General features: G+C 50.4%; 39 protein-coding genes and 1 pseudogene. 14 read left to right on the top strand and 26 right to left on the bottom strand.

All coding sequences use genetic code 11. The features are described 5' to 3' along the window. Positions 1 to 254 precede the first annotated feature (254 nt). The 4 genes from gmhB to RC73_RS16175 all read right to left on the bottom strand — a co-directional run bounded on the left by gmhB (position 255) and on the right by RC73_RS16175 (position 4313). Positions 255 to 809 (bottom strand): D-glycero-beta-D-manno-heptose 1,7-bisphosphate 7-phosphatase, encoded by a 555-nt coding sequence (gmhB, locus tag RC73_RS16190; protein WP_039035626.1) that lies wholly within the window; start codon positions 807 to 809, stop codon positions 255 to 257. A gap of 193 nt (positions 810 to 1002) precedes the next feature. Continuing rightward, the gene (locus tag RC73_RS16185; protein WP_039035625.1) at positions 1003 to 1527 is read right to left on the bottom strand and encodes a hypothetical protein; all 525 of its coding nucleotides are present in this window, start codon (positions 1525 to 1527) and stop codon (positions 1003 to 1005) included. A gap of 3 nt (positions 1528 to 1530) precedes the next feature. Continuing rightward, on the bottom strand, positions 1531 to 3654 hold the full coding sequence (locus tag RC73_RS16180; RefSeq protein ID WP_039035624.1) for an aldehyde ferredoxin oxidoreductase: 2124 nt from the start codon (positions 3652 to 3654) through the stop codon (positions 1531 to 1533). 14 nt (positions 3655 to 3668) lie between these two features. After that, positions 3669 to 4313: a 4Fe-4S dicluster domain-containing protein gene (locus RC73_RS16175; RefSeq protein WP_039035623.1), complete on the bottom strand. Its 645-nt coding sequence runs from the start codon at positions 4311 to 4313 to the stop codon at positions 3669 to 3671. A 341-nt stretch (positions 4314 to 4654) separates the two neighbouring features. Between RC73_RS16175 and RC73_RS16170 the strand changes: the two genes are divergently transcribed. From RC73_RS16170 to RC73_RS16155, 3 genes are all read left to right on the top strand, one after another. Further along, positions 4655 to 6982: an OmcA/MtrC family decaheme c-type cytochrome gene (locus RC73_RS16170; protein ID WP_039035622.1), complete on the top strand. Its 2328-nt coding sequence runs from the start codon at positions 4655 to 4657 to the stop codon at positions 6980 to 6982. A gap of 256 nt (positions 6983 to 7238) precedes the next feature. Beyond that, the gene (locus tag RC73_RS16160) at positions 7239 to 7910 is read left to right on the top strand and encodes a GntR family transcriptional regulator (protein WP_039035620.1); all 672 of its coding nucleotides are present in this window, start codon (positions 7239 to 7241) and stop codon (positions 7908 to 7910) included. Positions 7911 to 7997: 87 nt separating this feature from the next. Then, positions 7998 to 9074 (top strand): ketoacyl-ACP synthase III, encoded by a 1077-nt coding sequence (locus RC73_RS16155; protein WP_039035619.1) that lies wholly within the window; start codon positions 7998 to 8000, stop codon positions 9072 to 9074. 231 nt (positions 9075 to 9305) lie between these two features. Here the strand turns inward: RC73_RS16155 and RC73_RS16150 are convergent, their stop codons facing one another. Continuing rightward, complete coding sequence (locus tag RC73_RS16150; RefSeq protein ID WP_039035618.1) at positions 9306 to 10178, bottom strand: flagellar protein MotY; 873 nt, start codon at positions 10176 to 10178, stop codon at positions 9306 to 9308. A gap of 141 nt (positions 10179 to 10319) precedes the next feature. Between RC73_RS16150 and rnt the strand changes: the two genes are divergently transcribed. Further along, the gene (gene rnt / locus RC73_RS16145) at positions 10320 to 10988 is read left to right on the top strand and encodes a ribonuclease T (RefSeq protein WP_039035617.1); all 669 of its coding nucleotides are present in this window, start codon (positions 10320 to 10322) and stop codon (positions 10986 to 10988) included. Between the two features lie 156 nt (positions 10989 to 11144). On the opposite strand, the gene RC73_RS16140 is transcribed toward rnt, so the two are convergent. The 6 genes from RC73_RS16140 to prmB form a co-directional block, all read right to left on the bottom strand. Further along, positions 11145 to 12161 carry a DUF3137 domain-containing protein gene (locus tag RC73_RS16140; protein ID WP_039035616.1) on the bottom strand — a complete coding sequence of 339 codons (1017 nt, stop codon included), beginning with the start codon at positions 12159 to 12161 and terminating at the stop codon, positions 11145 to 11147. Between the two features lie 374 nt (positions 12162 to 12535). Next, the gene (locus RC73_RS16135; RefSeq protein WP_039035615.1) at positions 12536 to 12805 is read right to left on the bottom strand and encodes a YfcL family protein; all 270 of its coding nucleotides are present in this window, start codon (positions 12803 to 12805) and stop codon (positions 12536 to 12538) included. Positions 12806 to 12808: 3 nt separating this feature from the next. Next, positions 12809 to 13936: an ATP-NAD kinase family protein gene (locus RC73_RS16130; protein ID WP_039035614.1), complete on the bottom strand. Its 1128-nt coding sequence runs from the start codon at positions 13934 to 13936 to the stop codon at positions 12809 to 12811. Between the two features lie 42 nt (positions 13937 to 13978). Continuing rightward, complete coding sequence (locus RC73_RS16125) at positions 13979 to 15166, bottom strand: MFS transporter (protein ID WP_039035613.1); 1188 nt, start codon at positions 15164 to 15166, stop codon at positions 13979 to 13981. Beyond that, positions 15167 to 16261 (bottom strand): chorismate synthase, encoded by a 1095-nt coding sequence (aroC, locus tag RC73_RS16120; RefSeq protein ID WP_039035612.1) that lies wholly within the window; start codon positions 16259 to 16261, stop codon positions 15167 to 15169. It abuts the gene before it with no gap. Positions 16262 to 16357: 96 nt separating this feature from the next. Then, entirely contained in the window at positions 16358 to 17302 is a 945-nt protein-coding gene (gene prmB, locus RC73_RS16115; RefSeq protein WP_039035611.1) for a 50S ribosomal protein L3 N(5)-glutamine methyltransferase, read from the bottom strand. Positions 17303 to 17386: 84 nt separating this feature from the next. On the opposite strand from prmB, the gene smrB reads away from it, so the two are divergent. Continuing rightward, positions 17387 to 17917: an endonuclease SmrB gene (gene smrB / locus RC73_RS16110; protein ID WP_039035610.1), complete on the top strand. Its 531-nt coding sequence runs from the start codon at positions 17387 to 17389 to the stop codon at positions 17915 to 17917. A gap of 170 nt (positions 17918 to 18087) precedes the next feature. Here smrB and sixA read toward each other — a convergent pair whose 3' ends face one another. Beyond that, the gene (sixA, locus tag RC73_RS16105) at positions 18088 to 18558 is read right to left on the bottom strand and encodes a phosphohistidine phosphatase SixA (RefSeq protein WP_039035609.1); all 471 of its coding nucleotides are present in this window, start codon (positions 18556 to 18558) and stop codon (positions 18088 to 18090) included. Positions 18559 to 18730: 172 nt separating this feature from the next. Between sixA and RC73_RS16100 the strand changes: the two genes are divergently transcribed. The 3 genes from RC73_RS16100 to RC73_RS16090 all read left to right on the top strand — a co-directional run bounded on the left by RC73_RS16100 (position 18731) and on the right by RC73_RS16090 (position 26928). Then, positions 18731 to 21520, top strand: coding sequence for an insulinase family protein (locus RC73_RS16100; RefSeq protein WP_039035608.1), 2790 nt, complete (start codon positions 18731 to 18733; stop codon positions 21518 to 21520). Between the two features lie 286 nt (positions 21521 to 21806). Beyond that, entirely contained in the window at positions 21807 to 26099 is a 4293-nt protein-coding gene (locus RC73_RS16095) for an EAL domain-containing protein (RefSeq protein ID WP_039035607.1), read from the top strand. A gap of 154 nt (positions 26100 to 26253) precedes the next feature. Further along, positions 26254 to 26928 carry a hypothetical protein gene (locus RC73_RS16090; RefSeq protein ID WP_052248248.1) on the top strand — a complete coding sequence of 225 codons (675 nt, stop codon included), beginning with the start codon at positions 26254 to 26256 and terminating at the stop codon, positions 26926 to 26928. Positions 26929 to 27136: 208 nt separating this feature from the next. On the opposite strand, the gene RC73_RS16085 is transcribed toward RC73_RS16090, so the two are convergent. The 3 genes from RC73_RS16085 to RC73_RS16075 all read right to left on the bottom strand — a co-directional run bounded on the left by RC73_RS16085 (position 27137) and on the right by RC73_RS16075 (position 30784). Continuing rightward, positions 27137 to 27355 carry a hypothetical protein gene (locus RC73_RS16085; protein ID WP_233962775.1) on the bottom strand — a complete coding sequence of 73 codons (219 nt, stop codon included), beginning with the start codon at positions 27353 to 27355 and terminating at the stop codon, positions 27137 to 27139. Between the two features lie 163 nt (positions 27356 to 27518). Next, the gene (locus RC73_RS16080) at positions 27519 to 29972 is read right to left on the bottom strand and encodes an ABC transporter permease (RefSeq protein ID WP_039035605.1); all 2454 of its coding nucleotides are present in this window, start codon (positions 29970 to 29972) and stop codon (positions 27519 to 27521) included. Next, a complete protein-coding gene (locus RC73_RS16075; RefSeq protein ID WP_082014356.1) occupies positions 29972 to 30784 on the bottom strand; it encodes an ABC transporter ATP-binding protein in 813 nt (270 codons plus the stop codon). Before RC73_RS16075 ends, RC73_RS16080 begins: the two co-directional genes overlap by 1 nt. Here RC73_RS16075 and RC73_RS16070 point away from each other — a divergent pair. Beyond that, positions 30783 to 31397: an arylesterase gene (locus RC73_RS16070; protein ID WP_233962807.1), complete on the top strand. Its 615-nt coding sequence runs from the start codon at positions 30783 to 30785 to the stop codon at positions 31395 to 31397. The two genes, RC73_RS16075 and RC73_RS16070, sit on opposite strands and share 2 nt — an antisense overlap. Positions 31398 to 31460: 63 nt before the next feature. Here RC73_RS16070 and RC73_RS16065 read toward each other — a convergent pair. Beyond that, a pseudogene (locus RC73_RS16065) lies at positions 31461 to 31891 on the bottom strand (GNAT family N-acetyltransferase). A gap of 277 nt (positions 31892 to 32168) precedes the next feature. On the opposite strand from RC73_RS16065, the gene RC73_RS16060 reads away from it, so the two are divergent. After that, positions 32169 to 33230 carry a DUF3083 family protein gene (locus RC73_RS16060; RefSeq protein WP_039035604.1) on the top strand — a complete coding sequence of 354 codons (1062 nt, stop codon included), beginning with the start codon at positions 32169 to 32171 and terminating at the stop codon, positions 33228 to 33230. A 96-nt stretch (positions 33231 to 33326) separates the two neighbouring features. Here the strand turns inward: RC73_RS16060 and RC73_RS16055 are convergent, their stop codons facing one another. Next, positions 33327 to 34046, bottom strand: a complete 720-nt coding sequence (locus RC73_RS16055) for a suppressor of fused domain protein (RefSeq protein WP_039035603.1) — start codon at positions 34044 to 34046, stop codon at positions 33327 to 33329. Positions 34047 to 34284: 238 nt separating this feature from the next. Between RC73_RS16055 and RC73_RS16050 the strand changes: the two genes are divergently transcribed. Beyond that, complete coding sequence (locus RC73_RS16050) at positions 34285 to 36927, top strand: SO2930 family diheme c-type cytochrome (protein ID WP_039035602.1); 2643 nt, start codon at positions 34285 to 34287, stop codon at positions 36925 to 36927. 664 nt (positions 36928 to 37591) lie between these two features. On the opposite strand, the gene RC73_RS16045 is transcribed toward RC73_RS16050, so the two are convergent. The 9 genes from RC73_RS16045 to RC73_RS16005 form a co-directional block, all read right to left on the bottom strand. Further along, positions 37592 to 38842, bottom strand: coding sequence for a tetratricopeptide repeat protein (locus tag RC73_RS16045; RefSeq protein WP_039035601.1), 1251 nt, complete (start codon positions 38840 to 38842; stop codon positions 37592 to 37594). Between the two features lies 1 nt (position 38843). Beyond that, entirely contained in the window at positions 38844 to 39464 is a 621-nt protein-coding gene (locus RC73_RS16040) for an energy transducer TonB (protein WP_039035600.1), read from the bottom strand. A gap of 1 nt (position 39465) precedes the next feature. Continuing rightward, positions 39466 to 39870 (bottom strand): ExbD/TolR family protein, encoded by a 405-nt coding sequence (locus tag RC73_RS16035; protein WP_025011238.1) that lies wholly within the window; start codon positions 39868 to 39870, stop codon positions 39466 to 39468. A 13-nt stretch (positions 39871 to 39883) separates the two neighbouring features. Next, positions 39884 to 40411: a MotA/TolQ/ExbB proton channel family protein gene (locus RC73_RS16030; RefSeq protein WP_082014355.1), complete on the bottom strand. Its 528-nt coding sequence runs from the start codon at positions 40409 to 40411 to the stop codon at positions 39884 to 39886. Further along, positions 40411 to 41766 carry a MotA/TolQ/ExbB proton channel family protein gene (locus RC73_RS16025; RefSeq protein ID WP_039035599.1) on the bottom strand — a complete coding sequence of 452 codons (1356 nt, stop codon included), beginning with the start codon at positions 41764 to 41766 and terminating at the stop codon, positions 40411 to 40413. Before RC73_RS16025 ends, RC73_RS16030 begins: the two co-directional genes overlap by 1 nt. Beyond that, positions 41766 to 42548, bottom strand: coding sequence for a DUF3450 domain-containing protein (locus RC73_RS16020; RefSeq protein ID WP_039035598.1), 783 nt, complete (start codon positions 42546 to 42548; stop codon positions 41766 to 41768). The genes RC73_RS16025 and RC73_RS16020 overlap by 1 nt, the downstream gene beginning before the upstream one ends. Before the next feature lie 674 nt (positions 42549 to 43222). Beyond that, positions 43223 to 45976, bottom strand: a complete 2754-nt coding sequence (locus tag RC73_RS16015; RefSeq protein ID WP_071476158.1) for a TonB-dependent receptor — start codon at positions 45974 to 45976, stop codon at positions 43223 to 43225. Between the two features lie 418 nt (positions 45977 to 46394). Then, on the bottom strand, positions 46395 to 47603 hold the full coding sequence (locus tag RC73_RS16010; protein ID WP_039035597.1) for a porin: 1209 nt from the start codon (positions 47601 to 47603) through the stop codon (positions 46395 to 46397). Positions 47604 to 47817: 214 nt separating this feature from the next. Then, complete coding sequence (locus RC73_RS16005) at positions 47818 to 50187, bottom strand: DNA polymerase II (protein ID WP_039035596.1); 2370 nt, start codon at positions 50185 to 50187, stop codon at positions 47818 to 47820. An 86-nt stretch (positions 50188 to 50273) separates the two neighbouring features. Here RC73_RS16005 and dinG point away from each other — a divergent pair, with 86 nt between their 5' ends. Genes dinG through RC73_RS15990 form a run of 3 tightly spaced genes read left to right on the top strand, consistent with a single transcriptional unit; the run spans position 50274 to position 53800 of the window. Continuing rightward, a complete protein-coding gene (dinG, locus tag RC73_RS16000) occupies positions 50274 to 52346 on the top strand; it encodes an ATP-dependent DNA helicase DinG (protein ID WP_039035595.1) in 2073 nt (690 codons plus the stop codon). 21 nt (positions 52347 to 52367) lie between these two features. After that, complete coding sequence (locus RC73_RS15995) at positions 52368 to 53141, top strand: TSUP family transporter (RefSeq protein WP_039035594.1); 774 nt, start codon at positions 52368 to 52370, stop codon at positions 53139 to 53141. After that, complete coding sequence (locus tag RC73_RS15990; RefSeq protein ID WP_039035593.1) at positions 53138 to 53800, top strand: primosomal replication protein; 663 nt, start codon at positions 53138 to 53140, stop codon at positions 53798 to 53800. The genes RC73_RS15995 and RC73_RS15990 overlap by 4 nt, the downstream gene beginning before the upstream one ends. The last annotated feature ends 103 nt before the right edge of the window (positions 53801 to 53903 follow it).

Raw genomic sequence — 53903 nt, 5'->3', positions numbered from 1 at the left:
TTTTGTCGATTTCTCAATGCCTGTGAGTGTCCACACAGATTGCTTGATAGATTGTTAAAGAGCAAAGGAAGCCAGCCAAACATTTTAGCTTAAAGCATTCGATGTTTGAACCTTTGACTTCCAGACCCTGTCGCGGGTCAGTGGTTGCGCATTATAGGGAGCCTGAATTTTTGCGCAACCCCTAAAAGGCGATTTTTCTTATCAAAGTCTCCGAGTGATTACTATTACACCAAGAAGTCCAATAATCCGCCAAATTAGGCCAGTGATGCCAGATATTTAGGTACATCGGCAATGCTATCCAGTACTACGCTCGCCTCATCCATGGCTTCCTGAGTCACCTCTTTGCCACTTCTGACCAGGATCCGCACCGGGATCCCCGCCGCTTTGGCAGCGCGCATATCATCAGCCTTGTCACCGACCATTACACTGGCGGCAAGTTCCAGCTTAAGGAAACTGGCTGCACTGTTGATCATTCCCGCCTTGGGTTTACGACAGTCACAATCCTGTTTGTATTCACCTATGCCCTTCTCCGGGTGGTGCGGGCAGTAATAGATGCCATCGAGATCCACCCCCTTGTCGGCAAAGTTCCAATCCATCCATTCGGTGAGACTGGCAAACTGATCTTCAGTGTAGAGCCCACGGGCAATTCCCGACTGATTGGTCACCACCACCAGCTTATAGCCTTGGCACTTCAACGCCAGGCAAGCATCGAAGACACCTTCAATATATTCAAAATCATCTATTTGATGTACATAGCCGTGATCGACATTGATTACACCATCTCTATCCAAAAAAACCGCTCGGTTCACTGTTTGCCTCCCAGAAAGCGAATGGCAATATTATTCCACTCATTGCGGCAAAATGCACTGTGAGAACAGGCTTATGTTGTGAGCTTGACGGCAGAGGATAAGAAAAACCGGGCATTGGAGCCCGGGATAGGTGCCTCGCCCGGATGTCTGATGCTCGGGAGCACGCCCGCAGGGAGGCATCAGACATCCAGACTCAGCATGACCATTCAAACGGGTCGTAATCAGCGAGCACTCTGGCATACTCAGGACTCAGACCATCGGTGGAGAAGTAATACCCCTTGCCATCGTTGCCTATGTCATAGCGTATGTCGTCATATTCCGGCATCGCCAATAACTGTTGTTGCAGCGCCTGCTGCGCTTCGGCATCCAAGCTATAAGGGGGATAGCCCAAAACCGAAGCCTCAAGCACAGCGGTATGGCGACAACTGGCTTCGCGTATCTGCTGCGCCAGGGTCGAGGCAACTTCCCCACGTTGCAGTGCCAACCAACGGTTGGCATAATTGTCTACCATGTAACGGTCTGAATAGAAGAAGTGTTCTCCCTCTGATACTCGCATCTTCAGGTCCCTGTGTTCAGGCGCCAGGATCAAACGGATATACTCTTGCACCGCATCCACAGTCTTCTCTGAGTTATCCCCCGCCACAGCCAACAGCTGCGGCAGGGAAACCAGGCGTCCGTGTTGGCTGAACAACCGGATAAAGTCCACCAGTTCCAGCATGCTTTATCCCGGCAACAAGCCACGGGCCTCCAGCGCATCGGCTGCATAACCCAGGCCGAATTTTTCCAGGGTTGATCTCAGCGGTGCCCCGGTTTGCCTGTCCCAACCAAAATCGTCATAGAACATATCCAACGCCTTTTGAATATCGTCCCTGTCCATCTTGATGGTGCCTTCATCGCCGAAGGCCTTGTCGGGGTCCAGGTCGTAAACCCAATCGCAAAGCACATCGTGCTCATTGCGCATATTGATCTCATTCATTTGAATGATAGTCAGCGCCCGGTGCAGATGCAGTACCCGCTCGGCCATAAAGTCGAGCTCAGTCTCAGTCACTTCTTTACCTGTAACCAGAGAGAACATCTGGGATTCTATGGTGCTGTCTCCGCGGTAGTTACGATTCTTGTCCGGCGAAGCCAGCAAGGGGAACATCCAGTTACAGAGAGTCAATGAGTCGTGCAGCACGTTTTTCACCAAAGACCACTTGGCAAACTTAACCTTGGCCGGGTTTATTGGGGTATACCATTTCACCTTATCAAAGGCACCTTCGCCCCAGAATTCGGCGGCTATGGTTTCTATCATGTCCTGAGGCAAGCCACAGTTAACAATATTGATATGGGAGTGACACTGAGCATCGCGGTTGAACACCATATTGATCAGGGTGCCCACCTGCCCTGCGGTCTCACTGGCATGGTGCACAGCGGCGTTGGTCTTCTTATTGAAAATTTTCACCGAGGATTCTTTGTGGATATCCCAATAACCGAGATCCGGATTACGTCCATCCAGTTTCCAGCGCTCAATCAGATCCGACATGCCATCGGCCATATGGGCAATTTCCCCTTCGCGATAGGCGATACGGCGGTAAAAATCGATAAGAAACGCCGGATCTTTCTTGTCCCACAGATCCCAAGGGATGCTGTCAAACTCCTCTTTAGGCAACAGATATTGGAACATATCGTGTTTTTTAAGGTATTTGAACAGGTGCGAAATCAGACCATAGTTACACCAGATGCCATAATCGTCGATCAGGTTGCCCCCCAGAGCACCTGTCATCGCATGTTCTTCCGAGCCCTTCTTGGTATCCATCAGATACTGAGGCGCCAGGAATCCCATGCAGACGTTGGAGATATGTTCGCTCTTGCGACCATATTTCTGTTTCAGCTCAGGCACCTTGAGTTCACAGAAGCAGCGAATGGGGCAGGCATGACAGCCACCGGTACGCTTCATCCATTTGTTGGCGTACTCTTCACCGAAGTACATCTCGGCCATTGAGGTACGGAAGCCTACCTTGTTACGTTCATTCCACGGCACCTCGCCTAGCTCAATCTGCTGATCCGACTGCCCCCATTTGAGCCCCGGACGCGCTTTCCAGCGGCTGATACCATTGGAGTATTCGGCCCAGGACTGCGGAGTTGAAGGTACAACCCCTTGGTTGTTGGCACCTATTATCCCCAGAATATGGTCATCGAGCCGACGCATGTTGGCATTATCGGCGGCAATAGCCACAGCCCCTGTGCCTATGATGCCTATCCCTTTAAAATTCTTTGACCCGAGCACGGCGCCATGACCACCGGCAGAATGCCCTCCCTGAGTCATAATCACTGACAGCGGCACCTGATTCTCCCCCGCCTGGCCTATGGCAGCCACCTGGGCATTGGGGCCCATCATTTCGGCTATCATGGCGTGGGTATCAAAAATCCCCTTACCCCAGAGCGAGGCGGCTGATTCCAATGTAACTTTACCGTCTTCAACTCTGAGCCATACAGGTGCGGCGGCGCGACCTTCAATGGCGATGGCATCAAATCCGGCATATTTCATTGCCGGTGAAAAATGACCACCGAAATGTCCATCAGAAATCAGATGATCTTTAATCACCGGGCTGCGGGAAGTAATAGTTGTACGACCAGTACAAATCACCCCAGAACCAGTTAGCGGGCCGGCGGAGAATACAATAATATTTTCAGGATCTGTGGCCTTGATATTATCTTTATGGCCATCCCAAAGAATCTTATAGCCTATCCCCATACCACCAATATAATCATGATACTTATCTGTTGACTCTGTTGTAATATCACCGGTTGTTAAATTAACTCTTAATACTTTACCGGCCCATCCGCCAAGTTTATCTGTCATTTTTTATTACCTCATTAACCGATCAGGCCAGTATATTTTTCATATTGTTCGAGTGCAGCTTCCGCCTGTTCCCAGGTATAAAACTTAATCGCACCGGTTGGACAAACCTGGGCGCAAGCCGGTTCGCCCTGACACAGGTCGCATTTCACGGCTTTCATTTTGCTACGTACAACTTTGATCACTTGTTGCGGACATTTATCGGCACAATAACCACAGCCGACACAGCGCTTTTCATCTATCACTTTAGCGCCGGTTTCCGGATGAGTTGAAATAGCCTGCTGCGGACAGACCTCTGTACAAACCTCACAATGGCGACAAGTGGCCGGCACCACAGTTCGATCGCCGCACTCACCCCGCTGCTCTGTGTAATTGAATTGCACACCATGAGGCCCATAGTTCATGTTGTGTTCGACTTTGACCCTTGCCAGGGTTGGGCTGCAATCACCTTCATGGTTCCAGCCACAGGCGATTTCACAGCGACGGCAACTGACGCAGATAACCGGATTAACCACCATCAATCCACCGGGTAACACCTCAACCTTTTCATCGCTGTCGTTGTCGCTGCCACAACCGGTAAGAAAGCTGATAAGCGTTCCACCATAGACAGTGCCTACGGCAGCTCCCATACTCCCTTTCAGCATTCCTCGTCTGGTAATCATATTGCGTTCCTTAATTAGTTTAAGAAATATTATTTAAATATGCATACACCAAAAACCCGACGACTCATGCTAATTAAATCCAGACATTTTTTCCCAATCTGAGTCACATTTACTCACAAGTAAGCCAGCCAATCTCATTATCTAAAACCATAATCAAATATTAAAATTACAATCTTCTCAAAATAGAAAAATACAACTTAGACTGAATCTGCGCTTATCAGTTATAGCTGGAACATATTGACGATGGTCACAGACAAATTATTCAAATCAAATAGATTAAGCCTCGCATACATTCCTAATTAGAAATCCCGACAGAATCTAAAAACTTAAAGGAATGGGAAATGATGAAATTCAAGCCTAAAAACGCCTGGTGGAAACTATCTCCACTGGTGGTTTGCTTATTGGCTGCATGTTCCGATGGCGATGACGGCCAAGTGGGTCCTCCGGGCGAAGTGGGGATCAATATTGCCAAAGCCAAATCACTGCAGGCCAATATCGAAGCCGTCACCATAGATGAGCAGACCCGGGTTTCGGTCGACTTTTTCTTAAGCGACTCCAACGGTGTTGCCGTGACAGGACTGGAACAACTGGAACAGGTTTCAGCCTTGGCCATGGGCATAGCCAAGTTGGGCAGCGCCCAGCCCATGTACGGCGATTCAAAGCCGGCAGAGGGACGCTATGCAATAAGCCGCGCCCCCCAATGGATAAGCTATATCAATAAACTGGTTGAGCCGGGGACAGGGGCAACAGCACAGGCCGCAGCGCAGTGGCAAGCCGGGATTGAGAGTGACTGCAAACTCGACTGCCTACAGAGCCTGGGCCAGGGGCGTTACCGTTATCAATTCAGCAAGGCACTCAATCAATACCCAAGCTTTGAAGGGCTCGATACCCAGTATGAGAGTGATAAGACTCACAGGGTCTATCTGGAACTCAAACCCGCTGCCGACAGTTCACCGAGCAGTATGCTTATCAACAGTGTCTATGACTTTATTCCGGCAACCGGCCAAGCCGCCGCAGCCGAAGACAGCCGGGTACTGATGGATCAGCAGCAGGCATGTTATCGCTGCCACGGCAGTGACAGGGATAACAGTGAGGCGCGTTTGTTAATGCACGGCAGTAAGCGTTTTGCCTTTGAAGGCTGTGTCATGTGCCACACCAGTTATTCGGGCGACCCTGAAACCGGCTCAGCGCTTGATATGGCGACCCTGACACACAAAATTCACCAGGGCGACTATAAGGTCGTTGGCTATCGGGGCCATGAATATGACTACAGCCAATTACACTATCCCGGTGATATCAACGACTGTAAAAGCTGCCATATTCCTGATGCGGCGCCGCAGGCCAGTCAATACTTTATTCCCGGCAGTAACAGTTGCCTGAGCTGTCACAGTAAAGATGCCCCGGATGACTGGAATGGCAGTGCCAGTGCGTTATTCCACGATAGAGAACTCTTCCCCAGAGGGTGGCAACAGAGCTGCTCCGGTTGCCATCCGGACGCCAGTAATCCTGAGGGCGCAGGTAAAATCCACCTGAGCCTTGGCAGGACAAGCAAACTCATCAAACAGGAGTACGCCTTTGCGCTTTCCTCCGCCGTTATCAATGGCGACAAGCTGAGTATCAGCCTGGATTTTCGCAGTCAAGGCCGCCTGCCTGCAGACGATCCGGCCATTGAGTCTTTGTGGCTGACCGTCAGTGGCGATCCTGAGCCGCTTAATCGTCCGCTCAACAATGGTCAGCGCAAGATTTGGAACTTGACCAACCCTGGGGATGACGTCACCCTGGCCATGCAGGGGCACAGTCTCAACGCCGCCATAGGCCCGCTTCAGATAGCGGATTTCGGTGAGCCGGACAAGACTCAAGTTCGGGCAAAACTGGTTGTCTGTGCCGATCCCAATACAGGTTTTGCGGTGGCTTGCGATACCAGCTCTACCCGAATCGAAGTGATTGCCGCTAACCCCTTGTCGCTCATCGGCGCCCCGGCGAGCAGCAAAGCCATTGCCGATGAAACCGCTTGCCAGCGCTGTCATGACAACGATATGCAGCAGCGGGTTGTCAGTGCTCATACTCTGGCCAGTCATTTCCAGCCAGGTAATGACAGTTGCGGCAGTTGTCATGCGCCTCAAGGTGCCACGGCGCTGACCGACAAGAGCTGCAACGACTGCCACAACAATGACACCAATATGTACTTAAATGCCGGGCTGAAACACACTCCGGGCATGGAGCAGATAAAAGCTGTCCGTACCCTGAATAACAGCCTGAATTACAGGGAAATGGTGCATTCGCTGCACAGTGGTACCCGTACTGTGGCCGGTATGGGTGGCGATCGAGAAACAGCCACTTATCCCAAGCCAGCCAATGATTGCCGCGCCTGCCATAGCAAGGGTCAACTTACATTGGATGGACTGAGCCAGAGCGCCTCCGTGTTGGTCGCCACTCCCGGCGCCACCGAGAAAGGCCAAATAGCCGAGTATTCTCCCACAGTTGCAGCCTGTGGTGGTTGCCATGTCCAGGTGGACGATTGGGCCAGCCATGCCGAAGCCTTCGGTGGCGTTTTCCAAAAGGATGCCAGTGGTGGACCTGTATATCTGAGCGGCAGCGAAAGCTGCGCCATCTGTCATGCCGAGGGACGTAATAACGGTGTCGACAAGGTACACGGCCTCGGGGATTAAGCCTCATTGCCTTATCGGCCAAAACGGCGCTTCGGCGCCGTTTTTATATGCAGTTTTTATCAATTCAGGAGCTCAAACCTGCCAATCCGACACAGCTGCCATGATATCGCCAACTGAGCACTGCTCTGCTCGAAATCCACCATCATCTTGATCGATGCAGAAACAGGAAGCCCTAGTGGTTTCCCTTTATTTATCTGAATATTCGCTGTAGTCTTAATCGGATCAAAACCGAATAACGTATACAAAGACGGGATCTATGAGTCGAACTACCCCCATCGTTCATAAAACGCGCACTCAGGTTGTGGTCGAAGTGTTGCGGGAAAAAATTCTTTCAGGGGAAATCGCAGCCGGTGAACCGTTGCGTCAAAGCGCCCTGGCAGAAGAGATGAATGTCAGCCGGATTCCGGTCAGGGAAGCCCTTTTGCAACTGGAAGCCGAGGGGTTGGTCAAGTTTGAAGCCCATAAAGGCGCCACGGCTACCGAACTATCGGTTGAACAAGTCAGCGAGTTATTTGAACTCAGAGCACTGATTGAAACTGATCTCCTTGCCAAAGCCATTCCAAACCTGCAGGATGAAGATCTGCGTCAGGCCGAAGCCGTACTGGACAAACTGGAATCCGCCTTTAAACAGGATGATGCCGTGGGCAGTTGGAGCGAACTCAACACAGAGTTCCACACAAGTTTGTACCGCGCCGCCAACCGTCCCCATACCATGGAAGTCGTACATGGTCTGAACACCAACTGTGATCGCTATATCCGCTTACAGTTGTTGCTGACAGGCGGGATCCCCCGAGCCGAACAGGATCACAGGGATCTACTGCAATTATGTCGGCAAAAGAAAATAGATGAGGCCGTGGTCCTGTTGAGGGCCCACATACTGCACGCTGCCAATGCCATTCGCGAATTGGTAGCCCAACAGGTGAGCTGAAAAATCACGACCCTTTCCAAGCAATAGCGCTTTAGTTGTCCAAAAGACAGATCTGGCTTCTGTCTTTTTATTTTGAGAGTAAATTCAATGCAGTACGCCACTATTACCGGCTGGGGAAAGTGCGTTCCCCCTGCCGTACTGACCAATCATGATCTGGCCACCTTTATCGATACTTCCGATGAATGGATTAAACCCAGAACAGGGATTAGCCAGCGTCATATAAGCCACGTCAACACTTCTGAATTGGCCACAGTCGCTGCCCAGCATGCACTGGCCGCCGCCGGCATAGAAGGTAGCGAACTGGACATGATTATCCTGGCCACCGCCAGCCCGGACACCCTGATCCCCAACATAGCCTCGACCGTGCAGGCCAATGTAGGCGCAACCTGTGCCGCCTTTGACATCAACGCCGCCTGCAGTGGCTTTCTCTATGGCGTAGGCCTGGCCACCGCCCAGATAAAGAGTGGTCAATGCAAGAAAGTCCTGGTTATCGGCGCCGAGCGTCTCAGCTTCTATCTCGACTGGTCAAGAAGAGAGACCGCAGTACTGTTCGGTGATGGTGCCGGTGCTGTGGTGCTGGAAGCAACAGACAGCCCATGTGGCGTACTGGGCTATGAGCTCAACAATGACCCAGGTGGCCGCGATATTTTGAAGGCCAGTTTCGGGACGGGTATGGATAGATTTGTCGCCGAGTCGCTGGACTTCTACATTCAGTTCGACGGCCAGGAGATTTTCAAACGTGCCATCAACGGTATGGGTAAACTCAGCGCCCAAGTATTGGATAAATGTGGCTTGGATAAAGAACAAGTCGATTGGGTAATCCCCCATCAGGCTAACGAGAGGATCATCGACACTCTGGTACACAGAATGAAGATCCCCAAAGAGAAGGCCTTCGTCAATATAGCCAACTATGGCAACACCTCGGCCGCGACCATTCCCATCGCTATCTGTGATGCGTTGGAAAAAGGCATGATCAAGCCAGGACAACACATTCTGTCCTGTGCCTTCGGCGCTGGCCTCACCAGCGCGGCCTTGCTGCTGAAATGGGGTGATAGAGTCACACCGCTGAAACAGAGCGATGCCGAGCTGCCGCCATGCGAGCAGACAGGTATTGAACTGGTAAAACGCGCAGTAGACTATTTCTGCCATCGCGATAAGGCTTAAACGAATTAAGCAGAACTCCAAACAAAATGCCGTTCACTTTCAATGAACGGCATTTTCGTTTTTAGATGCCATACTTGGCCAGGAATAACATGTCCGGTCGCAACAAAAAGTTGCGCTGACGAATATAGAGTAAAATGCTTGCCGAAATAAACTCACTCAATTATACCGCTTTCTAAAAAAGAGAAGGCCTCGAGGTCTTATTCGCACCTTCTCTTAGGTCAGTTCTTGGCCCTACTTGAGCGGTTTGCTTATCCGGATGACTACCCGACGGTTACGGACCCGTTCATCACTGGAATCATTGGATGCCACATGCCGCCGTTCGCCGTGTCCTTCAGTATGGATCCTGTCTCCCGGGATACCCCGTGCGACAAAAAAATCTTTAACGGAATCAGCTCTCTGTTGTGAAACCTTCTGGTTAATGCTGCGGCCGCCATAACTATCGGTATAGGCATCAATCAGCACCAGCTCCACTTCAGGATCATAGGCCAGATACTCCTGCACCCGCGCCAGCTGCGCCTTGGAATAACGGGTCAACTCAGTACCGCCCATCTCATAGGTAAGCACGGTAAAGGCGATATCATCGAAACTGTAAGGCAGTAGATTGGCCAGACACTGCTTGAACTCGCGGTATTTCTGGGCAAAGTTGGCCGCGGAAAGGCCGACCGCCACCGTGTGGCTTTGGTTGTACCAATCGCTGTAGTAGAAAGTGGGTTCCATGCCGCGATCCAGCTCAGTCAGCATGGACCAGGCGGCCTGTTTCGGCACTTCGCCATTGAAGTATTTCTGGTAGCTCAACTCGGTAATCGCCTTTGATGTCACCCCGGGACGCCAGGCTGGCGCTTTGCTCATCAAGCGAGCATGAGTCACTGCATCAGGCTTTTGCCACATGTCCAGAGTAAACTGCAGATTCAGCTCTTTACCCGCATGACTGGAAAACACAGCTTTGCCGTAGGAGGGAATATCGTGCTCGAGGCTGCAACCTATGGGGGTGTTTTGCGCCACACGCCAATGAGAGTCGTCGAGTGACGCCACATAGTGCCTGAGATCCGCCATCGCCGACCACGGCAGACAAAGAGTCGACAGCAGAAACAGTTTACGCCACATAGAAATCTCTCTTTTCACACACCATGTTGTCTCTATCGGCAAAGAAATTCATTCCTTTAGCCTATAAAAACAACAATCGAACATGACACCCTGTTGATGTTTTAGCATAATAGCCGCTTCGTTATTTTCCAGGGGAAATGCATGACTCAGCCAAGCCTAGCCAACCAACTCAAGCACAGATTCAGGGGCTATTTCCCTGTGGTGATCGACGTGGAGACCGCTGGCTTCAATGCGCAGACAGACGCGCTGCTGGAGATTGCCGTCAGTCTGCTGAAGATGGATGCCGAGGGCAATCTGGGAATAGACAGAACCCTGCACTACCATATCGAACCTTTTGAAGGCGCCAACCTCGAGCCGGAGGCGCTGGCATTCAACGGCATAGATCCCAACAACCCCCTCAGGGGCGCTGTCAGCGAGAAAGAAGCTTTTCTGGAGATATTCAAGGCGGTGAAAAAAGCGCAGAAAGCAGCCGACTGCCACAGATCTATCATAGTGGCTCATAATGCCGCCTTCGATCACGGCTTTGTCAGCAAAGCAATCGAGCGCAATGATATCAAGCGCTCGCCGTTTCATCCCTTTGCTACTTTTGACACCGCCACGCTGGCCGGATTGGCCATAGGACACACAGTACTGGCCAAGGCCTGCAGCTTGGCCGGGATCCCCTTTGACAACAAAGAAGCCCATTCGGCGCTTTATGATACAGAGCGCACCGCCGAGCTGTTCTGCTACATAGTGAACCGCTGGAAAGCTCTTGGCGGCTGGCCTTTGCCTGCCACCGCCGAAACCGACACCCCGCAAGGGGATATCTAAACCGGCTCAGACATATAAGCCGACTAAAACTCTGGGATTTCCTGGCCTCAAGCCAAACTATTTGAGCGTTTGGCTTGAGGGTGCATCAGCAACCACCGACCAGTGACCAGAAAACAAAGACAGCCCGGCTCAAAACCAAGGTCTTGAGCCTCATATTTAAAGCCCAGTGCGACTGTCGAGTTTAAGAGCCTTAATCAAATCGAACACTTCATGGATCTCTTTAAACACTTGTTCTATGTCTGCGCTGAGATCCAGCGGCTTGAGTAGATCAAGTTGCGGCTCAAAATAGCTATGCTGACAGGCTATTTTGACAAACAATCGCCCCTGTTTAAAACAGGCTTCCAGCTCACCTTGATAAAATCCTGATAGTGACAACAAACGTTCCATGGTCACTGTATTAAGCACATATCTGGCTTCGAGCTGATCGTCACTGTAAACTTCAAATCTACCCTCAAAGTCCGGGTCTTCCAGCTTTACCCGCGTGAGTTTGCTTCTAAACTGCGCCAAGCCATTGGCCATAAAACCTTTATCGCGGCGCACCTGGATGGTGGCGGAAAATCTCTTCGGCAGCTCGAACTCTATCACTATGCCATCGAACAGCGTCTTATATTGGGGACCATTATCGTTCTTGCCTGTGCGTTCGAGTAACGTCAGTTCCCTAAGCAGAAAAGGCACATTAAGATACTTGCCTCTGACTGAGTTTTGAAAATAACCTTTGTCATAGTCGGGAAAGAGACCATAGTCTTTATAGCTTTCCAGTTCAGGCAATCCCGGAGGATTGAACGCAAAGCTTTTACCGAAATAACCCAGCAGTAAAGGATAGATCTCCTCGACTATCTGGGTACGCAGTTCACCTATCTCACTGCCTGCCCAGATATTGGCCAACACCACCAATCCCAGGGATACCAAGGCGCCGCCAAAACCAATGAAAAACACCCCATCTTTAAAATCCAGCATGAAAGCGCCATAGAAACTCATGGCAAAAAACAGCAAAAATGCCGGAATGCCGATAAAGGTGAGAGGCGCAACTATCTTTCTACGCTCTTTATACCTGGCAGCGGCGGCCTCTCGTACCGACTCATAACGCCGACACTTGGGGGCAATCTTTTTCCCGTAATACTGGCCGAAGGCCAGCTTGTCCTGCTCCGGGATCTCCAACTCCATTGAATTCATCCTGTTTTCTTTATTTTTGCCATTTTTGCCGAGCCAGCCCGTGACTATCCGACAATAGTCTCTCAGCCTCAGACTAAGCAGTTGGCAAAATGCACAACGAACACTGAGACTAGCACTTCCCCCATTTACCGCAGCAGTTCACCAAAGGTCTCTTTTACTCCGGTAACCCGGCGTGCTCCAGAGAACAAAAACGCTGTCGAATAAAACTATTCTTACGTAGGGCTTTAAAGAGACAAAAATCCGATGACTCTTGTCATCGGATAATATTTATTTCGATAATATTGACGGCATTACAGCTTTCCTTTTCAACAAGGAGCCACTGCGGGTTTTATACCCGGAACAACAACAAACTTGTCTCGCTGCGCCGACAAAACTCAGGCGGCGATTCGTTGTTTCAGTTCTAACCAAGCGTTATCCACCAAACGATAGTCGGCATCTTCAAGCTCTTTAGCTGCCAGTTTCAGGCATTGTTGCATCCGCTCATTCAAGGCATCCAGCCCTTGCTCTGACTCGTTTTCCAGCTCGGCCAGCACCACGGCAAAATGGCCTTGAAGGTAACCGCTGGCAAACAGGGCATCATCGTCACCGCCGGCCACTATCTCGCCAATCCACTGCTCCAATGCCTGTTCGTACTTCTCTAACATGCTCTACTCCGCTAAGTCTGGGTTGGCCACCTGATACATCACGTAATCCCGGTAACCTGTCACAATTCGATAATAGCCACTAAGTTCGCTATCCAATTTCTGGTCGCCACTATCCACGATAAGCGGCCTGCCTTCAAGTGCTTTTAGTTTGCTTTTGGTGGCAAGAATGATGATATTTTCCTTGCCAATGCGCCGGATAAGCTCGGGCGACAACTGCTGATTGCCACGGCCAAGAATGTGCCCTTGCCCACCTATCAGGGTAATGATCAACTTAACCTTTTGATTTTCAGTGGCGCTCAATAACTGCGCCGCATTAAGATCCGAGGCCAGCAGGGTCTTGTTCTGCACCAGATCCACCCCGAGCAGAGTGTTATCGAGCCCCAGCTCCTCCATCACGGCCGCCACTGTACTGCCGGAGCCCATGATATAGAGCTCATCTTCCATATCGCCGACCACCTCGGCGGCAATATCCGCCAGCACCAGTTCATCTACCTCGCGGCCACCCATCTTCACCGCCTGGATATATCGCGGCTCGGCAGGTACTGTCATTTCACCATAACGCCGCGCCCTTACCGTGCCTTGGCGGAAGGCCTCTTCATCTATGTCCATCACATCGGCGCTCATCAGACTCACCAGGGCACCTTCCAGCAGCTGCTTCAATACCAGCCCGGATGCGTGGGGAGTAATGCCGTAAACACCCGAATGAATTTTGACCCCGGCCGGTACACCGAGTACGGGGAAGTGCTCACCGACAACGCCGTAAATATCCCTTGCCGTGCCATCGCCGCCGGCAAACAGTAGCAAGTCCAGCTCCTGCGCCATCAAGGCCTTGGCGGCAGCCTGGGTATCACTGCGACTGGTATCCGTTGCCGCCTGGTAACACACCTCGGTGCGAAAACCCAGCTTTTGCGCCAAGTCGGCGCCCATGTTCCCCGAGGCGGTATAGATTTGCAGGCGCTCGGCAAAAGGTGTTATCACAGCCAAGGCCTGTTCCATTCGCAGACCGGCCTTGGGGGTGGCACCCAGGCTCAGCGCCTCTTTTGCCACACCGTCACTGCCCTTGAGGGCCACACTGCCTCCAAGCCCGGCCAGCGGATTAATGATAAGGCCCAGTCGAAACATTTTACTCATAACTCTCTCCGGCAAATGATGCTCTGCTCTTGTAAGAAATCATCAGGCGTCAATGGGGTCACTCTGTGATTGACGCCTGGAGTCGCTACCCGGAATAGCCAGCACGGCCAACATGGACAGCAAGGCGCACGCGGCGGCAAACACCCAACACCAGAAGGCGCCGCTGCCATCGCCCCAAATCAGGCCACAGATCCAGGTACCCAAAGCGCCGCCGACGCCAAAGCTCAAACTGGCATAAAGTGCCTGGCCCTTGCTGCGGTGACTGATATCAAAATTACGGTGCACAAACTGGATGGATGCCGCATGGGTCAAACCAAAGGTAAAGGCATGCAGCAGTTGGCTGAGCCCCAAAAGCAACATGCTTTCGGCGCCAAAAGCCACCAGCAGCCAACGCAGCGCGGTCATGCCTATGCTCACCAGCAGCAGCGTCTTGACCCCATAGCGACCGAGTAATCTGGGCGCTATCATAAACATGAAGATTTCCGCCACAGCCCCTAGCGCCACAAAAATACCGGCGCTGGCCTCTGTGTAACCCACCTGTTTGAGATAAAGCACGAAAAAGCCGTAGAAAGGCCCGGCGCTGGCTTGTAGCAACATGGCAGACAGTAAAAACCACAGCAGCGGCCGCCCGAGTTTAAGTGCCGGCTTATCCTGCCCGGCCCCCGCCGAGGCGCGATTCGAAGGCAAAGGTAAGGCACAGCCCAGTAACCCAAGAAACAGACTCAGCCCGACATAGAGCAGCACCTCGGGGCCAAACTCCTTGATGGCCCAGCCAGTACCCACCACCAGCACGATGTAGCCGACACTGCCGAAACTTCGAATGAGGCCATACTTGTTGGCTTCAGTACCCAGGGTTTCCAGGGTGATCACCTCAAGTTGCGCCAGAATCGCATTCCAGAAAAAGGTATAAAGGGCCAGACTCAGCGCCAGATAGAGAAAGCCGCCATGATAAAAGAAACTCAGATAGGTCAAGGCGGCGGCAAAGGCGCCGAGCTTGATAAGCTCAGAGCGCATGCCGGTGCGATCCGCCACCAGCGCCCAGACATTGGGCGCGACTATGCGGGTTGCCATGAGTATGGCCAGCAGGAAGCCTATTTCGGCGGCATCGAAACCGCGGTTGTCAAAAAATACCCCCAGATAGGGCACCATGACACCGAGTATGCCAAAGAAAAAGAAATAGCAGGCAGAAAGCCAGGCGAGCTGTCCCCCTGCGGGAAACAGTCCGCGCATTTATCGCATTCCAAGTACAGGTGTAAGGCTGCTGACATCCTGGTTTTGGGCCCGATGACGCAGCAAGTGATCCATCAAGATTATCGCCAACATGGCTTCGGCAATGGGCACGGCGCGGATCCCGACACAGGGGTCGTGCCGCCCCTTGGTCACCACTTCGGCCTCTGTGCCCTGCACTGTCATGCTCTTGCCTGGCACGCTGATACTGGACGTGGGTTTCAGCGCCATATGGGCCACTATCGGTTGCCCGGAAGAGATACCCCCGAGCACACCGCCGGCATGGTTGCTGTCAAACCCGGCAGGCGACATCAGATCTCTGTGCTCTGAGCCCTTTTGGTTAACAACGGCAAAACCATCGCCGATTTCAACGCCCTTGACCGCATTAATCCCCATCAGTGCATGGGCAATATCGGCATCGAGACGGTCAAATACCGGTTCGCCAAGGCCGACCGGCACATTTGTGGCCACCACACTGACCTTGGCACCGATGGAATCACCGGATTTTTTCAGCTCGCGCATATAGTCATCCAACGCTTCCAACTTGGAGGCATCGGGGAAGAAAAAGGGGTTCTGTTCCACCTGCGCCATATCCAGAGTGTCGGCGCAGATAGGCCCAAGCTGGGAGAGATAACCCTGGATCTCAATGCCGTGTACTGCCTTGAGGTATTTCTTCGCCACAGCCCCTGCCGCCACCCGCATGGCAGTTTCACGCGCCGAGGAGCGGCCACCGCCGCGATAATCGCGCAGGCCATATTTTTGCTGATAGGTATAGTCGGCATGTCCGGGACGGAACAGATCTTTAATATTGGAGTAGTCCTGACTGCGCTGATCGGTATTTTCAATCACCAGCCCGATGGAGGTGCCTGTGGTCTTGCCCTCAAACACGCCGGAGAGAATACGCACCTGATCCGGCTCTCGCCTGGCTGTGGTATAGCGGGAAGTTCCCGGACGGCGCCGGTCGAGATCCTGCTGCATATCGGCTTCAGTCAGCTCAAGCCCTGGCGGGCAGCCATCGATAATGCAGCCCAGTGCAAGCCCATGGCTTTCACCAAAAGTGGTGACGACAAAGTTCTGACCTATGCTGTTTCCCGACATCCGCTTAATTTCCCCCTAGAGATAAAGTGACCGGCCATAGAGGTTCGGCCATCCGAACCTCGGCTTTACAGGCCCATTGGCTAATGGGCCGCTTTATTATTCACTGTCTTTATAGATGGCGAACAGTGATTGATTTTCAACTAACTGATCTTTTGTCAGCACAAACACCCCATCGCCGCCATGTTCAAAGCTGACCCAGGTGAAAGGTACATCGGGGAAAAGCTCAATCAGATGCACCATGGAGTTGCCCACTTCCACCACCAGAATACCCTCATCTGTGAGGTAGTCGGCGGCGTTGGCCAGAATGCGCTTGGTGATATCCAGGCCGTCTCGACCGGACGCCAAACCAATTTCCGGCTCATGGCGATACTCATCCGGCATATCGGCAATATCTTCGGCATCGACATAAGGTGGGTTGGACACAATCAGATCGTACTGCGGCGCTCGTGGCACTGCGCTGAAAAGGTTGGACTGCATGGGAAACACCCTGTCCATCACACCGAGCGACTCAACGTTTATCTGTGCCACTTCCAGTGCATCCTCGCTGATATCCAGCGCATCGACCTCGGCTTCTTCAAACTGATAGGCACAGGCGATGGCGATACAGCCACTGCCGGTGCAAAGGTCGAGGATCCGTCTTACCGGCTTGTTGTACAGCCAGGGACCGAATCCGTTTTGGATCATCTCGGCAATCGGTGAACGCGGTACCAGAACCCTTTCGTCCACATAGAAGTCCAGCCCGGCAAAACGGGCGGTGTTGGTCAGATAAGGCACGGGTAAACGCTCGCGTACCCGGCGAATGATAAGCTCAACTATTTTGTGTTTTTCGCTGCTGGTGAGATTGGCGTGGATCACCTGCTGACCAATGTCATCGGGCAGATGCAGGGCGTGAAATACCAGGGAAACCGCTTCGTCCCATGCGTTATCTGTACCATGACCATAATAAACATTGGCGTCATTGAAACGGCTGACGGCCCAGCGCAACATGTCGCCTACCGTCCGCAATTCGGTGACGGCTTCATCCACAAAGATCTTATCCAAAATCTGACTCCGGCTTTATTCTTATTCCGCCCCCATTGTAACTGAAGTCTGTTCAGAAGAAACAGGATTCAATAAAATAGCCTAATGAACGAAGAAAACGACAAAGAAGGCCTGGCGGAATTTCAGGCACTGGTATCCGGGATCACCCCGCTCGACCAGGATAAGCGCCATTTCCGCCCGCCGAGTAAAACCAAGAAGCAACTGGCTGAAAAAGAAGTTCAGATCCAGGCGGACAGTTATTTTTCAGACGTTTACCAGCCATTATTGCCAGTTAACGGCCCTATGCGTTGGTGTCGGGACGATGTAGACGCCATGGAAGTCAAACGTCTGCGTAGAGGCGATTATGTGCCTGACTTTCTTTTGGATCTGCATGGTTACCGCCAAACCGAAGCCAAGCTGGAACTGGCGGCCTTGATCCAGGCCTGTATCCGTGAACACAGCCCTTGCTGTAGTGTCATGCACGGCTACGGCACCGGCATTCTCAAACAACAGTTGCCCATGTGGCTGGCGCAGCACCCCAAGGTCAAAGCCTTTCATCAGGCCCCCAAAGAATGGGGCGGCGATGCGGCGCTGCTGATACTGATAGATATTGGCGAACATCCCCACAGACGCTAACCGCAGTTGAGCTGCCCCTTTACAGACTTAGCACTATAAATGCAAAGAACCCGGTCATGGCCGGGTTGCTTGTTTTGCTGATACTTTACCCAAGAGTCACCTTTTTAATCAGTTAAGGCGCTTGAGTTTAGGTTAATCGCCGCCCTGAAGGCTGCTTTAATCTGGAACCACTAGGCGATATTGTGCGGTCCTTGTTGCCACATCACACTTGCCTGCTGCCCATGCACATCGATAAGTGCCACTGACGAAGTTGCAAATAACGGCGGCTCAATACCGGCCACCAATTCACTGACCATATAACCCAATAATGGCATGTGGCCTATCACCAACACCTTGTCTGCCTTAAATTGTTCGGCGTAAGCCTTAACCAGGCTGGCAGCCATTTCCGGGTCGGCCGATGGCACCAATTCATCCAATACCATCCATTTACGCGGTTCAGGAAAATGCTTTCCCAGCTCCTGCCAGGTCTGCTGTGCTCTGAGATAAGGACTCACCAGCACCAGATCAAAGGCAGAGACTGAATCATTCAGCCAGTTGCTCATCTGTATCGTATGGAGGCGTCCGGCATCAGTCAGTATTCGCTCCCGATCCGAGGGTGCGTCGAAACTGGCCTCACCATGGCGCATTAGAAAAAGCTGCATACATCACTCACTACAGAAAAAAGTTCTTATGGTTCTTTGTCAATTGTAGCCCTTTATAGCGCGGCAACAAACCGCACAGCTCTCAATCTTTAGTCGAAAAATCCAAGAGATATTTGCCAAAAAAGCATAAGGCTATCAATATATAACAATCTGTCTATACGGGAGTTATCCCTTGAGCACTTGCCAGTCTGTCATTTCCAGCCCCAATGACCACCGCAGCTATCGTCATCTGACTCTGACCAACGGCCTGCGGGTATTGCTGGTGCAAGATATGCATTCTGCCCAGGCCGCCGCATCCATGGCGGTTAATGTCGGCCACTTCGATGATCCCCAATCCCGCCCCGGAATGGCGCATTTTCTTGAACACATGTTGTTCCTGGGGACAGCCAAGTTTCCCGAGGCCGGAGGCTATCACAGTTTTATCAACCAACATGGTGGCAGCAATAATGCCTGGACGGGTACTGAGCACACCAACTTCTTCTTTGCCATAGATCCCTTGGTATTTGCCGAGGCGCTGGACAGATTCAGCCAGTTCTTTATTGCGCCGCTGTTCAATCAGGAATTGGTTGAAAGAGAAAGACACGCTATAGAATCTGAGTTCAGTCTCAAGCAGAAAGACGATATCCGCCGTATCTATCAGGTATTGAAAGAGACGGTTAATCCGGGGCACCCTTTTTGCAAATTTTCCGTCGGGAATCTACAAACGCTGGGCGGAGACGAGCAACAGCTCAGGGAAGAACTGCTTGCCTTCTACAACAGCCATTACAGCGCCAACCTGATGACCCTGTGTCTGGTGGCTCCGATGGCAATTGATGAGCTGGAGCAGTATGCCAGACGCTATTTCTCGTCAATAAAAAATCATGACCTGCAAAAATCCTATCCCGAAGTGCCACTGTTCTCCTGTGAGCAACTGCAAAAGCAGATCCACATAGTGCCGCTTAAAGAGCAAAAGCGCCTGACCCTGAGCTTTGCCCTGCCCGCTATCGATCGCTTCTATCGCAGTAAACCACTGACCTTTATCAGTCACCTACTAGGAAGCGAGAGCCACGGCAGCCTGTTTTCCAAACTCAAGGACGCCGGCCTTATCAACGGACTATCTGCCGGTGGTGGCATCAACGGCTACAACTTCAAGGAATACAGCATCAGTATTCAGCTGACCGACAAAGGTTTGAACCAAACCGACAGGGTGGTTGCAGCCTGCTTCGGTTATATCAAACTCATTGCCGATAAGGGATTGGAAGATTGGCGCTATCAGGAAAGAGCCAATCTACTCAAACTGGCATTTCGCTACCAGGAACAGATAAAAGCACTGGATCTGGCCAGTCACCTAAGCATCAATATGCAGCACTATCAGGTTGAAGATACCGTCTATGGCGACTATCGCATGGATGGCCTGGATGTCGCTGAAGCCAGGGCACTGATGAGCCTGATGACTCCGGATAATATGCGCCTGCAACTGGTGGCCCAGGATCTGGATACCGAACAACAGGCGGCCTGGTATCACACCCCGTATCAAATTAAGCCCATAGAAGACGCCAGGCTGGCACTGTGGCGCAGCGCCGAGGCTGAAACCGGAATGGAGCTGCCAAAACCCAATCCTTTCATCGTTGAAGACGCCATAGCCCGAAGTGAACCCAGTCGGCATCCTGAGCCGGTGATTGTCGCCGAAGGCGCCGGTTATCGTATCTGGCACAAGAAAGATGATGAATTCAATGTCCCCAAGGGGCATCTGTATCTGTCTCTCGATTCGGATCAGGCCAGCCCCACTCCAAGACATGCCGCCTTGACCCGGCTGTATGTGGAAATGCTGCTCGATCATCTGACCGAACACACCTACCAGGCGGAAGTGGCTGGCCTCAGCTACAACATCTACCCCCATCAAGGCGGGCTGACCCTGCATTTAACCGGTTTTACCGGCAATCAGGAAACCCTGCTGGCACTGCTGATAAATAAAGCCCGGGAGCGCAGTTTTACCCAAGAGAGATTCAACCTTATCAAACGCCAGTTGCTACGCAGTTGGTATAACCATGCCCAGGCGAAACCCATCTCCCAGCTGTTCACAAGCTTGACGGTAACCCTGCAAAAACGCAGTTATGAACCACTGCGGATGGCAGAGCTGTTGGAAGATATCACCCTGGACGATCTGCATGACCATGTGAGCGCCTTCTATGAAAAAATCTACCTGGAAGGCCTGGTCTATGGTGACTGGCTGGAACAGGAAGCCCAGTCTCTGGGAAAACGACTCAGCCATATTCTGTCACTGGTTTCCAAGCCCAGCCGTGAATCGGCAAGGGAGTTGGTCAACCTTCAGGGTAAAGGCACCGTACTCAGGGAGCTGAACATAGCCCACCCGGACAGCGCCATCATAGTCTATTACCAATCCGTGTTTGCCACTCCGGAGAAAATGGCGTTGTTCAGCCTTTTGAATCACACCATGTCATCGACTTTCTTCCACGAGCTGCGAACCCAAAGACAGCTCGGTTATATGGTGGGCACTGGTTATCTGCCGCTGAACCGCCACCCGGGAATGATCTTCTATGTACAGTCACCGACCGCCGGGCCACTGCAGTTACTGCAAGCCATAGATGAGTTTATCGCCGACTTTAACTACGCCGTGATGCAGATAACCAATGAGCAGTGGGAAAGCACCAAGCAGGGATTGATCAACCAAGTCATGGAACATGACGCCAACCTCAAGACCCGCAGCCAACGTTATTGGGTCAGCATAGGCAATAAGGATTACCACTTTAATCAGCGCGAACTGGTGGTGGCACAAATCAAGCGCCAAACCCGGGCCGGGCTGATTAAGTTTATGATGGATAAAATGCGTACCAAACACAGTGACCGTCTGGTGCTGTTCAGCACAGGAGAGCAACACAGGCACCTGGAACGCCTACAAGCCGGTTCCTTGATCACTGATTTACGTGCCTTCAAACAGCAGGCTGAGCAGTTTAACCTTTAATCTCTGGGCTGCACTTGCTTAAACGGGGATTTTTTCATCCCCAATCGGTATCGCAGATTATCCCAAGAGTAAGTAAATCAGCAGCTGGAAACAAAAGGTATTATATTCAATATCAGCACAGCGTGCTTTTTAGCTGTCATTACAGTTCAATCTACCAACAGTAACATTGAACAAATTTGAGGTAAGCTTATGTGATAGAAAGGTTTAATTTTGACAATCAGGTAACTTTCTGAAAGAGTTATCACTCACGATACTGGCATCACTCATTATAAAATTTACTAAATTTATGCCTAATTTCCTGCTCTACCTCACAATGCTCTGGTGTTTGGTTATCGCCTTTGTCCCGGCTACAGTTGCAGCACTTCCTCTGATTGATACTCCCGCTCCGATCCTTCTAAAAGCAGAAACATACGGCGTTCCTGAAGGGCTCTCACAAAGCACAGTCACATCGATAACCGAGGATTCGGATGGTTATATCTGGGTAGGAACTCTCAATGGTCTTAACCGTTTCGATGGCAAGGAGTTCAAACAATATTTCGCCAATGACGGGACTGGTCTGAGAAGTTCATTCATCCAAAGTTTATACTCACACAAAGACCTTCTTTTAGTTGGCACCAACCATGGTCTCTATACCTATAATAAGGAAAAAAACACTTTTGTACCCATAAGCAGTATGAACAGTGCAGTTTGGTCTCTCCAACGAATGGAAGATTCAATATTAGTTGGTCTCAACGACAAAATAGCTAAAGTAGATCAGATAACTACTACAACCCCTAAAATCACATTATTGCAATCAGAAAATTTTCTTAATGTAAAACAGATTATCTCCTACAAAAATCTTTATATAACGCGCAATCACGATGGTTCTGTCTATCAGACAAATAAAGATTCGCAAGCAAGTAAATTAATATCAAAAGAGTCAATATCAATCAGCCAAGGAACGGAATGCATTTACATTTTAAAAGAAGATGGTATACACAGATGGAAAGATAATAAACTAACAAGCATATCTGTAGAAAAATACAATAACATATTCAGCTTGAGAAATGACTTATACGCCTTAAAAAATAACAAAGTATTCAACATTTCATCTAAAGGAGAAGAAAAGTTTCTAGGTCTAATCAAGGATGTGGCTCTCTCTACGTCAATGAGTTTCATTTATGCAGAAAAAGGCCGCATTTACATTCCATCTCTCAATAAAGGGTTTTCTGCGATAGATATTAAAAGCCAACTCGCTTCGACTCTTGCCAGTAATACTCAAAGCGTCTGGAATATACAAAAAAACCAGAAAAAAGACCTTCTAATATCAGATGACACACAAGTTCTTAAACTGCTGAATGAAGACCTCAACGTGATCTTATCTGTTGATACAGGACTAAAAGGCCCCAAAACAGCAGGACTTGTAAATGACACTATTTTCTACGGCTCTCTAAATGGATTGTATGCTATAAATGTCAATACTGGAACACGGTATCAAATAATTGATAGCCCTATAGTCGCATTAGCTGTCAATGAGGATGAAACACGAATTGCAATAAGTACTGCAAATTCCCTAATACATGAAGTTGATGTAAAAACACTCGGCATCGTCAGCCAATATGAAATAAGTGAAAAACCATCAATATTCAACATTGCTTACGAAAGCAATCAACTTTATATCGCAACTCAAGTTGGTGTCTTTACTGCCAGTAACACTACAGGCGTCAAACATATTTTTAGTGATGAGATCACTTACAGCATCGCACCAACAAAATCAGGCACATACTTAGGCACTGGGACAGGCCTAAAATTCTACAATAAAGCTACAAAAAAAATATCAACAACGTATATCGCCAACAGTCCCATTTACTCAATCGCAACTGATTCTGATGGTAATTATGTTGCCACATCCATCAGAAAAGTAATAATAGGAATCTCTGGTGAAACATATCTTTTAAATGAAGATTTCGGTAGTCAATATGAATACAATACACAAAGCGCTTCAACTTGGAGAAATGGATTCCTACTGGGAGGGATCTCCGGGTTAACCATTATTTCACCCAATGACATTGTTAACTTCAAAAATAGTCATGCGCCAAAAGCCAACCTCAATGAACTATTGATATTTAATATCCCCCAATTCGTCGATAATAGTAAACTCTCCTCAGTTCTTTCGCTGTCAAATGAGATCAAACTAAAATACTCCGATTACCCCTTCACTCTTAGATTCAATAGCCCAAAGTATTCTCATATTAAACTCGAGTACGAGTACCGGCTACAAGGGCTTTCTGACGACTGGATCAGCTCCAAAGGCATTAATTCTGCAACCTATACCAATCTTTCTCCCGGAAGCTACACCTTTCAGCTCAGAGCAATAGATCCCATCACAGGTAAAAAAGGCCAAAATACCGAACTCCAAGTAGAAATAACCCCGCCTTGGTGGCTCTCCAACATTGCCAAGGCGCTCTATGTTTTGATAATGCTGCTAATACTGACGGTTATCACCAAAGCCGTGCTGCGCAAGAGAGAGATCCAGCGCCAAATAGCCTTGAGTGAGGAGAGGCTAAAGCTCTCCCTCTGGGGTAGTGGTGATGAAATGTGGGACTGGGATATAGAAACGGGTCAGATATACCGCTCCAATATCTGGGGCTCCCTCGAGTTTCCCCGCGACGGCCAGCGTTCCGGCCATCATGGTGAAGAGAGCAATATTCACCCTCAAGATAGAGAGCGGGTAAGAGAAGCACTCAACAAACACTTTTACGGTGAAACAGATCATTTTGAAGCAACCTACAGGGTTAAAAGCAAAAATGGTGAATGGCTGTGGATCCTCGACAGAGCCAAAATTGTTGAGCGGGATGAGCATGACAATGCCCTGCGTATGACGGGAACCATCAAAAACATCAACAGTTTCAAGACAGCAGAAGAGCAGCTACGCCTATTCGAGCGGGCGATAGAGAATATCTCGGAAGGCATGTTTATTCTGGATGCCGATTTCCATTATGTTGAGGTTAACGAAGCCTGCTGTGAACTCACCCAACACAGCCGCAACCAGTTGCTCGGCACAACGCTGCAATTCAGCCGTTATCCTGACAATTACAATCAACAAATAAAGCAGTTATTGCAGCAATACGGCCGCTGGAGTAACGATATAGAAGCCATTAAGGGCGACGGTTCAGAGTTCCTGATGGAGCTCACCATAGATGCGATTTACGATGAGCAAGGGATCCTGACCCATTATGTTGGGGTGTTTTCCGATATCTCCCGTCGTAAACAGCAGGAAGAAGAGCTGCGTAAGCTCACCAACAATGATCTCCTGACCGGTCTTCCCAACCGCTCCAACTTGCAAGTCACCCTAGGCAACCTGGTGAAGAAAGATCATCACCACACCCTGATGGTACTTGACCTGGATAATTTCAAAAAAATCAATGATTCACTTGGTCACCAGATAGGTGATGAGCTTTTGATCCTGGTTGCACAGAGGCTGCAGCAATCTATACCCGGACACACCAACCTCTATCGCCTAGGTGGGGATGAATTTGCCATTCTGGTGGACAAGAATCCGGACATAGGTTCCAGTGCAGTGATAGCCAACCGGGTCATAGACGCCTTCGGTCAAGCCTTTGAACTGGTAGGCGAACAACTGGTTGTCGGCGTTAGTATAGGCATAGTGCTTTATCCCGAAGACGAGCAAAATGAGCAGGCACTGCTGAGAAAGGCCGATATTGCCATGTACCATGCCAAGTCTGCCGGAGGTAACCGCTATCAGTTCTACTCTGAATCCTTGAACCGCAATGCAATTAGGCAGTTGGAGGTAGAGAATCTCATCCGCGAAGGCCTGAAAGACGATCTGTTTGAAGTCTATTACCAGCCCAAAATAAATCTGCGTAGCGGTTTAGTGTCGGGTATGGAGGCCTTGGTCCGCTTGAATCATCCTCAGCATGGATTAATCCCACCCAATGACTTTATTCCGCTGGCAGAGGAAAATGGTCTAATTATTGAAATAGGCGACCTTGTTATGCGCAAGGCCTGCTTTGCCGCCCAGCAGTGGCGTGAACAGGGATTGTTTGATGGCCGTGTGGCTGTCAATTTGTCGTCGCGACAATTCGCCCTACCCGATCTGCAGCAAAGAATCGCGTCAATTTTACGTCTGACCCGCCTACCTGCTGCTAATCTGGAACTGGAAATCACTGAAGGGACTGTTATCAAGCATCCTGAAAAAGCCATTAAAGTCATGCAACAACTGGCAAAAATGGGAGTCTGTCTGGCACTTGATGACTTTGGCACCGGCTATTCGTCCCTGTCGTATCTGAAGCGATTCCCCATTCACAGCTTGAAAATAGATAAAGCCTTTGTTGACGATATCGATAAATCGGACAGAGATTTAAAGATGGTCGACTCCATCATCACCATAGCCCACAATATGGGGCTTTCCGTTGTGGGCGAAGGCGTAGAAGAACCCTCACAGCTGAGTATTTTAAAAGCATTAAATTGTGAAGAAATACAAGGATTTATTTATAGCAAGGCGGTTTCTGAGGCTGAATTTTCTGAATATTTGAAACAAAATATGCCTGAATTATCAAGTAAAAAGAACACGGTTTAGCAACAAAGTTCGAACAGCATAAAAACCAAAAAGTCATCAAAGAAAAATCAATTTAAAGTTAAGACAACATTTCTGGCATGACTCCTGCTTTATCTCTCTCAGCGTCAAGAAGTTAACCGCTGACTGTTACCACTACCCTGAGAGAGATAAGATAATGATTAAATTTATAGTTGCTACCGCCGCCGTTGTTACCAGTTCACTGGCTTTTGCCGCTGCACCAAACGTCAAATTCAAACCTGTTGAACTTGCTGCTGCGCCTAATGTGAAGTTCAAGCCTGTCGAGCTGGCTGCTGCTCCGAACGTGAAATTCAAGCCTGTCGAGCTGGCTGCTGCTCCAAACGTAAAATTCAAGCCTGTAGAGCTGGCTGCTGCTCCGAACGTGAAATTCAAGCCTGTCGAGCTGGCTGCTGCTCCGAACGTAAAATTCAAGCCTGTTGAGCTGGCTGCTGCTCCGAACGTAAAATTCAAGCCTGTTGAGCTGGCCGCAGCCCCGAACGTGAAGTTCAAACCTGTTGAGCTGGCCGCCGCCCCTAATGTGAAGTTCAAACCTGTCGAGCTGGCCGCCGCGCCTAATGTGAAGTTCAAACCTGTCGAGCTGGCCGCCGCCCCGAACGTGAAATTCAAACCTGTCGAGCTGGCCGCCGCCCCTAATGTGAAGTTCAAGCCTGTAGAGCTGGCCGCAGCTCCGAATGTGAAATTCAAGCCTGTCGAGCTGGCTGCCGCGCCTAATGTGAAATTCAAGCCTGTCGAGCTGGCCGCAGCCCCGAACGTGAAGTTCAAACCTGTCGAGCTGGCCGCCGCGCCTAATGTGAAATTTATATACGCCTGACCCCGGGCCTTGGAGGACTAATTATGATCATATCAATCAAAAAGTTATTGGGTCTGACCAAACCAGAGCGTAAAAGAGTGAAACTGCCGGAGGGTCTGTGTCACCTGGAAGTGGTGCCAGCCAGAGGCTGGTGGAACTGATGGAACAGCGAAAAAATAAGGGAGCATTTATGCTCCCTTTTGCTGTGATTTGGAATCAATAGACAACTCTAGAAAGCATGCTTGCTATCGCCGGGTCGAGTGGTTTTGCGGTGCGCCAATTGCCTATGTGCATTAAATAACAACATGGCGGCGGGTCCCAAAAACAACCCGGCAGCCACCCAACGTTTAACCCCCATTCCTGCCTTGAAGGCTGAATGTCCCAAAGTGTAAGCGGAGACGCCCATAGTCCCCGCCAAAGCCATCGCGCCTGCCAGTATCAGTGTCAACTCGCCTCACCTCACTTGTTGCAGCGCATCCCTTCACTGTCCAAAAGAAAGTCGGAATACTACCCCAGCAACGCTCAAAATAACAGCAAAAGGTCAGTAATTCGCCACCCAAGCCTGGCAAAAAATGGTTCGACAAAATTGCCTGACAACCTACCCCCTGGCGCTACTCCAGCCTTAACAGCTCACCACAGGACTTTTGCAGCAGACTGCGGCAACGCCACAAGCCAAGCAGTGCCACCAACAAGGCGCCACTGAGGGGAGCCAATAGCCACCATTGCCAGTGAGGACTGACTCTGAGTTCAAACACCTGAGTTTTCAAAAGCCAGAGCGCAAACTCCGCCACTGTGACCGCCAGAATGCCTGCCACGGCACCTAGCAGTGCAAACTCCAACGCCGTGGCAAGCTTAAGCAAGCTTCCCGGCGCGCCAAAGGTGCGTAGAACCGCCAGTTCTCGTTGGCGACTGGCCATGCCGGCTTCGGTCTGCGCTATCATCACCAGGGCACTGGCCAATACCACCAGCACCAACACCAGCGTCAGCGCCAAAGATACCTGGGCGACTATCTCTTTGAGCTGAGCCACCATGGCCCCCACATCTATGATGGAGACAGTGGGGAAATTACGGATAATCTCAAGCACAACGGCCTTTTGACCATCATCCAGATGAAAACTGGCCATTGAGGTATAAGCAAAGGGCGCCAAGGCTTCCTGACTGAAAATCATAAAGAAGTTGGGTTGCAAAGTTTCCCACTGCACAGAACGAATACTGGCCACTTTGACAGTCAGCGTTTGGTTATCGATAACAAAACTCAGGCTGTCTCCGACAGTAATTCCCAAGCGCTCGGCCACCCCGGACTCCACTGACACCTCATCGGTTTGCCGATTAAAATGGCCCTCAAGGATCTCATTGTTGGGCGGCAAGGTGTTTCGCCAGGTGAGATTCAGCTCCCTTGAAATCCCAAGGCGCCCTCTCTGCCCCTGTTCCTGCTCTTCGGCAGTGATCACCTCCTCACCATTGATGGCGCTGAGCCGACCGCGGATAACAGGATAGATATCTGTGGCAGCAATCTGGCGCTGAGCCATAAAGTCCGCCAGCGGCTCTACTTCGTCCGGGGCTATGTTAACCAGAAAATAGTTCGGCGCATCCTCAGGCAACTGCTTCTGCCATTCGCTGAGCAAGTCCTGACGCAACGCCATTATGGTCAGCAATAACACCAAGGCGCTGGAAAAGCCCACCAGTTGTACAGCGTTTTGTCTGGCGCGGCGCCGAAGGCCCGCCAGTGCCAGCGACAAGGGGTTGGTCGTGCGCATACCAACACTCTGCCCCAGGCGGATTAACAAAAAACCCATCAGGCTGAGCAGCACCCCGAGCAACACCACACTGGCCACCACGGTCAGAGTTAAAGGCAAAGAGCGCGAGTAAAGCCAGCCGAGCAATCCCATAGCCGCCAAACTCAGCAGCAGATGCAACCACATACCCAGACGTATTCCTTCAAGCTGGCGTTGCAACACCCTGAGCGGCGGAATAGCCAGCAGTCGCATCAGCGGATAGGCACTGAACATAAAGGCGCTGATAAACCCTGTAGCCAGCCCCAAGAGAAGCGGTCTGAGCATAGGCGGAGAATAGGCGGCAATTTCCGCAGGCAAGGCTCGGCTGATGAGATAATCCAGCACCAGACCACCGAAGATCCCCAAGATCACTCCAAGAAAGGTCACCAGCAGCAAGTGCAGACCGAACAATAAACGGATTTGTCTTGCACTGGCGCCAAAGGTTTTCAGCATGGCAACCACATCATAGTGACGCTGACAATAACGCTGGGCGGCAATGCCGATGGCGGCGCAGGCAAGGGCTATCCCCAATAAGCTCGCTAACAGCAAGAATCGCTCTGCCCGCTGCACCGCCCCGGCAATCGGCGAATCGCCGGATTGTACATCCACCCAACGTTGGCTACTGGTCAGCAGTGGCTTGGCATATTCTTCAAAACGGCTCAGCGCCTGGCTATCACCGACAAACTGATAAAGATATGTCACCCGGCTGCCGGGCTGAATGACCCCGGTTGCCGCCACATCATCAAGGCGCATCAACACCAGGGGGGAAGAAGCAAATGGATTGAAACCGGCATCGGGCAGCCTGTCTATCTCCTTGGCCAACGCCATCTGAGCGTTACCCAGCTCAACACTCTTGGGATACCCCAGCAGGCCCCCAAGACGCATTTCAAACCACAATTCACCTGGCTGCGGCAAGGCACTGGTTTCCCCTTGACGCAAGACAATTTTACCCTTGAGCGGATAGGCACTATCAACTGCCCTGACAGTGACCAACTGAAAGGCATCACCGCTGTAAACCATAGAGTTGAACTGCAAACTATGCGATTGCTTCAGCCCTAACGCGTTGGCCTGCTGCAGTATGCCTGCATCTATGGGGACGGGTGAATTAATGATTCGGTCGGCGGCGATAAACTTGGCCGCCTGGCCATTGATAGCGAGCTGCAATCTGTCACTGACCCGGGCCAGACCGGTCACAGACAACACCGCCAGGGTCAAGGCCAGCACTATCAATACCAACTGCCCTTGCTTGAGTTCGCGGCGAAACAGGCGCCATGCCAGCGTCCATTCCATCAGCGCCCCTCCTCTGCCGTTACCGATGCCGCCAGAACCTGGCTTTCTGTCTTGGCCTCATGCAAACCGGCCTCTTCCGGCAGGGTTTGCTGCCCCTGTTCATACAATCGCCCTTCGTGCATCTCCAACTGGCGCTCACAACGACTGGCCAGTTGCATATCATGGGTCACCAAAATCAAGGTGGTCGAACTCTCGCGATTGAGCTCAAACAGCATGTCGGCAACCCTGTCGGCGTTGTGTTTGTCCAGGTTGCCCGTGGGTTCATCGGCAAACAGCACCTTGGGTTCGCTGATAAAGGCTCTGGCGATAGCAACCCGCTGCTGTTCACCGCCGGAAAGCTGTTTCGGGTAATGATTGAGCCTGTGCCCAAGACCAACTCGCTCCAGCATGGCTTTGGCCCGCTCTCTGGCATCCCTGATACCCGCAAGTTCAGCCGGCAGCATGACGTTTTCCAGGGCATTGAGGGTATCAACCAACATAAAAGACTGAAAAATAAAGCTGACTTTTTGCTTACGCAGCGCAGCCTTCTGCTCTTCATTCAGCCCGGCCAAGGCACTGCCATCGAGCCAAATCTCACCGGACGAGGGGGTATCCAATGCAGCCAGTAGGCCCAGTAGGGTTGATTTGCCTGAACCTGATGGCCCAAGAATGGCCACACTCTGGCCCGGCTTGACATCCAAATTGATGCCACTCAGGATAGTCAGGTCACCTTCCTGGGTAGTGACAGTTTTTACGAGATGGGAAACCTTAATGGCACTGTTCTTCAAAATTACTTCCTTATGCTTGCGTCCGCTGGCATTGATACCATTCATATTCTTGTTCTCTGCGCAGCCCGTCAAGGCCGCTGATATACTGATCCTGGGTGACAGCCTAGGAGCCAGTTACGGCATGGCCGAGAAACAGGGCTGGGTCGAAGGGCTAAGACAAGCCCTGCCCGAGCATAACATTGTTAATGCCTCTGTCAGCGGCGAAACCACGGCCGGAGGCCTCAGAAGATTGCCTCAGTTGCTGGAGTCGGTAAAACCCTCGCTGCTGTTGGTGGAGCTAGGCGGAAATGATGGTCTGAGAGGCTTTTTGCCAACGGAGCTAAAAAACAATCTTACAAAAATCATTGCGTTGGCCCAGCAATCCGGCGCCAAAGTGCTGCTTTCCGAAGTCATGGTGCCGCCAAACTACGGCCCCAGATATGCCAACGCCTTCAGCGCCGTTTACAGTGAGCTGGCCAAGCAGCCCAACGTCACCCTGATGCCCTTCTTTATGACAGAGATAGCGCCCTTTCCCGAATTGATGCAGGCCGATGGGCTGCACCCGAACGAAAAGGCCCAGCCCAAGATCACCGCCTTTGTGCTGCCCTGGGTTGAATCGGCAATCGAATCTATCAAAGCCCCCACCACAGACGCATCTGCGCCGGCAACAGGCGGATAAGGCAATCACCGGACATAATAGCAGCCGGACATAATAGCCGCAGGACGACATCGTTAAAAACGACTAAAGGCTGCAGCTGAATACCCTCACCTTGTGCCCCATCAGTTCACTTTCTTCCTGCGGCAGCATCCCTAACTTAAGGGCTATCGCTTCCGAACCCAGGTTGCCATCCATGATCAGGGCTATCAACTCATCCACGGCGCAAATCGCTTTTATTTTTGGCAATGCATGGCTTGCGGCTTCATAACCCAGCCCCAGGCCCCAGTATTCAGGCAGATATCTGTATCCCAACTCAACCTTGCCGAACTCCGGCAGAAACTTAGGACCGCAAAACCTATCACCTTGCCGTCGGCCTTATGCTCAACCGCCCAGCGACCATAGCCATACTTGCGGTAGTCGGCAAAAATAACCTTTTCAAGCACCTGACTGGCCTCTTCAACATCCTTCAACGGCTCGCCGGGGATATATCTCAGGACATCGGAAGTACTGTTCATGGCGAACAAGGCCTGCTGATCACCATCACGGAACTGTCTCAAAATTAATCTGGGGCTTTCGATAATCAAGATTAATGACTCCTTGTGGTTCAGCTTGTTGCCTTAAGGTTGGCTAAATTTTATTAATGTTTAATAAATCATAACCATAGATTACACTAGGGCGGGCGCGATAAGTCTATAGCCGATCGGATTGAAAGTTGTTTTGTCGCAAAGAGAGTGCTGTGCAACCCGGCTAGTATGCCCATACCAGCGTGATAACATGAAACAAGGAAAGCATATGTCCCTGCAAAAAGTCTATATTCCCCTGGCCACCCGTACCAGCCAGTACATCATGGCTGAAATACTGATGACAGATGCGCTGCTCAGTCACTATGCCAGTTACGAAAACTGCTACCGCGAGATCAGCAAGTTAGTATTCCAGTTGGCAGAAAAGGAAGATCTGCACAACATTCATGTGATCGCCAATGACAAACTGCCTGTGGTGCGTTTTCACACCGAGGCCTACTGCTTCCAAACTGCCGAACAGATCCTGTTCTTTTACAACCCAGCCTACCATGAAGCCCAGAATCTTTTCTTCCAGCCGGACTACAAGGCCCGCAAGTTAAGACTGCTGTTTTTGGCTACCGGTAAGGAAATTCGCGCTAACGCCGCCAACTTCCACAACCGGGTCAACGCCGTATTGAATGGGGTGTTGGACAACCTGCCGGAGCAGGAGTTAAAGGTCAAAGTCCGCGATCACCAGCACATGGCCTACGATCTCTTCGCCCGTGCCAAGGGTGAGAAAAAGACCTATGGCTACAAACTAAGAGATATCTATCAGCGCTACAAGTCGCGCAGGTGCAAACTGCCGGAAGATCACAGCTCACTGGCCTATGTCACCGTCAGCCTGCCGTTGAGCCGCCGCCTGAAACAGAGCGTACTGGAAGAGGAGCATACCGAAGACTTCAGCCCGCTGTACCAGTTCCTTGAGGACAAGTTCCGCAGCGCGGCGGCAGGCAAGCAATTACACCGCACCGCCATGGTAGCCAATGGCTTGATGCCTTTGGTTCGCAACAGTAAGTTCGAGAAGGTGGAAAGCACTGCCGAAGCCCAGATGATAGGCTTTGATCCTGCGGCAACCGACACCCAGTTTGTCAGCCATTGGGATGGAGGTAACTTGGTGGAATCGGTGCACTTTTTGCTGGTCGCCGGTAAAGAGGATTACACAGAGCCGGGTTATGGCCGCTATATGAACCAGGTGGAAGCAGCTTTGAAAGACTTTGCCGAAGCCATAGGTTTGGATCCGGAGCGCCATGAACTGGTGCTGAGATTCCATCAGCACATCAGTTACAAGCGTTAAGACTCAAAAAAGCCGGGCTAGCCTGTACAATACCGCTCAGCCCGGCTTTTTACTTTGTTATTATGAGTGTGCTATGAATGAGTCCCCAGGGCTCGGCTATTTCCGCCCTGTGACCACATTGATTCTGGCAACATCCACCAGATCGCTCACCTGATATTTGTCGAACAGATCCAACAAAGCATCGCTGCCCTGCTCCAGTTTCAACATCATCTCTTCTTCATAAAGCGGCACCAGGCTATAAAAATTGATGCACTTGTCCTGGTCAATCTCCAAGGTGTGGAATGCATTATCAAGTAGCAGTGACGGCAGAACTATCATGCCATTTTGACGGGTATTTTCGGCAAAGGGTTCGGCAGGATCACCATTGGGTATTGTGTGTCCCCAGCCCAGCCAGCTGTCGTATTTATGCGGAAAGCGCGCCAAAAACTTAAGCTGCCTTATAGGCCAGTACCACTTTTCATCGCTAAAGGCTTCCTGACTTATCTGCCAATGCGCCGGCAAAGTGATCATCAGCTCCATAAACCTGGGGATATCCGCCCCTTCGGGGGTACTCATAGGCAAGTCACTCATGCCGGAAGTCACCAGAGTATGGAAAGGTCGCTCGTCTGTCGGTGCCACATAATGCACATCAATATGCACAGTATCCGAGATAACTTCATGAAAGACCCAGGTGACTTCACCAATATGGCGCTCAATATGTTCGCTTATCTGGACGATACACTCTTCACCCATAGGTGACTGCCATTCCTTTTCACCATCCGTGTATCTGAAAATGGGATCACCGGAAAGGCTGTATTCTTGTTCATCCTTACTCATGCCAACTCCTTTTGATTCTGACGCTTGAGGTTTTATCACTGCCTGCGAACGAAATCCAGAATAAATGATAAAAAACAAACGGTTGTTAAAATAGTGTTTATATATGGCGATAATGCCTCAATCTGTTATCTGCTGCTACTTGCATTATTTGGCGCTAATTTGGCCGGATTTCACATTGTCAGTCGGGAAATGAATCGGGATCTTGTTAACGGAATAATAACAATTATCAGGAGAGATTATGTTCAACAAGAAAAACCCCCTGACTTTGGCGTTGCTGGCAGCCGGGTTAACCCTGGGACTCATTGCCTGCTCGGATGACGACAATACATCTCAAACCACTGAACCACCGGTCGTGACGCCACCGCCGCTAACCAGCCCCTTCCCCGAAGGCGCCATCATGGTTGAAGCCGGAGACAATCTGACAACCCGAATTCAGGAAGCTCTGATCAACGCCCAGAGTGGCGCTGTGATCGTGTTGCCAAAGGGCCGATTTGAGATAGATGCCACCTTGTTGTTTGACGGCGATGTCGACGGTGACGGCAGCTATGCCCGCAATGTCACTGTCATGGGCTATGGCCGCGATGAAACCATTCTCGACTTTGCCAACGCCAACGCCGGTGACGGTATTTTTGTGCAAAACGCCCTCAATATCACCATCAAGGATCTGTCGGTCTATGAAGCCAAAAACAACGGCATCAAGCTGAAAAATACCAATGGCATCATACTGCGCAATGTCTCCGCCGTGTGGGAAGGTGAGCTGGATCAAGGCAATGGCGCCTACGGCCTTTACCCGGTGGAATGCGAGAATATTTTGATTGAAGACAGCTATGTCCGCGGCAGCGCCGATGCCGGTATCTATGTAGGCCAGTCTGAGTACATAGTCGTCAGACGCAATGTCGCCAAGGAAAACGTCGCCGGTATCGAAGTGGAAAACTCGCGCTTTGCCGATGTCTATAACAATGAGGCCATGGGCAATACCGGTGGTATTCTGGTGTTCGACCTTCCCATAGGCAACCACAAGTACGGCTCCAGCGTACGGGTATTCAACAACAAGGTTTATGACAACAATACCCACAACTTCGCCAACGCCTCTGCCAACCCGGCCGGAGTGCATATTGTTCCTCCCGGCACCGGGGTAATCATACTCTCCACCAACGATGTGGAAGTGTTCAACAACCAGATCAGCAACCACGATACCCTGGCGGTCACTGTCTCCAGCTTCTTCATCGCCGAGCCGGATGTCTCCACCTTTGCCGCCAGCTATGCCCTGCCGGGTCAGGCCATTGAAGATGGCTGGCGCGCCACACCACGCAACATCTATATCCATGACAACCAGATAAGCGGTTTTGCCACCAAGCCCAACGGTTATCTTATCGAGGATATCATCAAGGCCTACATCTACAGCCATGGCCGCTTCCCGGGGATCCTCTACGATGGCCTGGGTGAACTGCTCGCCAATAATGGTACCGGCGCCTATCTCGGCTTTGGTGAACTCCCCTTCAACCCTGACGGCAGTGAAAATGTCTGTGCCAGCAACAATGGAGATGTCAGCGTTGGCCGGCTCTACGGCAACAGCAATACCGATGTCAGCATTCCCGATGTCATGTATGAAGCCAAGCAGCAGCAACTGTTGCAATGCTCTTTGGTCAGCCTACCTGTGCATACCGTCACTTTCGGCGAACAGATCTTCGGCTGCGGCGTGGATGATGATACTGAAGGTTGTGATGGCGGCGTGCTGGTCGGCGGTGGCGGTACTATAGGAGAAGGTGAAGGCGGCCTTGAAGGCGATGGCGACCTGTCGCTGTGCAGCGCTCAAGGCTCTGGTGTGAACTGGGATGCTCTGACGGGTGCCAATTGCAGCAGCCTAGCACAATACCGCCTGTTTGCCGACGCCTCTATGCCGGCGGCCAAGCCAAACAGTGGCGGGATCCCTTACAAACTCAACACACCGCTGTTTACCGACTATGCCAGTAAGTACCGCTATGTGTTCGTGCCGGAGGGGAAACACGCCAACTACAGCAGCAATGAGGCCTTTGACTTCCCGGTAGGCACAGTACTGGTGAAAACATTTGCCCTGCCCGCCGATACCGCAACCAGAGGCGTGGACAATGAAACTCTGATTGAAACCCGGTTGTTGATCCACAGAGAGTCGGGCTGGACCGCCCTGCCCTATGTCTGGAATGCCGAGCAAACAGATGCCTCTTTGGCCAAGGCCGGTGCCATTCAAGGCAAGAGCGTGGTGCACAAGGGGCAAACCCTGAACTTTGACTATGTTGTCCCGTCAATGAATCAGTGCAAGCAGTGTCATCAGTTCAAGGCCGACAGCGCCAGTCAGGCGGTGTTTATGCCGATTGGTCCCAAGGCCCGCCATCTGAACCGTGACTACCCCTACCAGGATGGCAGCGCCAACCAACTGCTTCATTGGCAAAGCGCAGGTATTCTGAGCGGCCTGCCACCCCTTACCAGCGTCGATAAGGTACCAGCCTATGTGGATAGTGATGAAGCCACTTTGACTCAGCTAAGTGACAGCGAGTTGATGCAAACGGCCAAGGGCTACCTGGATATCAACTGCGCCCACTGCCACAGACCCGAAGGCAATGCCTCCAATACCGGGCTGAAACTGGAATATCAGCGCAGCTATGATGAAGACAACGGCTTCAGCCACGGCACCTGTAAATCGCCTGTCGCCTATGGCGGCGGCACCCTGGGCTACGATGTGGTACCTGGTAATCCGGCCGAGTCCATCATGCATTTCCGGATGCAGAGCAATGAACCGGGCGACAGAATGCCCGAAATTGGCCGTAGCCTCAGCCACGATGAAGGAGTTGCGCTGATAAGCGAATGGATCAAACGCTTGCCTGCGGCCAGCTGTTCAAAATAAAGCTGAAGCCAAGCTGGCGTATAAAAAGTAAATCATAGATTAATTCGTATCCAGAAATGAAAACGGCTGAGAAGTTATTGGTTCGTTACCAAGTAACAAATACTAAGACTCCAGCCGTTTTTCTGTCTAATCTTTGTTCAAGCTTTGAAGTCATAGTCATAAATATGAATACTGCCCTCAAGTTAGCGCACCTGATGCCTTGTCTCAAAATAGCTATGCTCGGCTTGATATTATTGCCAAGTACAGCAGGGGCCATTGGCAATGCCGCTCTCAGGCAAACTTGTCGGTCTAAGTATGGATAACCTGGCCTACAGCTTACTCAAAACAACCGCAAGCTAACTGATAAACAGACGTGATACGAGGCAATAACCTTACAAAAACATAACTAAAGCAATATGGTTTTAGGTTGACCAAGCAGAACCTTGGGCCAATGCTGACAGCAAATGACTAATTGCCCTTGGTTGAGCTGTACCGAAAATCGATTAACAGGAGTGAGTAACAAAAACAAACTGCCGAAGCTAATGGGGGCATGGATAGCTGGATACCGCCTAATTTTTTTCGAAGTCAGAGTGGCGTTTTGAAAATCAAAGTGGCGTTCGCCGCAGATCCGCAATGAACCAAAAAAATGAAGCCCCTTACGGGGCTTCATTTGGCTGACATCGCATTAAAGTGAAACGTTATGGATCCGCGCTTTCTCTTTTATGTATGACAGGTAGCTAGTGGCGCTACGTGCTGTCTTGGAATCTTTTGAGGCCAATTCAGCACGGCGGTAAGCCGACTTATAGTCTTTCAGGTTCAGGTAGGCCAGTGCCAGCTCAAACTGAGCTTCACCAGGGTTTTCGAGCCCGGCATCCAGCGCTTGCTTGAATACTGGAATCGCTTCCTTGAACTGCTGATCCAAAGCCAGCAAACGACCTTGTTTCAGGTACAACTTACCATCATTACCGACAGCAGCAGCTTGACCATAATAGGCCGCGGCCTTCTTCAGCTCCTTGGCGTTGTGGAAGAAACCGGCCAACATAGACAGGTTTTTCTCACTTTTTTCGATAAGCCCTTGTTTCATGTGCTTCTCGAAAATCACCGCACCACGATAAGCGGAACCTTTGGACGCCAACAGTTGCGACAAACGAGTGATGTTATCAGCAGTTTCCAGGAAACCGTTCTGATAGGCCAGATCGTATGTCACTGTAGCCTTGTCGAAGTCCTCGGTCAGCAGATAGAGCTGAGCCAACTGAACCCAAAGACGCTTATCATCCTGAAACAGGGGTACCATAGTTTCCAGAACACCAACCGCTTTCTTGTACTGCTTGAGGTTGAAGTAAGCCTGGAACTTAAGCTGGTACAGGTTCTTGTCGGGCGTTTCGGCCAATGACAAACCTTTGTCCGCTGTTTTCAGCACGTTTGGATAGTCTTTCAGTTCTGTATAAGCAATACCGATACGGCGGTAGACCACAGGATCTTGCTTACAGGAGAAGTCCATCCACTTGTTGTAGTAGGTGATAGCTTCTTTAAACTTCTTCTCCTGCAGCAGCAGATCCGCATACAACTTAAGAGTTGCACTGTGGTCGGTTCCACCGAGGATATCGGCTTCTACTGCCTGCTTAAGGTACTTGATGGAAGTGCCCATCTGACCTTTTTCAGCGTAGAAGTTACCCAGCATACGGGCAATATAGGCCTTGTCGAAGTCATTACGGGCGTTGGCTTCCAGCAATACTGCAATTGCTTCGTCCAGATTACCGTCCTGATAGGCTTCAAAGGATCTCTGCACCTTTTTGGCAGCAGTTTGACCCACTGCCTTAGCCTGACGCTGGTCGATAGGACACTTCTCAGCGGCCTGGGCGATTGGCGCCATCAGTACTGCACTGCCTGACAAAGTCAACAGCATGGCTGCAGCAAGCTTATTCACTTTTTGCATCTTATCTGTCTCCTTGGTTCAGGGTGAAGTCCAGCTGAACTGTCATACCGGGTTGCTTCATCGGCTTACCGTCAACAATCTTCGGCTTGTACTTCCACTTCTTCAGTGCACGAACCGCTTCACGATCAAAGATCCTTCTCGGTTCAGCCTGGATAACTTCAACATCATCAACACCACCGAGTTCGTTGATGGTAAAGCGCAGTTGTACCCAACCTTCTTTACCGTCACGCGCCGCAGCAATGGGATACTGAGGTTCAATCCGCACGATAGGTGTTGCATCACCATCGCGGGTCATCATGTTGCCCAGCTTAAAGCCTGTGCTTGGACCGCCTGCTTCTACTCCACCCATATTGAATGCCATATTGGTATCAATATCAGAAGAGCTATCCGGTGGCGTTTCCGCTGGCTTCGGTGGCTGCTCTGGTGGTGGGGGTGGCTTAGGTGTCACCCTTGGTTTCTTCTGTGCCTTCGAATCCTGCTTGTCCATTGTGATCTCGATAACTGGCGTTTCGGTTGAGGTGTCGCCACGTTGAGCGCCACCTCCGACCAGGAATGCCATAAACCAGAACAGACCAAAAGTCACAGCAGCACCAATAATGATAGATACTAGTGCTCTTAACATATCAGTCGTTCCCCGCAGATACCGAGACCTTATCAATACCAGCAGCCTTCACCTGATCCAGTACTTTAACAACCAAGCCGTGTTGGGCTTCTTTGTCTGCCTGGATCAGAACGGCGGCTTCTGGTGCCTCTGCCAACATACGTTCTACGTTAGCTGTTACTCGTTCAATATCAACCTGACGGTTTTCCATCATAATTACGCCTGTTTTACTGACGCCGATAAAGATGTTCGCCGAAGGTTTTGAAGTCGCTGTGGACGCCTTGGGTTTGTTGTAGTCCAAACCGGATGGCTTCACAAACGAGGTGGTCACAATGAAGAAGATCAGCATGATGAACACGATGTCGAGCATCGGGGTCATATCGATCTGTGCTTCCTCTTCTACACTGGAATGCTTCTTACGTGCCATGTTCAATCTCTCTCTAGTGGTGTGGCAGGCTGTCTTTCAGCTTTTCCAAGCTGATTTTCATCTTGGCGTCCAAACGAGTGCTGAAGAACACCCCGGACAATGCCGCGACCATACCAGCCATAGTAGGCATAGTGGCCATAGAAATACCAGCTGCCATCAGACGAGCATTACTCGTCCCCTGAACTGCCATAACATCGAACACTGAAATCATACCTGTCACAGTACCCAGCAGACCTATCATAGGACAGATGGCTACCAATGTTTTGATGATCAGCATACGTGCATTCATATCTTGCTTCGCTTGGGATACCCAAGCTTCACGGATACGGTGTGCATACCAGGAGGTGGTTTCCTCCCTGGCATTCCATGCAGTAATGATCTCTTTATGATTCTTAGGTGATACCCAGTTCAGATACCAGAATCTTTCAAGCATCAATACCCACATGAGAAACAGCACCGCCGCTACAAGCCAGAGGACATCGCCTCCGGAGGCCATGAAGCCCCTGACGGAATCCCAAATGTCCATCAGGTATAGCATCATTAGTCAGCCCTCTTCTCTGCGTGTTCAGCAATAATACCGGCACTTTGCTCTTCAAGGATTTGAACAATAGACTTACTGCGAGCCACAACAATAGCATGACACAGCATCAGTGGCAGAGCCGCAATCAGACCCTGTACTGTCGTTACCAGTGCCATAGAGATACCACCGGCCATCAGTTTTGGATCACCCGTACCGAACAACTGGATGCTCTGGAAGGTTGCAATCATACCGGTTACGGTACCCAGCAGACCCATCATAGGAGCGATAGCCGCCAATACTTTGATGATGGAGATACGCGTTTCCAGCGCTGGTGTTTCTTTCAGGATGGCTTCATCCAGTTTCAACTCCAGAGTCTCAACGTCAACATCTTTGTTCTCTTGGTACACTTTCAGTACACGGCCCAGAGCGTTGTTACCTGGGTTGGCAACATTCTTGGCCTGAGACTTAACACGGGCACCGATAACAGTCAGAGTCACCAGACGCTCCAGCGAGATCAGCAGACCCAGAGCCAGCAAGGCGATGATGATGTAACCAATGGTACCACCGGCCTCAATACGGTCTTGGAAGCTGGCCTTCTGAGTGAAGATGTTCAGCAGAGTACCGCGGGCAGGGTCAACATACAGCTTGGCTGTACCTGAAGTGGCTTTTTCGAAGTCAGCGATAGGCTTAACCTGATAACCTTCCGGCTGCTGAGACAGCTCCTGGATCAGACCCAGCTCGTGGTTCAGAACCACATACTTGTTATCAGCCAACAGGTTAAAAGCACCGACACGATAGATGGTGGTGTTGTTCACGTTACCATCAATGTCAGTTACAGAACCTTCAAACTTAACGACTTTGCCGGATTCGGCCATTTCGAAAAGTTGCTCTTCCCAGAAGCGTTCCAGCTCTTCAATCTTAGGTAGTTGCTTACGGGCACCCAGGTCCTGAACGAACTTGTCACGTCCTGGATACTGGGCACTGACGTTGGAGTTGATCAGCTTACCGGCGAAATCGCCAGCTTCGCCTTTAACTACACCGAACATTTCACCCAAGTCGCCCTGAGCGGTTTTCAGGTCTTCTTCAAGTTGAGCAATTTTACGCTCGTTATCGAGGAAGGCCTGGTTCAGGTCTTTACCACGTTGAGTTTCAGCAGCCAGCGCATCTTTTTCACGCTTCAGCAGGGCGGCCTTGTCGCCACGCTCAGCTTGGAACTCTTGTTCACGCTTAGCATTGATTTTGCCTTGAGCGGCACGTTCAACTTTAACTTGCTGCAGCAGTTGATCAATCGTCTTAGGCGCCTCTGCGGCACTGGCCATACCGGCAGACAGTGAGAAACTGGCAGCAACGACGGCGGTAGTGATTAGCTTTTTCATTATTGTGCAGCCTCCGCAGCTGGAATTGGTAGTGCGAACAGATCCAGAGCCCCTTGTTTACGGGCGATACGAATACCCTTAGTGATGTCACGCAGATAGCTGTCATCCAGCTTATCCCAACCCTTGGTTTCAGAGTTGTACATCCAGGCAGTCTTCTGGTCCAGGCTCTGAGCATACAGAGCTACGCGGCCCAAGCGGAAGAAATCAACCAGCACTTCTTTACCATCAAGGTTCAGCTTACCGGTTTCAACGTCAACAAAGCTGCCGTACTCACGCTCGATGCTGTAAGCATCCAGGATCAAACGGAACTTTTCAGCCAGAGTCACTTCGGCAGTGTTAAGCAGGTCTTTGAGGTTTTTAACGCGCTGTGCACGGTCTTCAGATTTGAATGGCAGATCCAGAGCCACGAACTGCTCCAGGGCATCAACCATTTTAAACATCAAAGGAACAACACCTTGACGCAGTTTGTCTACGCCATTGATATCGTCCTGAATGGATTTCATTGTGGCTTCCTGGTCAGCGACCAGACCAGCCAGATAATCATTGTAGGCTTTGAGAGATTCACGCTCGTCAGCAACGGCGGAATATTCGAAAAGCATATCTTGAGCCTGGTCAAAATACTTATCGATCTTCTTCTGTGACGCAACGGCGTCTGACTGCAGACGACCCGCGGCTTTTTGCGCGTCGGTAAGAGGATCTGCAACGACTAAGTTGCTGCTGGCGAGTGCCAGCGCGCCAACAAGCGCAGAAGCGATTTTTGTTCTATTGCTTACCTTGGACATAGTTCCCAACCAATTTGAAGTGATTAAAAAGGTTTAACTTTTCAGCAACAGCGCCCCGAATATCCCTATTTCAACGGCAGATGATGCTATCAAGTATGTCTTTCTCTTGTGATTGTTAGTTTTTTATCTTCCCTTTCCTATGCCCCTGAAGGCATAGACCCGCTGGCATCATTTCACAAAATGTTGACCTGTGTCAACATTTGAAATGAGACGAAAACGCTGGAAACTAAGGCTAACTGTGTGATTAATCATCAATGGCTTTTTTTTACATTTAGTGATCAAATATGTGTCGCCTTCCTGAGCCAAGAATAACCGCAAAAACAGCACAAGCTAATATTTAACCTTATGATTTATTTATAATTAAAAAGCATAAGGCGGTGCGTTATATTTTATAAATCTTTGAAGGAATCAATTCTGCAGACCGATGGCAATCCACTTTTTCCACACGATTACTATCCAGGGGAAGCCAGTTTCGTTAAAAACTCATTCGCCCTATTCACTGGTCAAAGAATCAATTGGCAACCGGGGCTTATTCCAGTTGTTACGTAATAGTGTTTTGTGAGTTTGGATGGATCCGCTACCTATATGTAGTATGAAAAACAAAAACCCCGGGTATCATCCCGGGGTTTCATTCTTTAAAGCTAACTTAATTCATCCAAAGATGAAGTGTGTCATTAGAACTTCATGCTGGCACGAACGAAGAAGTAGCGGCCCAACATATCATAGGTATAAGGGTCGGTATTCGAGTCGTTGTTACCAGTGTAGTACGGAGGCTCTTTGTCAAACAGGTTGTTAACACCGCCGGATACACGGATGCGGTCGGTGATATCGTAAGAACCTGACAGGTCATGGTAAACCACGCTGTCTACTGAAGGCGCGTAGCAGCTGCCATCATTTTTCTTACAAGCAAACGAGTCCATACCGTCGATGTAGCGAGCTTCATAAGTGACAGTCCAATCATCACCGGCAGCGGTAATGTTCAGGTTGCTCTTGAACTTGGCATAAGCACCCACGCCACCTGTGATATAGCCACGATAGTCAACTGCATTACCATCCGGGTCAAACTCTTCATACTCACTCAGGATAGAGCTGTCCCAGCCGGCCTTCCAGTCCAGACCGAAGGCATCGAATACGTAGGCAACGTTGATGTCGTAACCTGAGGTATTGGTAGCACCTATGTTCTGCAAACCGTTGTCGAACTTAATACGACCGCTATTGTCGAGTTCAATGTTGGAAGACTGACACAGCGCAGTGCCTGTGTTGATCTTGTTACCACCGGCATCCAGACACTGGTTGGCAATATAGTTGTTGTCAACTGAAGTAATAGTGTTGGAGATCTCGATGTCATAGTAATCGACGGTCAGAGACAGACCTTCTACAAAGCTTGGTGAATACACCAGACCCAGAGTAGTGATATCAGCTTCTTCAGGGGTCAGCATTTCGTTACCACCAACAGTCACTTCAGCCTGATCCTGATCGGTAGCAGGGTGAACAATCTGCTCGAATGATGGTGACTTACCACCATACAGTTCATATACAGTTGGGGCACGGAAGGCAGTGGACATACCACCGCGGATCATCAGGTCATCATAAACACGCCAGGTCAGACCCAGTTTCCAGGTAGTATCATCACCGAAAGTGCTGTAATCGAAGTAACGCATAGCGGCGCTCAGATCCACTTGCTGCGCCAAAGGCAATTCGCTAAGCAGTGGGATTGCCAATTCTGCGTAAAATTCATTAACACTGAAGTCACCGGAGGTTGGCTCTACGCGAGGATCGTTTGCCAAGCCCTGGGAAGTCAGGGAATCCGGAGTATAATGCGCAGCCTCTTTACGATGCTCGTAACCCGCTGCAAAGCCCATTATACCGGCAGGCAGTTCAAACAAATCTCCGGACAGAGTCGCTGCAATAATATCCAACTCGCTGCCACCGCTGTTCACTTCGGTATATATGTATGGCTTGATGCTCTCACCTTCCCATGATGATTGCAGGAAAGGATCAAAAGTGCCCTCAAGAACCGCAGCGTTGATGGAGCCCAAGTTGTGCAGGTTAGCCAGAGTATCGGTTGAGTCGTTCTTACCTTTGTTGTAAGAAGCATCCCAGGTCCAGCCGTTTTCAAACTCACCTTCCAAGCCAACAACGATACGAATAGTGTCTACTACTTGGTCAAAGTCACGGGTACCGGACTCAACCATACGACGGCCATAAGCCAGTGCTTCACCGGGTTGAACCCAAGGCAGCAGTTCATCGGTCATCCAGCCACCGGCTGACTTAGGATTGTAAACCCAAGCAGAGTTGTTCCAGATTGGCTGAGGCGCCATCTGCTGATTGGACCAACGCTTGGAGTACATGGCTTCAGTGAAGAAACGAATCGATTCGGTCAGTTCATAAGTACCCGCCATGGACAGGTTCAAACGCTCCATTGGCGTCGACAGGTAACTGTCCTTGGCGTAGTTGTATCTGTCGGCATCGCTGAACTCATGATAAGTTCCACCCAAGCCGCTCAGATCCGCCTCAGACATGCCATCAAAGTATTGGAACTTAGGCTTGCCCTCACCGTTATCAACATATTCACCATAGTAGCCCTTGTCACCTATGGCATAAGCGCCTTCTGGTCCTGTGCCCACGATACCAAAGTTGTTGTCACCCCAGATGTGACCGCCTTGAGAATAGCTACTACCGCCGCAGTACAGGCTACGCTCACCCTTTGGACCTGTCTCCGCAATGGGGCACTTTGAGAAATCACGGTCAGCCTGGCTGGCATCACCACGCTTGGTGTATTGAGCATTAACAACGACATTACCTTTCTCAAAGGTGTTACCCAGTGTCATGTCGATGCTGGACTCGTCAGCGTCACCTTCACCGGAAAGGCCTGTTTGAACGTTGATTTCAAAGCCGTCGAAATCTCTTTTCAGAATGATGTTAACCACACCGGCAATCGCATCGGTACCATAAATGGCAGAAGCGCCATCTTTCAGTACTTCGACACGCTGGATCATAGATACCGGAATGGTGTTAAGGTCAACAGAAGATGCCGCACCGGTACCGGATGCAATCATACGGCGACCATTCACCAGAACCAGAGTGCGGTTATCACCCAAACCACGCAAGTTAATGCGCGAGTTACCGCCTGAGCCATTGTTGATACCGGCGTTGGTCATGGCACCACCGGCTGAGGTCATTTTTTGCAGAACGTCGTCAATATTCACTGCGCCTGACGCTATGATAGATGAAGCATCGATCACACTGACAGGGCTTGCGGTTTCCATATCGGTGCGCTTGATACGAGAGCCTGTAACCTGAATACGCTCTACATTGTCAGCACCTTCTTCGGCCGCCAAAACGGTTGGAGCGCTTAAAGCAGTCGCTGCAACACCACCAACCAATGCCAGACGCACTGCGTTGGTTAACGAATTATTCTTATACATACTTATCTCCCTTTCGACATCTTGTGTCTTGGTAACGGATCCAAATGCTTTGTCCGGATCCTTTAGTTGTTTGCAGGTATACACGAGTGACCAGCAACAATTTCACGCAAATAAAATCACATAACAAACATTTTATCAACATTTGAAACATTAATATTGCACATAAAACCAACAACAAAAGAGAGATAAGATTATTTCATTGAGTATGAATATAGTGTCTCTTACAGCAGTAACAGCTTATCTTAACCAGAATATCGTTATGTAAGACCTTGAAGTAAATGGAGTTTATCAAAACCCGCCCCCACTCACCCAAACGTAACAAACCCGTTACACATCTCTTTCTGGTAAGCTGTGCCAACACTTTTTTTTCCAATAAAAAAGCGCCTTTCGGCGCTTTTTTAAACAGTTCTATTAACAATCAAAGGGTGTAACGAATACCAATAGCGATGCCATCATCCTCTGATAATGACATTCTGGCTTCTTGCGCTTTGTCGGCACTGGTAAAGTCGCTGTAATCTTTACGTGCTTCAACATAGAGAACCGTATTCAGATCCCAAACAAAGTGTAAACCTACAACCACAAACTGACGCTTGAACACATCGTTAGGATCGGCATTAAAGTTTGGTTGAATAACGTAGTCTTTCCCTGCATCCAGAATGTTATAAGACACAAAAGAACGTAGACCATTATCAAACTTGTAAGAAACTAAAGTTTCAACACCATAGGCATCTTTAATCAAGCGGCCGATGTTATCAGTATCATGGTTTTCTTCTTTGTGAACGTTTGCGGCAACATATAAGCCATTCTGGTCAAAATCACCCCAAGTCGCGCCCACACCATAGATTAAATCAACAGCTGTTTTTTGCTCACCTGTACCATAGACCACATCAAACTCACCACGGTTAACACCCGCCATTAAGCTGAATTTATCAGTAGCCTTGTAGGTCAAAGATGCACCATAGGTGTAATCGTAAGTAACTTGTTGCGCTTCTTTCTTACCTGCATTCCATTCTGCTTCACAGGCACTCTCAGTGATGTTTTCGATGTCGCAGGTATAGAAACTGCTATTTTTTAATTGTGCCTGGACCGCAAAGCTCACATCTCCGATGCTGTTACGGTATTGAACGACTTTATCACCACGACCAACACCGTTTACCGCGCCATCGTCTTTGTTGAAAGTGTATACACCAGCAGCATTACCATCCCATACAAAACCGTAGTTAGTGTTGTATACCACGTCATACCAAGCACCCCATTGTTTACCAATAGTAATAGTGCCATATTTATCATGGCTAATGCCTGCATAGCCCAGACGGTTGTAGAAGAACTCATCCTGCACCGATTCGAAACGGTTGTTATAAACAATGTCGCTGCTGCCAACAGGGTTCACGCCCCATTCCAATTTGGCAAATGTGTTCCAACCGTGGGTTAACTCACGGCTAAAACCAAAATTAATCCTGGAAGCACCATTGACAACTTCCGTTTCACCCTGAGTATTGATTACTCGGACATCAACGAAACCGCCGATTGAGACTGCATTTTTCTGATCTTTGTAGATTTCAATAGCTTGAACCGATGGAACGGCCAAGAGTCCTGCCAGGACGGATGCGATGAGAGTCTTGTTCATTTGTTGTAACCTTAAGTGTTTTCAGTCTGCCTACCCCATTCCGTTGTTTTATTTCCTTCCAAGGGGAGCGAAGATTAGCAAAAGCTCAGTAAAGCGGCAAAGACAAAAATCACATTTTTTATTACTTTTGCCTTAAAAAAAACCATAAAGGCCGTAAAAATCCAGAAATAAAACCAACCATTAACCTTGTTAACTTTTTGAAACAATTTTGGTATTAGATTAAACTCAACTGTCCAGTGCTGATAGAGGTAAAACTTTCTTTCATTATAGAAAGTATTGGATCGGCTATCGGCTTGATTTGTCTTTCAATATAGTAGTTATAATCAATGGCTGAACGTCTGAGGGAAACAGCTTCGGGGCCATTGATTGTGATCAGGTAGTCTATCCGGGTGCCCAAACGACCATAACGCGGATCACAGGTCTGCTCCAACAATTGTCTGGCCGCCTTGACATGGGGTGACGCCTTGGCCTGATAAGCATCCAATTTACGCCTTAGTCGCTTGGAGAAAATAAGCTCGTTATCATAATCGCCGCGTTTAAGCGCTTCTATTTCCGTAGCCAGAAAGCCCACCACATCCAAGCCATTGAACATACGCCGGTACAGCTCGTATTGAATCCGTCTGGCCAGAGGACTCCAATCACTGCGAACCTGCTCCATGCCTTTGAAAATAATATCCAATTGACCTTGACTATTGCGACTGGCACCGACATAGCGCTTTTTGGAGCCTTCTTCTGAATCCCTGAGAGTGGGCATCAGAAACTGTTCATAATGACGCTCAAACTCGAGTTCCAAATGACTTTGCAACTGAAAATGCTCCGCCAAATGCTGTTGCCACTTGGCGGTTATCCTAGCGGCCAACTCTCTGCCGAAGGCTTGCGGCTCTGTGATGTCATGCTGTTGTCCCAGCCAAACAAATGTGGAATCTGTGTCGCCATAGATGACACTCATGCCTTCGTCCTCAATCCAACGTTTGGTCTGCTGCATTATCTCATGACCGCGCATAGTAATTGAGCTTGCCAACCGGGCATCGTGAAACACACAGCCCCGAGACCCCAGCACCCCATAAAGCGAATTCATGATGATCTTGATTGCCTGAGACAAAGGCGCATTGGCTTGGGCCTTGGCACTTTCCCGCTCTTGTGCCAACTTGGCGATAAGCGTTGGCAAGATAGCTTGTTTGCGGCTGAATCTGGCACCGAGAAAGCCGGGTACTGTCTCGGCTTCGGGCTCACCCATACCCTGTACCAACCCCATGGGATCGATCAAAAAAGTGCGAATAATAGAAGGGTATAGACTCTTGAAGTCCAGTACCAGAATGTCCCGGTAAAGGCCCGGAATGGAGTCCATCACATAGCCGCCGGGGCTTTCCAGGCCATCACTGGCCGGTGCTGCCGGCGCCACAAATCCACCGCGGTGCAAGTGTGGCAGGTAGAGATGATTGAACGCCGCCACCGAAGCCCCTACCCGGCCAAACTCCAACCCGGTCAGCTGCGCCCGGGCGAGGGCAAAATTCAATAGATCGGTTTTATCGAAAATATCCAGCACCAGACGGCAATCGGTCAGATTGTAGTGGGCCAAGGCCAATTTATCCTCTTGAAAGAGCTGGCTTATCTCTTGGCCGCGATCTTCAACTTGATCTATCGCCTTACCCTCACTCAAGAGTGCGCGGGAGACAAACTCGAGCGAATAGCGCTCAAACTGATAGAAGGCGGCCTTGAGCCAGTCTATACCGTCCAATACCACTCTCCCGGGCAAAGAGAGGGTTTCCGGCCGATACTTGCCTTCCACCAACCAGGACATGGGCACGCCTCCGCGCCCAAGCCGTGCTTCAATACCATGATGGGCGTAGCGTCGGCTCAGCAGTGCCAGGTCAAAATTGACAACCGACCAACCTATGATAATGTCCGGGTCCCAGAGACAAAACCAGTCAATCAAAGCCTGCAACAAGGCTGCTTCATCCCTGACCCAGTGGATATAGTCTGGCCCGTCCTGGGCTTGACCTATCATGTACACGCGCTGAAACAGTGCTCCATTGCGGTCACGACCGTAGAGTCCGACGGAATAGAGCTCGCCCTGCATGCTGCATTCAAGATCGAGGGAAATAACAGCCAAACCTACATTGTTCAGCGAGGCTTTCCTGGCGCGGCTGGCAACAAACCGTGTCAGTGCGCCGCTTTCCTCGCTGAAATAACCGTAAAACTCGGCATCGAGCGCAATAAAGCGCTCAATCAAGAAACGCTGCTGGGGTTTAAGATCGGCTTCATACAAGGGCATTCCCTGATCCTGGGCCTGCTTTTGCAGTAACCGCATCTGTTGCCGACTGCGACTGTAAAGCGCCGCAACCTTCTCTTTAGCGAAGTTTCTCAGCGCCAGCGGCTGGGTCCGTACCTGGCTTAAACTTTGACATAAAGCCGCCGCATCCTTCTCTTTGGCAAAGCAAATCTGCTCCTGTCCCGGCACCTCAACCAACACAGGCCCCTGCTCGGTGGCCAGATAGTATTGCAGGCATAACCCCTCGTCTCTCTGAACCAGATGACGGGTAAGAATACGGCCTTTCAGGGTTTGCGGCGTGTTTTGGGGCATGAGTCGGGACAATCGTGTTTTAGAGGTTTATTAGCATAAGAAATTACTGGTATTATATACAGGATAATTTTCCAGAACCGAGTCTCATGCTAGCAGCCCATGTAAAGACCCAGATCCGCGAGATCTACAAGGACATTGCCTCCGCACTGCCCAACTTCCGTTCCCGCCGGGAGCAGAATTATATGGTGGCGGAGATCTCCAAGACACTTGCCGGTGAATACGACAAGCAGCGGCGCATCATGGTGATTGAAGCGGGCACAGGTATAGGTAAATCCCTGGCCTATATTCTGGGAACCATACCTCTGGCGCTGGCCAGCAAGAAAAAAGTCTGTATCGCCACCGCCACTGTGGCGCTGCAGGAGCAGTTGCTGCATAAAGATCTGCCGTTTTTTCTGCAACACTCCAAACTCAACTTCCGTTACGGTCTGGTCAAAGGGCGCCAGCGTTACGTGTGCCTGGCCAAGCTTGAGATGTTGGTAGGTGACGGCAACGGCAGCCAGATGGCCATGTGGCAAACCAAGCCGGATACCTCACAGGTTGAGCAGTTGCAGGCTTTGCTCAAAGACTATCAGGATGGCCGCTGGAATGGTGAACTTGATACCCTCAAAACGCCGCTGCCGGACCACCTGTGGCAACAGATAGCCTGTGACAAACACAGCTGTCATCGCCAACTGGCCAGTCACAGCCACTGCCCCTTCCACAAGGCCCGCGAAGATATTGATACCTGGGATGTGCTTATTGCCAACCATAGTTTGTTACTGGCCGACCTTGAACTGGGTGGCGGTGTGATTCTGCCGGATCCGGAAGAAGTCTATTACGTTATCGACGAAGCCCATCACCTGCCGAATGTAGCCAGGGACTTCTCCAGCGCCCAGGCTACGCTCAGAGGGGCCTGTGATTGGCTGGAGAAAGTCAGCAAGACCACGGCCAAACTGCAAAACCAAATAAAGAGCAACAATATTATTGCCCCGGCGCAGGCGATGCTGGATCGCATCGAAGAATTAACCGGCCTGCTGAATCAGGTTGCCCACTACTGTGATACCCAGCCCAAACTCTTTGCCAACCCGGAAAACCGCCTGCGGTTCGAACATGGCAAGCTGCCGGACGCCCTGTTGATTCAGGCAGAAAACCTGGCCACGGCTTCCAACGATGCCCTCAAGCAATTCAATAAGATGCAGGCTATTCTCAGCGAAAGCGTCAAGGATGGTGAATTACCAAGGCATCAGGCCGAAGCCCTATTGAGTGAAACCGGCTTTATGATGCAGCGCCTGGAAAACCTGCAAAAGCTCTGGAAAATGATGGCCAAGGAGGATAGCCCCAAAGGTGCCCCCACCGCCCGCTGGATTGAAGCCCTCAGCGGCAAGCAGCAGGACTACCTTTTCAGTGCATCGCCAATCGAAGTCGGCTATATGCTGGAACATATGTTGTGGGAAAAAGCCGCCGGTGTCGTGCTATGTAGCGCCACCCTCAGAGCGCTGAACCGCTTTGAGCATTTTGCCTATCAGGTTGGCCTGTCACTCAATGATGGCAGTCGCTACCTGGCGCTGCAGTCGCCTTTCGATTTTGAGAACAACGCCACTCTCTACCTGCCGAAAATGCGCACCGAGCCAACCGAAGACGCCTACACAGAAGAACTCGCCAGCCAGATAAAGCAGTTGGTAGAGGGTGAAATGGCCACTCTGGTGCTGTTTGCCTCCTACTGGCAGATGGAAAAGGTAGCCGATTTACTGCGCAACAAATTGGTATCCGAACCGCTGATCCAGGGCAGTGCCCCACGCCAGCACTTGCTCGAGCAACATAAGCAGAAATGTGACAAAGGTGAGCCCAGCATTATCTTTGGTACCGGCAGTTTTTCCGAGGGTCTCGACCTTCCCGGCGACTACCTGACTAACCTGATAGTAACCAAGCTGCCGTTTGCCGTGCCAACCTCGCCGGTAGAGCAGGCCCATGCAGAATATGTCAAAATGAAAGGCGGTAACCCGTTTTTACAATTGACTATTCCGGATGCGTCACGGAAACTCATCCAGAGTTGCGGCCGCCTGTTGCGAAAAGAGCAGGACTATGGCCGAATAACCATATTAGACAGGCGTTTGGTAACCAAAAGATACGGGTCGTCGCTGCTTGATGCCCTGCCGCCTTACCGTCGCGTTATCGAATGATGCGCTCAATCAGGATGTAAAGTGGATATTCTGCTCGAACCCAGCAGCTGGGCCATATTGGCCGCAGTCGGCCTGCTGGCCGGATTTATTGATGCCGTAGTCGGTGGTGGCGGTCTACTGTCCATTCCCGCCTTGCTGACAGTGGGCATGCCACCTCATCTGGCGCTGGGGACCAATAAACTGGCTGCCTGCTTCGGCTCCTCCATGGCGGCATTTACCTATTACCGCAAGCAGTTGCTGACCCCCAAGTTCTGGCTGTTCGCCTTTATTGCTACTGCCATAGGCGCCGTTATCGGCAGTATTGCCGTTTATCTCATCGACACCCGTTGGCTGGAAAAAATTCTGCCACTGCTTATTATCGCCATCGCGTTCTATTCGCTGTTTTCACCCGGAGCCATGGGCTGCAGCCAATGTAAACCCGTCACCGAAACGCCGGCCAAGCATAAACAGATACTTCAAGGGCTGGGGCTTGGCGCCTACGACGGCTTTGCCGGCCCGGGCATTGGCGCCTTTTGGGCCGTCAGCTCGACCGCGCTGTACCGCCTGCCCTTCCTGCACAGCAGTGCCTTGGCAAGGGCAATGACTTTTGTCAGCAATATCACGGCATTGATGATTTTCTTGCTGCTAGGTAAAGTGCACCTTTTGGTAGGCGTGGTGATGGGCTTGTGTATGATGCTGGGTTCTTATATCGGCGCCCACTCGGCTATCCGCTTCGGAATGCCGTTTATCAGGCCACTCTTTATTGCTATTGTGGTACTTATCGCCGCTAATCTAGCCTGGAGTGCCTGGTTTTGAACACCAATCAACTGGTACAACGTCTGCGGGAACAGCTCAGGCAGTTGGAGCAAGAAGTGCTGCAACATGATGCCTCTTTGCCAGCGGCACAGCGCAAACTACTGCAGGATACTGAACGCTTCAACAGCGAGTTGTTTATTCAGCATGGTGCCCAACTCTATCCCTGTGTGGAACAGCTGCACAAGAGCATAGATCAGTTGGAAAAACAGTTACGCCATCAGTTGGCCCAACACACTATCGCCTTAAGCTGCGAACGCATTCAGGACAGGTTTGTCGCCCTGAAACGGGCCTTGGGAACCACAGGTCTCAACGCCAGGATCCAAAAGCTGCAGCAGACCAGTAAGCGGCAAAGCTACCAACAACGTCAGGGCCGCCGACACCAGGAAAGTGGTTTTGGCTGGATAGCCGCGGGTGTTATGCAAAACAGCCATCAATTGTACGAAGAGCTGAACAAACATCTGAACTGGGCCAAAAAAATAGAACAAAAGATTGAACAATTGCAATCAAAGCTTGAAAACTGTCATAGTACTGACAAAATCCCCGTCCAGAATGACATCCTTTTGATGCATCGCCGCCTCGGTAAGTGCAGGCAGGCGATCAGCTATATTGAAGATCGCATTCAGGCATTCGAACGTCCGCATCAGAGTTACAATCGTTAAGGAGCAACAATGAAACTACGCTTGACCGCCTCGGCCATACTGGCCCTGCTCAGCACTTCCTCGGTATTTGCGGCCAATCTGACCATCCCTATGTCTTTTGAAT

Origin of the sequence: Shewanella sp. ECSMB14102 (assembly GCF_000813075.1) — a bacterium.
GTDB lineage: Bacteria > Pseudomonadota > Gammaproteobacteria > Enterobacterales > Shewanellaceae > Shewanella > Shewanella indica.
The sequence above is the reverse complement of the archived record's forward strand: the minus strand, read 5'-3'. Positions and strand labels throughout refer to the sequence as shown.

Bases quoted from the DNA above. Each gene is read 5' to 3' on its own strand.
- RC73_RS16185 (WP_039035625.1), bottom strand. From the start codon at position 1,527: ATGCTGGAACTGGTGGACTTTATCCGGTTGTTCAGCCAACACGGACGC.
- RC73_RS16180 (WP_039035624.1), bottom strand. From the start codon at position 3,654: ATGACAGATAAACTTGGCGGATGGGCCGGTAAAGTATTAAGAGTTAAT.
- RC73_RS16175 (WP_039035623.1), bottom strand. From the start codon at position 4,313: ATGATTACCAGACGAGGAATGCTGAAAGGGAGTATGGGAGCTGCCGTA.
- RC73_RS16170 (WP_039035622.1), top strand. From the start codon at position 4,655: ATGATGAAATTCAAGCCTAAAAACGCCTGGTGGAAACTATCTCCACTG.
- RC73_RS16160 (WP_039035620.1), top strand. From the start codon at position 7,239: ATGAGTCGAACTACCCCCATCGTTCATAAAACGCGCACTCAGGTTGTG.
- RC73_RS16155 (WP_039035619.1), top strand. From the start codon at position 7,998: ATGCAGTACGCCACTATTACCGGCTGGGGAAAGTGCGTTCCCCCTGCC.
- RC73_RS16150 (WP_039035618.1), bottom strand. From the start codon at position 10,178: ATGTGGCGTAAACTGTTTCTGCTGTCGACTCTTTGTCTGCCGTGGTCG.
- rnt (WP_039035617.1), top strand. From the start codon at position 10,320: ATGACTCAGCCAAGCCTAGCCAACCAACTCAAGCACAGATTCAGGGGC.
- RC73_RS16140 (WP_039035616.1), bottom strand. From the start codon at position 12,161: ATGAATTCAATGGAGTTGGAGATCCCGGAGCAGGACAAGCTGGCCTTC.
- RC73_RS16135 (WP_039035615.1), bottom strand. From the start codon at position 12,805: ATGTTAGAGAAGTACGAACAGGCATTGGAGCAGTGGATTGGCGAGATA.
- RC73_RS16130 (WP_039035614.1), bottom strand. From the start codon at position 13,936: ATGAGTAAAATGTTTCGACTGGGCCTTATCATTAATCCGCTGGCCGGG.
- RC73_RS16125 (WP_039035613.1), bottom strand. From the start codon at position 15,166: ATGCGCGGACTGTTTCCCGCAGGGGGACAGCTCGCCTGGCTTTCTGCC.
- aroC (WP_039035612.1), bottom strand. From the start codon at position 16,261: ATGTCGGGAAACAGCATAGGTCAGAACTTTGTCGTCACCACTTTTGGT.
- smrB (WP_039035610.1), top strand. From the start codon at position 17,387: ATGAACGAAGAAAACGACAAAGAAGGCCTGGCGGAATTTCAGGCACTG.
- sixA (WP_039035609.1), bottom strand. From the start codon at position 18,558: ATGCAGCTTTTTCTAATGCGCCATGGTGAGGCCAGTTTCGACGCACCC.
- RC73_RS16095 (WP_039035607.1), top strand. From the start codon at position 21,807: ATGCCTAATTTCCTGCTCTACCTCACAATGCTCTGGTGTTTGGTTATC.
- RC73_RS16090 (WP_052248248.1), top strand. From the start codon at position 26,254: ATGATTAAATTTATAGTTGCTACCGCCGCCGTTGTTACCAGTTCACTG.
- RC73_RS16080 (WP_039035605.1), bottom strand. From the start codon at position 29,972: ATGGAATGGACGCTGGCATGGCGCCTGTTTCGCCGCGAACTCAAGCAA.
- RC73_RS16075 (WP_082014356.1), bottom strand. From the start codon at position 30,784: ATGAATGGTATCAATGCCAGCGGACGCAAGCATAAGGAAGTAATTTTG.
- RC73_RS16060 (WP_039035604.1), top strand. From the start codon at position 32,169: ATGTCCCTGCAAAAAGTCTATATTCCCCTGGCCACCCGTACCAGCCAG.
- RC73_RS16055 (WP_039035603.1), bottom strand. From the start codon at position 34,046: ATGAGTAAGGATGAACAAGAATACAGCCTTTCCGGTGATCCCATTTTC.
- RC73_RS16050 (WP_039035602.1), top strand. From the start codon at position 34,285: ATGTTCAACAAGAAAAACCCCCTGACTTTGGCGTTGCTGGCAGCCGGG.
- RC73_RS16045 (WP_039035601.1), bottom strand. From the start codon at position 38,842: ATGCAAAAAGTGAATAAGCTTGCTGCAGCCATGCTGTTGACTTTGTCA.
- RC73_RS16040 (WP_039035600.1), bottom strand. From the start codon at position 39,464: ATGTTAAGAGCACTAGTATCTATCATTATTGGTGCTGCTGTGACTTTT.
- RC73_RS16035 (WP_025011238.1), bottom strand. From the start codon at position 39,870: ATGGCACGTAAGAAGCATTCCAGTGTAGAAGAGGAAGCACAGATCGAT.
- RC73_RS16030 (WP_082014355.1), bottom strand. From the start codon at position 40,411: ATGATGCTATACCTGATGGACATTTGGGATTCCGTCAGGGGCTTCATG.
- RC73_RS16025 (WP_039035599.1), bottom strand. From the start codon at position 41,766: ATGAAAAAGCTAATCACTACCGCCGTCGTTGCTGCCAGTTTCTCACTG.
- RC73_RS16020 (WP_039035598.1), bottom strand. From the start codon at position 42,548: ATGTCCAAGGTAAGCAATAGAACAAAAATCGCTTCTGCGCTTGTTGGC.
- RC73_RS16015 (WP_071476158.1), bottom strand. From the start codon at position 45,976: ATGTATAAGAATAATTCGTTAACCAACGCAGTGCGTCTGGCATTGGTT.
- RC73_RS16010 (WP_039035597.1), bottom strand. From the start codon at position 47,603: ATGAACAAGACTCTCATCGCATCCGTCCTGGCAGGACTCTTGGCCGTT.
- RC73_RS16005 (WP_039035596.1), bottom strand. From the start codon at position 50,187: ATGCCCCAAAACACGCCGCAAACCCTGAAAGGCCGTATTCTTACCCGT.
- dinG (WP_039035595.1), top strand. From the start codon at position 50,274: ATGCTAGCAGCCCATGTAAAGACCCAGATCCGCGAGATCTACAAGGAC.